This is a genomic window from Hasllibacter sp. MH4015, from assembly GCF_020177575.1.
In the GTDB taxonomy this organism is placed as follows: domain Bacteria; phylum Pseudomonadota; class Alphaproteobacteria; order Rhodobacterales; family Rhodobacteraceae; genus Gymnodinialimonas.
Map to the genome: position 1 here is coordinate 1 of NZ_JAHTBK010000001.1, position 51,831 is coordinate 51,831.

General features: G+C 64.0%; 70 protein-coding genes, 1 tRNA gene and 1 pseudogene (1 of these 72 only partly in view). 51 read left to right on the plus strand and 21 right to left on the minus strand.

Annotated features, from left to right (window positions below; all coding sequences use genetic code 11):
• A pseudogene (gene tuf, locus KUW62_RS00005) lies at positions 1-146 on the plus strand (elongation factor Tu); the annotation flags it as partial.
• A gap of 545 nt (positions 147-691) precedes the next feature.
• On the opposite strand, the gene KUW62_RS00010 reads toward tuf, so the two are convergent.
• A complete protein-coding gene (locus KUW62_RS00010; RefSeq protein ID WP_224813466.1) occupies positions 692-1,189 on the minus strand; it encodes a ferritin-like domain-containing protein in 498 nt (165 codons plus the stop codon).
• A gap of 384 nt (positions 1,190-1,573) precedes the next feature.
• On the opposite strand from KUW62_RS00010, the gene rpsJ reads away from it, so the two are divergent.
• Genes rpsJ through KUW62_RS00030 form a run of 4 tightly spaced genes read left to right on the plus strand, consistent with a single transcriptional unit; the run spans position 1,574 to position 3,691 of the window.
• Entirely contained in the window at positions 1,574-1,888 is a 315-nt protein-coding gene (gene rpsJ / locus KUW62_RS00015; RefSeq protein WP_224813467.1) for a 30S ribosomal protein S10, read from the plus strand.
• A gap of 14 nt (positions 1,889-1,902) precedes the next feature.
• Positions 1,903-2,778, plus strand: a complete 876-nt coding sequence (rplC, locus tag KUW62_RS00020) for a 50S ribosomal protein L3 (RefSeq protein ID WP_224813468.1) — start codon at positions 1,903-1,905, stop codon at positions 2,776-2,778.
• Complete coding sequence (rplD, locus tag KUW62_RS00025; RefSeq protein WP_224813469.1) at positions 2,778-3,398, plus strand: 50S ribosomal protein L4; 621 nt, start codon at positions 2,778-2,780, stop codon at positions 3,396-3,398. Before rplC ends, rplD begins: the two co-directional genes overlap by 1 nt.
• A complete protein-coding gene (locus KUW62_RS00030) occupies positions 3,395-3,691 on the plus strand; it encodes a 50S ribosomal protein L23 (protein WP_224813470.1) in 297 nt (98 codons plus the stop codon). Before rplD ends, KUW62_RS00030 begins: the two co-directional genes overlap by 4 nt.
• 100 nt (positions 3,692-3,791) lie before the next feature.
• Here KUW62_RS00030 and KUW62_RS00035 read toward each other — a convergent pair whose 3' ends face one another.
• Positions 3,792-4,694, minus strand: coding sequence for an OmpA family protein (locus tag KUW62_RS00035; protein WP_224813471.1), 903 nt, complete (start codon positions 4,692-4,694; stop codon positions 3,792-3,794).
• A 244-nt stretch (positions 4,695-4,938) separates the two neighbouring features.
• Between KUW62_RS00035 and rplB the strand changes: the two genes are divergently transcribed.
• The 6 genes from rplB (at position 4,939) to KUW62_RS00065 (ending at position 8,460) form a co-directional block, all read left to right on the plus strand.
• Complete coding sequence (gene rplB / locus KUW62_RS00040; RefSeq protein ID WP_224813472.1) at positions 4,939-5,781, plus strand: 50S ribosomal protein L2; 843 nt, start codon at positions 4,939-4,941, stop codon at positions 5,779-5,781.
• A gap of 3 nt (positions 5,782-5,784) precedes the next feature.
• Entirely contained in the window at positions 5,785-6,063 is a 279-nt protein-coding gene (gene rpsS, locus KUW62_RS00045; protein WP_224813473.1) for a 30S ribosomal protein S19, read from the plus strand.
• Between the two features lie 3 nt (positions 6,064-6,066).
• On the plus strand, positions 6,067-6,447 hold the full coding sequence (gene rplV / locus KUW62_RS00050; protein WP_224813474.1) for a 50S ribosomal protein L22: 381 nt from the start codon (positions 6,067-6,069) through the stop codon (positions 6,445-6,447).
• Positions 6,447-7,190 carry a 30S ribosomal protein S3 gene (rpsC, locus tag KUW62_RS00055; RefSeq protein WP_224813475.1) on the plus strand — a complete coding sequence of 248 codons (744 nt, stop codon included), beginning with the start codon at positions 6,447-6,449 and terminating at the stop codon, positions 7,188-7,190. Before rplV ends, rpsC begins: the two co-directional genes overlap by 1 nt.
• A 13-nt stretch (positions 7,191-7,203) precedes the next feature.
• Positions 7,204-7,617 carry a 50S ribosomal protein L16 gene (gene rplP, locus KUW62_RS00060; RefSeq protein WP_224813476.1) on the plus strand — a complete coding sequence of 138 codons (414 nt, stop codon included), beginning with the start codon at positions 7,204-7,206 and terminating at the stop codon, positions 7,615-7,617.
• A 204-nt stretch (positions 7,618-7,821) separates the two neighbouring features.
• Positions 7,822-8,460: a DUF998 domain-containing protein gene (locus KUW62_RS00065; protein WP_224813477.1), complete on the plus strand. Its 639-nt coding sequence runs from the start codon at positions 7,822-7,824 to the stop codon at positions 8,458-8,460.
• A 14-nt stretch (positions 8,461-8,474) separates the two neighbouring features.
• On the opposite strand, the gene KUW62_RS00070 is transcribed toward KUW62_RS00065, so the two are convergent.
• Positions 8,475-8,909, minus strand: coding sequence for a DUF1569 domain-containing protein (locus tag KUW62_RS00070; protein WP_224813478.1), 435 nt, complete (start codon positions 8,907-8,909; stop codon positions 8,475-8,477).
• Positions 8,910-8,941: 32 nt separating this feature from the next.
• Entirely contained in the window at positions 8,942-9,637 is a 696-nt protein-coding gene (locus KUW62_RS00075; RefSeq protein ID WP_224813479.1) for a hypothetical protein, read from the minus strand.
• Between the two features lie 93 nt (positions 9,638-9,730).
• On the opposite strand from KUW62_RS00075, the gene KUW62_RS00080 reads away from it, so the two are divergent.
• On the plus strand, positions 9,731-10,351 hold the full coding sequence (locus KUW62_RS00080) for a TIGR02466 family protein (RefSeq protein ID WP_224813480.1): 621 nt from the start codon (positions 9,731-9,733) through the stop codon (positions 10,349-10,351).
• Here the strand turns inward: KUW62_RS00080 and KUW62_RS00085 are convergent.
• Positions 10,336-11,124 (minus strand): FkbM family methyltransferase, encoded by a 789-nt coding sequence (locus KUW62_RS00085; RefSeq protein ID WP_224813481.1) that lies wholly within the window; start codon positions 11,122-11,124, stop codon positions 10,336-10,338. The genes KUW62_RS00080 and KUW62_RS00085 overlap by 16 nt on opposite strands.
• A 50-nt stretch (positions 11,125-11,174) precedes the next feature.
• Between KUW62_RS00085 and KUW62_RS00090 the strand changes: the two genes are divergently transcribed.
• The 21 genes from KUW62_RS00090 to rplQ all read left to right on the plus strand — a co-directional run bounded on the left by KUW62_RS00090 (position 11,175) and on the right by rplQ (position 22,401).
• Positions 11,175-11,324, plus strand: coding sequence for a BrnA antitoxin family protein (locus KUW62_RS00090; protein ID WP_224813482.1), 150 nt, complete (start codon positions 11,175-11,177; stop codon positions 11,322-11,324).
• Between the two features lie 37 nt (positions 11,325-11,361).
• Positions 11,362-11,568: a hypothetical protein gene (locus KUW62_RS00095; RefSeq protein WP_224813483.1), complete on the plus strand. Its 207-nt coding sequence runs from the start codon at positions 11,362-11,364 to the stop codon at positions 11,566-11,568.
• A 151-nt stretch (positions 11,569-11,719) separates the two neighbouring features.
• Positions 11,720-11,926: a 50S ribosomal protein L29 gene (rpmC, locus tag KUW62_RS00100; RefSeq protein ID WP_224813484.1), complete on the plus strand. Its 207-nt coding sequence runs from the start codon at positions 11,720-11,722 to the stop codon at positions 11,924-11,926.
• Positions 11,927-11,930: 4 nt separating this feature from the next.
• Positions 11,931-12,161 (plus strand): 30S ribosomal protein S17, encoded by a 231-nt coding sequence (gene rpsQ / locus KUW62_RS00105; RefSeq protein WP_224813485.1) that lies wholly within the window; start codon positions 11,931-11,933, stop codon positions 12,159-12,161.
• Positions 12,162-12,237: 76 nt separating this feature from the next.
• On the plus strand, positions 12,238-12,606 hold the full coding sequence (rplN, locus tag KUW62_RS00110) for a 50S ribosomal protein L14 (protein ID WP_159806805.1): 369 nt from the start codon (positions 12,238-12,240) through the stop codon (positions 12,604-12,606).
• 1 nt (position 12,607) lies between these two features.
• Positions 12,608-12,913 (plus strand): 50S ribosomal protein L24, encoded by a 306-nt coding sequence (gene rplX, locus KUW62_RS00115; RefSeq protein ID WP_224813486.1) that lies wholly within the window; start codon positions 12,608-12,610, stop codon positions 12,911-12,913.
• Positions 12,913-13,473 carry a 50S ribosomal protein L5 gene (rplE, locus tag KUW62_RS00120; protein WP_224813487.1) on the plus strand — a complete coding sequence of 187 codons (561 nt, stop codon included), beginning with the start codon at positions 12,913-12,915 and terminating at the stop codon, positions 13,471-13,473. The genes rplX and rplE overlap by 1 nt, the downstream gene beginning before the upstream one ends.
• Positions 13,474-13,491: 18 nt before the next feature.
• Positions 13,492-13,797, plus strand: coding sequence for a 30S ribosomal protein S14 (rpsN, locus tag KUW62_RS00125; RefSeq protein WP_224813488.1), 306 nt, complete (start codon positions 13,492-13,494; stop codon positions 13,795-13,797).
• A 12-nt stretch (positions 13,798-13,809) separates the two neighbouring features.
• The gene (rpsH, locus tag KUW62_RS00130) at positions 13,810-14,202 is read left to right on the plus strand and encodes a 30S ribosomal protein S8 (protein WP_224813489.1); all 393 of its coding nucleotides are present in this window, start codon (positions 13,810-13,812) and stop codon (positions 14,200-14,202) included.
• A 12-nt stretch (positions 14,203-14,214) separates the two neighbouring features.
• On the plus strand, positions 14,215-14,748 hold the full coding sequence (rplF, locus tag KUW62_RS00135) for a 50S ribosomal protein L6 (RefSeq protein WP_224813490.1): 534 nt from the start codon (positions 14,215-14,217) through the stop codon (positions 14,746-14,748).
• A gap of 11 nt (positions 14,749-14,759) precedes the next feature.
• Positions 14,760-15,119, plus strand: a complete 360-nt coding sequence (gene rplR, locus KUW62_RS00140; protein WP_224813491.1) for a 50S ribosomal protein L18 — start codon at positions 14,760-14,762, stop codon at positions 15,117-15,119.
• Positions 15,120-15,231: 112 nt separating this feature from the next.
• Positions 15,232-15,825: a 30S ribosomal protein S5 gene (gene rpsE, locus KUW62_RS00145; RefSeq protein WP_224813492.1), complete on the plus strand. Its 594-nt coding sequence runs from the start codon at positions 15,232-15,234 to the stop codon at positions 15,823-15,825.
• A gap of 5 nt (positions 15,826-15,830) precedes the next feature.
• Positions 15,831-16,019, plus strand: a complete 189-nt coding sequence (gene rpmD, locus KUW62_RS00150) for a 50S ribosomal protein L30 (protein ID WP_224813493.1) — start codon at positions 15,831-15,833, stop codon at positions 16,017-16,019.
• A gap of 165 nt (positions 16,020-16,184) precedes the next feature.
• Entirely contained in the window at positions 16,185-16,946 is a 762-nt protein-coding gene (locus KUW62_RS00155; RefSeq protein WP_224813494.1) for an MBL fold metallo-hydrolase, read from the plus strand.
• 223 nt (positions 16,947-17,169) lie between these two features.
• Positions 17,170-17,643: a 50S ribosomal protein L15 gene (gene rplO / locus KUW62_RS00160; protein WP_224813495.1), complete on the plus strand. Its 474-nt coding sequence runs from the start codon at positions 17,170-17,172 to the stop codon at positions 17,641-17,643.
• Between the two features lie 133 nt (positions 17,644-17,776).
• Positions 17,777-19,147, plus strand: a complete 1,371-nt coding sequence (gene secY, locus KUW62_RS00165) for a preprotein translocase subunit SecY (RefSeq protein ID WP_224813496.1) — start codon at positions 17,777-17,779, stop codon at positions 19,145-19,147.
• The gene (locus tag KUW62_RS00170) at positions 19,144-19,719 is read left to right on the plus strand and encodes an adenylate kinase (RefSeq protein WP_224813497.1); all 576 of its coding nucleotides are present in this window, start codon (positions 19,144-19,146) and stop codon (positions 19,717-19,719) included. The genes secY and KUW62_RS00170 overlap by 4 nt, the downstream gene beginning before the upstream one ends.
• Positions 19,720-19,917: 198 nt before the next feature.
• Complete coding sequence (gene rpsM / locus KUW62_RS00175; protein WP_224813498.1) at positions 19,918-20,286, plus strand: 30S ribosomal protein S13; 369 nt, start codon at positions 19,918-19,920, stop codon at positions 20,284-20,286.
• A 15-nt stretch (positions 20,287-20,301) separates the two neighbouring features.
• On the plus strand, positions 20,302-20,691 hold the full coding sequence (gene rpsK, locus KUW62_RS00180) for a 30S ribosomal protein S11 (protein WP_224813499.1): 390 nt from the start codon (positions 20,302-20,304) through the stop codon (positions 20,689-20,691).
• Between the two features lie 108 nt (positions 20,692-20,799).
• On the plus strand, positions 20,800-21,816 hold the full coding sequence (locus tag KUW62_RS00185; protein WP_224813500.1) for a DNA-directed RNA polymerase subunit alpha: 1,017 nt from the start codon (positions 20,800-20,802) through the stop codon (positions 21,814-21,816).
• Positions 21,817-21,981: 165 nt separating this feature from the next.
• Positions 21,982-22,401, plus strand: coding sequence for a 50S ribosomal protein L17 (gene rplQ, locus KUW62_RS00190; protein ID WP_224813501.1), 420 nt, complete (start codon positions 21,982-21,984; stop codon positions 22,399-22,401).
• Between the two features lie 96 nt (positions 22,402-22,497).
• On the opposite strand, the gene KUW62_RS00195 is transcribed toward rplQ, so the two are convergent.
• On the minus strand, positions 22,498-22,662 hold the full coding sequence (locus tag KUW62_RS00195) for a hypothetical protein (RefSeq protein WP_224813502.1): 165 nt from the start codon (positions 22,660-22,662) through the stop codon (positions 22,498-22,500).
• A gap of 92 nt (positions 22,663-22,754) precedes the next feature.
• Between KUW62_RS00195 and KUW62_RS00200 the strand changes: the two genes are divergently transcribed.
• The 11 genes from KUW62_RS00200 (at position 22,755) to KUW62_RS00250 (ending at position 33,369) form a co-directional block, all read left to right on the plus strand.
• Complete coding sequence (locus KUW62_RS00200) at positions 22,755-23,366, plus strand: autoinducer binding domain-containing protein (protein ID WP_224813503.1); 612 nt, start codon at positions 22,755-22,757, stop codon at positions 23,364-23,366.
• Between the two features lie 79 nt (positions 23,367-23,445).
• The gene (locus KUW62_RS00205) at positions 23,446-24,033 is read left to right on the plus strand and encodes an acyl-homoserine-lactone synthase (RefSeq protein ID WP_224813504.1); all 588 of its coding nucleotides are present in this window, start codon (positions 23,446-23,448) and stop codon (positions 24,031-24,033) included.
• Positions 24,034-24,164: 131 nt separating this feature from the next.
• Complete coding sequence (locus KUW62_RS00210) at positions 24,165-25,475, plus strand: replication-associated recombination protein A (protein WP_224813505.1); 1,311 nt, start codon at positions 24,165-24,167, stop codon at positions 25,473-25,475.
• A gap of 255 nt (positions 25,476-25,730) precedes the next feature.
• Positions 25,731-26,108, plus strand: coding sequence for a fluoride efflux transporter CrcB (crcB, locus tag KUW62_RS00215; RefSeq protein WP_224813506.1), 378 nt, complete (start codon positions 25,731-25,733; stop codon positions 26,106-26,108).
• Positions 26,105-27,151 (plus strand): RluA family pseudouridine synthase, encoded by a 1,047-nt coding sequence (locus KUW62_RS00220; RefSeq protein ID WP_224813507.1) that lies wholly within the window; start codon positions 26,105-26,107, stop codon positions 27,149-27,151. The genes crcB and KUW62_RS00220 overlap by 4 nt, the downstream gene beginning before the upstream one ends.
• A 2-nt stretch (positions 27,152-27,153) precedes the next feature.
• Positions 27,154-27,819 (plus strand): HAD-IA family hydrolase, encoded by a 666-nt coding sequence (locus KUW62_RS00225; protein ID WP_224817003.1) that lies wholly within the window; start codon positions 27,154-27,156, stop codon positions 27,817-27,819.
• A complete protein-coding gene (locus KUW62_RS00230) occupies positions 27,816-28,529 on the plus strand; it encodes an ATP12 family chaperone protein (RefSeq protein ID WP_224813508.1) in 714 nt (237 codons plus the stop codon). The genes KUW62_RS00225 and KUW62_RS00230 overlap by 4 nt, the downstream gene beginning before the upstream one ends.
• Before the next feature lie 234 nt (positions 28,530-28,763).
• On the plus strand, positions 28,764-29,795 hold the full coding sequence (locus KUW62_RS00235; RefSeq protein WP_224813509.1) for an amino acid ABC transporter substrate-binding protein: 1,032 nt from the start codon (positions 28,764-28,766) through the stop codon (positions 29,793-29,795).
• 142 nt (positions 29,796-29,937) lie between these two features.
• Positions 29,938-31,227 (plus strand): amino acid ABC transporter permease, encoded by a 1,290-nt coding sequence (locus KUW62_RS00240; RefSeq protein ID WP_224813510.1) that lies wholly within the window; start codon positions 29,938-29,940, stop codon positions 31,225-31,227.
• Between the two features lies 1 nt (position 31,228).
• The gene (locus KUW62_RS00245; RefSeq protein WP_224813511.1) at positions 31,229-32,566 is read left to right on the plus strand and encodes an amino acid ABC transporter permease; all 1,338 of its coding nucleotides are present in this window, start codon (positions 31,229-31,231) and stop codon (positions 32,564-32,566) included.
• A gap of 11 nt (positions 32,567-32,577) precedes the next feature.
• Positions 32,578-33,369: an amino acid ABC transporter ATP-binding protein gene (locus KUW62_RS00250; protein ID WP_305038457.1), complete on the plus strand. Its 792-nt coding sequence runs from the start codon at positions 32,578-32,580 to the stop codon at positions 33,367-33,369.
• Between the two features lie 86 nt (positions 33,370-33,455).
• On the opposite strand, the gene KUW62_RS00255 is transcribed toward KUW62_RS00250, so the two are convergent.
• The 9 genes from KUW62_RS00255 to ttcA all read right to left on the minus strand — a co-directional run bounded on the left by KUW62_RS00255 (position 33,456) and on the right by ttcA (position 42,251).
• The gene (locus KUW62_RS00255) at positions 33,456-33,959 is read right to left on the minus strand and encodes a histidine phosphatase family protein (protein WP_224813512.1); all 504 of its coding nucleotides are present in this window, start codon (positions 33,957-33,959) and stop codon (positions 33,456-33,458) included.
• Entirely contained in the window at positions 33,956-34,606 is a 651-nt protein-coding gene (locus tag KUW62_RS00260; protein ID WP_224813513.1) for a ferredoxin, read from the minus strand. The genes KUW62_RS00255 and KUW62_RS00260 overlap by 4 nt, the downstream gene beginning before the upstream one ends.
• A gap of 91 nt (positions 34,607-34,697) precedes the next feature.
• On the minus strand, positions 34,698-35,555 hold the full coding sequence (gene argB / locus KUW62_RS00265; RefSeq protein WP_224813514.1) for an acetylglutamate kinase: 858 nt from the start codon (positions 35,553-35,555) through the stop codon (positions 34,698-34,700).
• Between the two features lie 152 nt (positions 35,556-35,707).
• The gene (gene yihA, locus KUW62_RS00270) at positions 35,708-36,355 is read right to left on the minus strand and encodes a ribosome biogenesis GTP-binding protein YihA/YsxC (protein WP_224813515.1); all 648 of its coding nucleotides are present in this window, start codon (positions 36,353-36,355) and stop codon (positions 35,708-35,710) included.
• Positions 36,352-36,993 (minus strand): CatB-related O-acetyltransferase, encoded by a 642-nt coding sequence (locus KUW62_RS00275; RefSeq protein WP_224813516.1) that lies wholly within the window; start codon positions 36,991-36,993, stop codon positions 36,352-36,354. Before KUW62_RS00275 ends, yihA begins: the two co-directional genes overlap by 4 nt.
• On the minus strand, positions 36,990-37,739 hold the full coding sequence (locus KUW62_RS00280) for an MOSC domain-containing protein (RefSeq protein ID WP_224813517.1): 750 nt from the start codon (positions 37,737-37,739) through the stop codon (positions 36,990-36,992). The genes KUW62_RS00275 and KUW62_RS00280 overlap by 4 nt, the downstream gene beginning before the upstream one ends.
• Positions 37,736-39,619: a membrane protein insertase YidC gene (gene yidC, locus KUW62_RS00285; RefSeq protein ID WP_224813518.1), complete on the minus strand. Its 1,884-nt coding sequence runs from the start codon at positions 39,617-39,619 to the stop codon at positions 37,736-37,738. The genes KUW62_RS00280 and yidC overlap by 4 nt, the downstream gene beginning before the upstream one ends.
• Positions 39,620-39,791: 172 nt before the next feature.
• Positions 39,792-41,330 (minus strand): bifunctional diguanylate cyclase/phosphodiesterase, encoded by a 1,539-nt coding sequence (locus KUW62_RS00290; protein WP_224813519.1) that lies wholly within the window; start codon positions 41,328-41,330, stop codon positions 39,792-39,794.
• A gap of 75 nt (positions 41,331-41,405) precedes the next feature.
• Positions 41,406-42,251 carry a tRNA 2-thiocytidine(32) synthetase TtcA gene (ttcA, locus tag KUW62_RS00295; RefSeq protein WP_224813520.1) on the minus strand — a complete coding sequence of 282 codons (846 nt, stop codon included), beginning with the start codon at positions 42,249-42,251 and terminating at the stop codon, positions 41,406-41,408.
• Between the two features lie 77 nt (positions 42,252-42,328).
• Here ttcA and KUW62_RS00300 point away from each other — a divergent pair, with 77 nt between their 5' ends.
• The gene (locus tag KUW62_RS00300; RefSeq protein ID WP_224813521.1) at positions 42,329-42,856 is read left to right on the plus strand and encodes a DUF3833 domain-containing protein; all 528 of its coding nucleotides are present in this window, start codon (positions 42,329-42,331) and stop codon (positions 42,854-42,856) included.
• 45 nt (positions 42,857-42,901) lie between these two features.
• Positions 42,902-43,459: a DUF1353 domain-containing protein gene (locus KUW62_RS00305; protein ID WP_224813522.1), complete on the plus strand. Its 558-nt coding sequence runs from the start codon at positions 42,902-42,904 to the stop codon at positions 43,457-43,459.
• Here the strand turns inward: KUW62_RS00305 and yidD are convergent.
• The 4 genes from yidD to KUW62_RS00325 form a co-directional block, all read right to left on the minus strand.
• Positions 43,456-43,677, minus strand: a complete 222-nt coding sequence (gene yidD / locus KUW62_RS00310) for a membrane protein insertion efficiency factor YidD (RefSeq protein ID WP_224813523.1) — start codon at positions 43,675-43,677, stop codon at positions 43,456-43,458. The two genes, KUW62_RS00305 and yidD, sit on opposite strands and share 4 nt — an antisense overlap.
• Positions 43,674-44,078: a ribonuclease P protein component gene (gene rnpA / locus KUW62_RS00315; protein ID WP_224813524.1), complete on the minus strand. Its 405-nt coding sequence runs from the start codon at positions 44,076-44,078 to the stop codon at positions 43,674-43,676. Before rnpA ends, yidD begins: the two co-directional genes overlap by 4 nt.
• Before the next feature lie 10 nt (positions 44,079-44,088).
• Positions 44,089-44,226, minus strand: a complete 138-nt coding sequence (rpmH, locus tag KUW62_RS00320) for a 50S ribosomal protein L34 (RefSeq protein WP_025311815.1) — start codon at positions 44,224-44,226, stop codon at positions 44,089-44,091.
• 122 nt (positions 44,227-44,348) lie between these two features.
• Positions 44,349-44,849: a DUF523 domain-containing protein gene (locus KUW62_RS00325; protein ID WP_224813525.1), complete on the minus strand. Its 501-nt coding sequence runs from the start codon at positions 44,847-44,849 to the stop codon at positions 44,349-44,351.
• A gap of 174 nt (positions 44,850-45,023) precedes the next feature.
• Between KUW62_RS00325 and KUW62_RS00330 the strand changes: the two genes are divergently transcribed.
• From KUW62_RS00330 to KUW62_RS00350, 5 genes are all read left to right on the plus strand, one after another.
• Positions 45,024-45,758 carry a TVP38/TMEM64 family protein gene (locus tag KUW62_RS00330; RefSeq protein ID WP_224813526.1) on the plus strand — a complete coding sequence of 245 codons (735 nt, stop codon included), beginning with the start codon at positions 45,024-45,026 and terminating at the stop codon, positions 45,756-45,758.
• A 2-nt stretch (positions 45,759-45,760) separates the two neighbouring features.
• Entirely contained in the window at positions 45,761-47,179 is a 1,419-nt protein-coding gene (locus tag KUW62_RS00335; protein ID WP_224813527.1) for an NAD(P)/FAD-dependent oxidoreductase, read from the plus strand.
• 53 nt (positions 47,180-47,232) lie between these two features.
• A complete protein-coding gene (locus KUW62_RS00340; protein ID WP_224813528.1) occupies positions 47,233-48,618 on the plus strand; it encodes a sensor histidine kinase in 1,386 nt (461 codons plus the stop codon).
• A gap of 46 nt (positions 48,619-48,664) precedes the next feature.
• Positions 48,665-48,741: transfer RNA gene (locus tag KUW62_RS00345), tRNA-Arg, on the plus strand.
• A gap of 135 nt (positions 48,742-48,876) precedes the next feature.
• Entirely contained in the window at positions 48,877-49,404 is a 528-nt protein-coding gene (locus tag KUW62_RS00350) for a GNAT family N-acetyltransferase (RefSeq protein WP_224813529.1), read from the plus strand.
• A gap of 70 nt (positions 49,405-49,474) precedes the next feature.
• On the opposite strand, the gene KUW62_RS00355 is transcribed toward KUW62_RS00350, so the two are convergent.
• Entirely contained in the window at positions 49,475-51,181 is a 1,707-nt protein-coding gene (locus KUW62_RS00355) for a hydantoinase B/oxoprolinase family protein (RefSeq protein WP_224813530.1), read from the minus strand.
• Positions 51,178-51,831: the 3' end of a hydantoinase/oxoprolinase family protein gene (locus KUW62_RS00360; protein ID WP_224813531.1), read on the minus strand. Its footprint extends 1,443 nt past the window's final position; the window shows 654 of its 2,097 coding nt (coding positions 1,444-2,097); its start codon lies beyond the right edge, outside the window — the gene reads right to left on this strand; the stop codon is at positions 51,178-51,180. The genes KUW62_RS00355 and KUW62_RS00360 overlap by 4 nt, the downstream gene beginning before the upstream one ends.

Below are 51,831 nucleotides of genomic sequence, written 5' to 3' on the forward strand. Positions count from 1 at the left end.
GCACCGAGATGGTGATGCCGGGCGACAACCTGAAGTTCAACGTGGAGCTGATCGCGCCGATCGCGATGGAGCAGGGCCTGCGCTTCGCCATCCGCGAAGGCGGCCGCACGGTCGGCGCCGGTGTCGTTGCGAAGATCATTGAGTAAGCGTAGCGGTCCGCAAGGCCGATGCGCGTAAGCCGATAGTGCAAAGGGGCCTTCGGGCCCCTTTGTCATGAAAGGCCAGGTCGAGTTTCCATAGGAAACTCTGGCCAGAAGGTGCCGGGTGGCAGGGTCAATTGGCATAGCCAAATGATCCCGAGAACAGAGGTCAGCACACGGTTGCCAGTCAAAGAAGGCCCCGCCCCACCGGCGGGGCCTTTTGTTTGGGCAGTCGCTCGGTTGCAAGTTTGCAACCCGGGGTTAAGCGCCTGTTCCAAAACGAAAAGCCCAATTCCGTTAACCCCCTGTTAACCCGAGCGAACACCCGACACGGCAAGTCAAGTCCCGCCCTACGGGACCCGGGCCAAAGCCCGGTCGACGCGCGGGGCACAACAGCGGGCCGCACCGGTTCCCACGGGTCGGGGGCGCCGCGCTACGCAGAAACACCTTGGCGTGTCGGTCGGGCGCGGCATTGTAAGACCCAATCCGCCACGCAAAAAAAAGACCGCCCGTACTGGGCGGTCTCTGGTTGGTGGCCACGTCGGCCCAAGTCAGGCGGCGGCGTCGCGGTTGACCTGGCCGGTGGCGATGTCGGTCATGGTGCGGTCTCCTTCGTAGGAGGCGTCGAGGCAGTCCGTCAGCACGGCGCCATCCCCGTCGAGGTCAAGCCGGTTGGCAAACGCGCGCAGGCAGCCATAGCCGGCAATCGCGTAGTGCGCCATGCGCTGGTATTGCGTGATGATCATCGCGTCGCGGGCGTCGGCGTCGGAAATGTCTTCATCGAGACCGTGGGCGCGCGCCTCTTTCACGAGGCCTTCCATGCCCTTGCAGTGTTCACCGTTCGGGTCGATGTCGTGATCGTTGCAGAGCTGCGCGATCTTCTCCATCCCGTCGGAAATGCCCTGCGCCCCGGCGTTGAGCGCCTTTTTCAGATCGTCGTTGCTGGCCGCTTGGGCCAGTTCGGTGGTGACGTCCAGCGATTGCTTGCAGGCGCTGTAGAGGTCTTGCAGCTGGTCGTGATAGACGTCGTGAAGGTTCGAGATGGCCATGATGTCCTCCGGCAAAAGGTGTGGTGATTGCTTGGGGAACGAGTAGACCGGGCATTGGGTTCCATCCCTGCGGCGCGGGATCGTTGCGCCAGGCCCTTCAACCGCGCCCGCTGGACCGGGACGCGGCCGTGCCAATGCCCGGTTGCGCCACGCGCGATGCGCCTGGCGTCACGGCCCAAACAGCCACCGGAGCCGCCACAAACCCCCTTGCCCCCCCGGACGACTCCGCCTATACGCGCGCTAGTCCAACGGGGTGCGCCTAGTGCGTGCCCTCTTTTGTTGGACCGGAGCGCCCCCGTGGTGCCGTGACATAAGACGCGACGAGGGTGTGCGATGAGCGTACATCGTCCAATCCGTTCTAGGCCCTAATCGAAGGGTGATAACATGGCCGTTCAAAGCCAGAATATCCGCATTCGCCTCAAGGCGTTTGATTACCGGGTTCTCGACGCCTCCACGCAGGAGATCGTGAACACCGCCAAGCGCACGGGCGCACAGGTGCGCGGGCCCATCCCGCTTCCCAACAAGATCGAGAAATTCACGGTTCTCCGTGGTCCGCACGTGGACAAGAAGTCCCGCGACCAGTGGGAAATCCGGACGCATAAGCGCCTTCTCGACATCGTTGATCCGACCCCGCAGACCGTGGACGCGCTGATGAAGCTCGACCTGGCCGCCGGTGTCGACGTTCAGATTTCGGTCTAAGGAGGGCATAGATCATGTTGCGCTCTGGTGTGATCGCGAAAAAGGTCGGGATGACCCGCCTTTTCATGGAAGACGGCAAGCAGATCCCTGTGACCGTGCTTCAGTTGGATAAACTTCAGGTGGTCGCCAAGAAGACCTCTGACAGCGACGGCTATTCGGCTGTTCAGCTTGGCGCGGGGACCGCGAAGGCCAAGCGGACGTCGGCGCCGATGCGCGGCCACTTCGCCAAGGCGAGTGTGGAGCCCAAGCGCAAGCTGGTGGAATTCCGCGTCGACGCGGAAAACCTGATCGAGGTGGGCGAGGAGATCATCGCCGACCATTACTTCGAGGGTCAGTTCGTCGACGTGACCGGCACCTCGATCGGTAAGGGCTTTGCCGGTGCGATGAAGCGCTGGAACTTCGGTGGTCTGCGCGCCTCGCACGGTGTGTCGATTTCCCACCGTTCGCACGGCTCCACCGGTCAGTGCCAGGACCCCGGCAAGGTGTTTAAGGGCAAGAAGATGGCCGGACACATGGGCGCGGCCCGCGTGACCACGCAGAACCTTCAGGTCGTGCGCACCGACAGCGACCGTGGTCTGATCATGGTCAAGGGGGCCGTTCCCGGCTCCAAGGGCGGTTGGGTGACGGTCAAGGATGCGGTCAAGAAGCCGTTCCCGGAAAACGCCATTCTGCCCGCCGCGCTGGCCTCTGCCGCCGCTGAAGCTGCGAAAGCCGCTGAGGAAGCCGCAGCAGCCGCCGCCGCAGAAGCCGAAGCCGAAGCCGCGCGTCTGGCTGAAGAGCAGGCCGCCGCAGAGGCGGAAGCGCTGGCCCAGGCCGAAGCTGAAATCGCCGCAGAGGGCAGTGACGAAGCCGCCCCCGAAGGCGACGCAGACAAGAAGGACGGTGAATAATGAAAGTCGACGTCATCAAACTTGACGGCAAGAAAGCCGGCTCGGTCGACCTGGGTGAGGAGATCTTCGGTCTCGAACCGCGCGCCGACATCCTGCACCGTGTCGTCCGCTGGCAGCGCAACAATGCGCAGGCCGGTACGCACAAGGTCAAGACCCGGTCCGAGGTCAGCTACTCGACCAAGAAGATCTATCGCCAGAAGGGCACCGGCGGCGCACGCCACGGCGCGCGGTCGGCCCCGATCTTCCGCGGGGGCGGTGTCTACAAGGGGCCGACGCCCCGCAGCCACGGCCACGAGTTGACCAAGAAGTTCCGCAAGCTCGGCCTGCGCCATGCCCTGTCCGCCAAGGCGGCAGAGGGGCGTCTGGTGGTCATCGATTCCGCGTCCATGGACAATGCCAAGACCTCGGCACTGGCCAAGCAGATCAAGGAATTGGGCTGGAAGCGCGCGCTGATCATCGACGGCGCTGACGTGGATGCCAACTTCGCCCTCGCCGCGCGCAACATCGACGGTCTCGATGTGCTGCCGTCGATGGGTGCAAACGTCTATGACATTCTCAAGCGTGACACTCTGGTGCTCACGAAGGCGGGTGTCGAAGCATTGGAGGCGCGCCTGAAATGAGTGCAGATGCCAAACATTATGACGTGATCCGCAAGCCGCTGATCACCGAGAAAACCACGATGGCGTCCGAGCACGGCGCCGTCGTGTTCGAAGTCGACATCGCCGCGAACAAGCCCCAGATCAAAGAGGCCGTGGAGGCCGTCTTCGGTGTGAAGGTGAAGGCGGTGAACACGACGATCACCAAAGGCAAGGTCAAGCGTTTCCGGGGCCAGTTGGGCACCCGCAAGGACGTCAAGAAGGCCTACGTGACGCTGGAAGAAGGCAACACGATCGACGTGAGCACCGGGCTGTAAAGTCCCGTCTGCCGAGAGATTGAGAGCCCCGGCTGCTGGAGAGGCAGCCGGGGCTTTTTCAATTCGCTCACGAAAATTCCGGGATGTTCGTGCACGAGGGTCAGTTCGGGACGGCAATGATCTCCACCCGGCGATTTGCCTGGCGGCCCGCGTCGGTTTCGTTGCTCGCGATCGGCTCCAACTCGCCCCGACCCGTTGTTGCAATCGAGAGGTTGGCCAGTGCCGTGGTCTGAAGCAGCTGTGCGCGCACACTCGTGGCGCGCTGCAACGAGAGTGTCATGTTGTAGGCGTCCGATCCGGTCGAGTCGGTGTGACCGATGACGTTGATCGACGCGACATTCGCAGCGGCGATCTGCGACGCGACCGCGTTGATTTCGGCCAGGGCCTCGGGGCGGAGGGCAGAGCTGTCGACATCGAAAAGAACGGCCGCATCCAGCGTGAAGCGCAGTGCGGTCCCGATGGCGGCCACGGCGTCAACGTCCGCGCCCGCGAAATTCGTTCCGCAACCTTCGCCATCATCGGTCAGGCGCACATAACGATAGCTGGCGCCGGGCGTGGACCTGCCCGCAATGTCGACCTCGGCGCGCCCACCCGTGATGGCACCGACCTCGGTCCATTCCTGACCGTCTTCGGAAATTGCGAGGAACATCCCCTCGACCCGCGGACCAACCTCAAAGACATACAAGTCCGGACCCGGGACGTCGATGAGGGCGTTGTCGGCGAACAGCAGGTCGACGGAACCGTCACAGCCAAGCGACAGGAAAGAGCCGTCATCAACGTCGCCACTGTAATCCGGCGCGCCAAGGGTCACATCCGGCGTTTCCGCGCTGGCAGCGATGCGGCCGGAGCCGATGGTGCGTGCAACCACGGCGTCCGCGAAGGAAAGATCGCCAAGCGGCAAAATGACTTCCCCTCCGGCGGCGTCGGTGTAGGTGATCGGGCTTTGCGCCGAAGCCAAGCTGACGCTTGCGCAGAAAAGGGCGATGGCGGTTACAAATTTCATGGCAGGGGTATCCTTCAAATTCACGACCTTATCTTCCCCAAGCGCAAGGCACGTGGCAAGGCATTGACCTGCCCACTTGACCCCCATCCCCCAACCCCCTAAACGGCCCCATCGGCAAGAGCCCCGGATTCGTCCGGGGCTCTGCTTTTGGTCGGATGACCAACTCAAGTCGGGCACCTACGGGGGCCTTTAACATCAGGGCCCGCCAGGTGTGGGTCCGCAAAGCAAACGGAAGACAGTTAACATGGCACTCAAGTCGTATAAGCCGACGACGCCGGGCCAGCGTGGGCTGGTACTGATCGACCGTTCGGAGCTGTGGAAAGGACGTCCTGTCAAAGCCCTCACCGAGGGTCTGACGAAGAAGGGCGGACGGAACAACACCGGACGGATCACGGCGCGTCGTCGTGGGGGTGGGGCCAAGCGCCTTTACCGTATCGTAGATTTCAAGCGGACGAAATTCGACGTCTCGGCCACGGTCGAGCGGATCGAATACGACCCGAACCGCACCGCGTTCATCGCGCTCGTCAAATATGACGATGGAGAGCAGGCCTATATCCTTGCCCCCCAGCGCATGGCGGTCGGTGACAAGGTCATCGCGTCCAAGAAAGCGGACATCAAGCCGGGCAACGCGATGCCGTTCAGCGGCCTGCCGATCGGCACGATCGTCCACAACATCGAGTTGAAGCCCGGCAAGGGTGGGCAGATCGCCCGCGCCGCCGGGACGTACGCTCAGTTCGTGGGTCGTGACGGTGGTTATGCGCAGATCCGCCTCAGCTCGGGTGAGCTGCGCCTCGTCCGTCAGGAATGCATGGCGACGGTTGGCGCGGTGTCGAACCCCGACAACTCGAACCAGAACCTCGGCAAGGCCGGTCGTGTTCGCCACATGGGCAAGCGCCCGAGCGTTCGCGGTGTCGCGATGAACCCGATCGACCACCCCCATGGTGGTGGTGAGGGCCGGACCTCGGGTGGCCGTACGCCGGTCACGCCCTGGGGCGTCGACACCAAGGGCAAGCGTACCCGCAACAAGAACAAGGCGTCGCAGAAGCTGATTATCCGCTCGCGTCACGCACGAAAGAAAGGGCGCTAAGTCATGAGCCGCTCCGTATGGAAAGGTCCTTTTGTCGACTCTTACGTCCTCAAGAAGGCCGAAGCCTCCAAGGAATCCGGTCGCAACGAGGTCATCAAGATCTGGTCGCGCCGCTCCACCATCCTGCCCCAGTTCGTCGGTCTGACGTTCGGTGTCTATAACGGCCACAAGCATGTGCCCGTGAACGTCACCGAGGACATGATCGGTCAGAAGTTCGGGGAATATTCGCCGACGCGGACCTATTACGGTCACGCCGCCGACAAAAAAGCCAAGAGGAAGTAAGCCATGGGCAAGGATAAGAATCCCCGCCGCGTGGCGGATAACGAGGCGATGGCCAAGCTGCGGATGCTGAAGACCAGCCCGCAGAAGCTGAACCTGGTTGCCGGCCTCATTCGCGGCAAGAAGGTGGAAAAGGCCCTGACGGACCTCACCTTCTCCAAGAAGCGCATCGCGATCGACGTGAAGAAGTGTCTTCAGTCGGCCATTGCCAATGCGGAAAACAACCACGGCCTCGACGTTGACGAGCTGGTGGTTGCGGAAGCCTATGTCGGCAAGAACCTGGTCATGAAGCGCGGTCGCCCGCGGGCCCGGGGCCGGTTCGGTCGCATTCACAAGCCGTTCGCAGAACTGACCATCACGGTCCGCCAGGTTGAGGAGACCGCATAATGGGACACAAGGTTAACCCCATCGGCATGCGTCTTCAGGTCAACCGGACCTGGGACAGCCGCTGGTACGCAGACACCAAGGATTACGGTGACCTGCTGCTGGAAGACATCAAGATCCGCGAATTCATCAAGACCGGCTGGTGGGAACACCTCGCCAAGGTCGAGAAAAAGAACCCCGGCGATGCCGGGATCGCGAAAATCATCATCGAGCGTCCGCACAAGAAGTGCCGCGTGACGATCCACTCGGCCCGTCCGGGTGTCATCATCGGCAAGAAGGGTGCGGATATCGAAGGTCTGCGCAAGGCGCTGTCGAAGATCACGGACAGCGAATTGCACCTCAACATCGTTGAGATCCGCAAGCCCGAGCTGGATGCGCAACTGGTCGCTGAGAGCATTGCACAGCAGCTGGAGCGCCGCGTGTCCTTCCGCCGTGCCATGAAGCGCGCCGTGCAGAACGCGATGCGCATGGGTGCCTTGGGCATCCGGGTCAACGTCGCGGGCCGCCTTGGCGGCGCCGAGATCGCCCGGACCGAATGGTATCGCGAGGGCCGCGTGCCCCTGCACACCCTGCGCGCCGACATTGATTATGCCCACGCCGAAGCGAAAACGGCCTACGGCATCATCGGCATCAAGACCTGGATCTTCAAAGGTGAGATCATGGAGCACGACCCGTCGGCCCGTGATCGTCGCCAGCAGGAAATCCAGGAAAGCGGCGGGGCCTCGCGCCCGCGCCGTGACCGCTGAGGAGGGTTGAGCGATGTTGCAACCTAAACGGACGAAGTTCCGCAAGATGCAGAAGGGCCGGATTCGCGGCGAAGCCAAGGGCGGATCGGACCTTACGTTCGGCACCTACGGCTTGAAAGCGCTACAGCCCGAGCGTGTCACGGCACGCCAGATCGAAGCCGCCCGCCGGGCCATGACGCGCCACATGAAGCGTCAGGGTCGCGTGTGGATCCGGATTTTCCCGGACACGCCGGTGACGTCCAAGCCCGTCGAAGTGCGTATGGGTAAGGGTAAGGGTTCGGTCGATTACTGGGCCTGCAAGGTCAAGCCAGGCCGCATCATGTTCGAGATCGACGGCGTGACCGAGCCGGTCGCCCGGGAGGCCCTGCGCCTTGCCGCGATGAAGCTGCCGGTCAAGACCCGCACGATCGTGCGCGAAGACTGGTAAGTCGGACAATGCGTCGGCGTTTGCCGGCGCACGGGCCCCGGTCCCGCCCATGAATTGAAAGCCCCTGTCGAGAGATTGGCGGGGGCTTTTTCATGGCCGGTCGTGAGGGTCGGGTTCGGGATATCGTGGCGAGGGACGGGACAAAGCGCGGGGAACCGCGACCAGGGCGCGGCGTTGATCCCCCATGGCTCAGGGGACAGCATCATGACCAAGGACGTGACAGGCCACGCGATTGATGCGGAGCGGCCCTATTTCCTCATCGTTCTGGGCACAATCGGCCTGATCGGTACGCTGATCGGCATCGTTGGCGTGATCGTGGCGCAGATGATGGTGCCGGGCCATGACTGGATCGCCGATACGATCAGCGATCTGGGCGCGGGCGAGAACGAGATCATCATGGATGTGGCGCTCTACGCCTTTGCCGCGGGGATCTTCGCCGTCGCCTTGTGCGGGGCCCATGCCCATCTGGGTGGTGTCGGGTGGTCGGGCGGCGTTGCGATCCTTGCCCTTCTGGCCGCCGCCGTCGTCGTGATCGGCGCTAGAAACGAATATGGCGACGGGGACAGCGACGGTGTCGTGGTGCATATCTACGTGGTCTACGCGCTTGGCGTCGGCTTCCTGGCCGCGCCCCTGTTGATGGCGGGCGGGTTGGGCGAGGATTCGGAGGCGCGGAGACGATGGTTGATCGGGCTCGCCATTTTGTGGGGGCTCTCCGCGCCGGTATTCTTTTTTCTGCCGACCAGCATCGACGGCCTGTACGAGCGGGGATTGGGCCTGATTGCGTGCGCGATCATCGCGCTGCTGGCCTGGACCTTCGTGCAACGGGGCCGCCGCGCGTTGTGACGGCAGTTTGCGGGTCAGGCGATCCGCACCTGCTCCAGATGGTTTTCGATATGCATAAGGTGCGCCACGGCGAATTGATCCCGGTCGAGCGGTCCGAATGTGAAGTGTGGGCGCAGGGGGTCGCGAAAATCGCGGAATTGCTCAAGCGAGGTCCAGAGCCGCTGTAACCCCTCTTCCGCCGGGACATCGCCAACGACCTCTCCCGGGATCGGCTCCGCAAGGCCGTGGCGCATCCGGCCGCGCAGTTTGAAGATCGTGAAGGCGAGTTTGCCCGCGCTCATCTGGAACAGGCGGGAGCGTTCTTCGGGATAGCCGGACATTGAGAATTCGACGCCCTGGGCGAGGTGGCTGAACATCCGCCCAAGCCCCCAATCGCCGGAGGATTGGATGGCGGAGAGATCAAGGCTGTCCAACCGGCGGAACGCGATGTCGAGGGCTTCGTTGGTCATGGCGCCAGTTAAGCGTCGCCGCGCCCATGCGTCTAGCCGGATGGCCAGATCCGATCCATACCGCCGCTGAACTCCGCCCAGGACATGGCGGCGCGGTTGCCTGCATAGCCCTCGTAATAGGATTGCCCGTTGGGCAGCGGCAGCCCTGCCCATATCCGCGCAAGATTGTGCATGAAGCGGCGACGATCCAGCTGACCCGCGCGAAACGCCGGCATCCCGGCATCCTCAAGCAGCACTTCGGCCAATGCATCCTGAACCTCCGCCGTGAAGGGCGTGTCGGGGCCGAAGGCGCGCAATTGGGCGACGCGGCGCAAGGTTGGGGGGATGAATTGGTAGCGCCCGATGGCATGGGGCTGGCCCGGCGTGGCGTCGATCCAGGCGTAAATCTCCCCCAATGTCATCTGTGTGGGCGCGCGGGGCGGCCGGATGCGCGCCCCATGTTGGACGGCGTCGTACCCGTCCCGTCCCGCCTCCGCCCGCGCGATCAGCGACAGGAGTTGCGCGACGTCCCCACGGGCGGGTGGCGCAGGCGCAGTGCGCGGCGGAAGGGGGGCGAAGAGGCTGCCCGAGGCGGTGCCGGTGAACAGCGACGGCGATGCGTTTTCCCGAACGGCGGGCGCCCGGGCGAGAAGCGGCGCGGCCCCGTCGAAAAGCGTCGTCGTATGGCCCTTCGCTGTGCCGAGCGCCAGCAGCAAGGCCAGGCCGATCCAAATCTTGCGCAATGCCATTCTGGCCCCGATAGGTTCGTGTTGCGCCGGACCCTAGGCCGCAATCCTTTCGGTTTGGTTGCCAGGCATTCGCATCGCGGCTATCTCCGCCCCATGGCCAATATCAGATCCCTCTTCGCGACCCGCCTCTACCACGCCAAGCTGGCGGAGCTTGGGCCTTCCATCGACCATGATGAATTGCAGGCGTCGTGTTTCTCCATCGCGGAGGATGATGATGCGGGCAATGAATGGTGTGAGGAGAACGGGTATCCCGGCTACACCTCCTATGCGTCGTTGACGGACTTGCCGTGGCGGTTTCCGATCTTCGCGGCCGTGGTGGAGGCATTGGACGCCCATGTCGCGGCCTTCGTGGAAGATCTGGAATTCGACCTGGAGGGGCGGGCGTTGAAGCTGGAAGATATCTGGATCAACATCCTGCCCGAGGGGGGCATCCACACCGGCCACATCCATCCGCATTCGGTAATTTCCGGCACGACCTATGTGGCGGTGCCGCCCGGTGCGAAGTCGATCAAGCTGGAAGACCCGCGCCACGCGATGATGATGGCCGCCCCCGCCCGCAAGGCCGACGCGCGGGAGGAATTGCGCGCCTTCGTCTATCCCGGCCCGGAGGCGGGCGATGTCTTGTTGTGGGAAAGCTGGCTGCGCCACGAAGTGCCGATGAATATGGACGAAGACGACAGGATCAGTGTCAGCTTCAACTATTCCTGGGCTTGAGCCGGGATCGCGATGATATTGTGGCCCACGATCTCCGCCACGCCATAGCCAAGCTCGCCCAATAGGGTTTGGGTCTTCACCCGTTCCTCGCCCCGGTCGAAGGCCTCGATCACCATGGTCGGTCTGCACCGCGCGATGGTGTCACGCGCGCCGTCCAGAACCGCGTCCTGCATCCCTTCCACGTCGATCTTGATGAAGGCCACGTCCTGCAACGCGAAGCTGTCGAGCGTGCGGACGGGGATGGACCCGGCGCGGCCTGCCTCCAGGGTGGTGGAGCCGAGATTGGCGGGGTTGAAGATGGCGACATCCGCGGTGCCCTCCGCCGCGCCGAGGGCGAAGGGGTGGACAGTGATCTGGTCGGGTCCGTTGAGCTCCGCATTGCGGCCGAGGACGGCCTGCATATGCGGCATCGCCTCGAACGCGTGGACATGGGCGGCCCGGCAGAGCTTGGCGAAATAGACCGCGTGGTTGCCGATATTGGCGCCCGCATCGACGAAGGTCGCGCCGGGCGGGACAAGGGCACGGATCTTCTCTAGCAGATGCGCCTCGTAGAACGTGCGATTTAGCAGGATGATCCGCTGCACGGCATCGAGCCAGCCATCGGGCACGAAGAAGCGGATATCGGCCCCGTGATAGGGAAAGGACACGACCTTGTCCGCGCCGAGGCCCTGCCAGACCTGATGGGCGAAGTGCCGCTCGATCATCTGGGTGTTCTGGCGGGTATGCCGAATGAGCGTGTCGAGCTTCTTGAGGGTGCGGTCGTCGGCGGCCATGGGTGTCCTAGCGGATTGATGCGGGGCGGAGTGTGGCTTGGTCAGGGGGGATGGTAAAGGCCGGGCGCCCGATGGTGATGAATCCGAAGGTGCAGGCGACGATCAGGCTGGACGCCGATGTGGTTGAGGCGTTTAGGAAGGACAACCTGGGCTGGCAGAGCCGGATAAACGCGGCGCTCAGGAAGGCGGCGCGGGTTTGAATGGGAGCGACCCGTGAGTACGTGCTTCGAAGAGAGTATGAGCATCGTCTTGCCCTTCTTCTTTCTGGGCATAGCAATCATTGGTGCGTTGGAGTTTCGGTTGAACCGCGACATCAAGCGCACGCTGAAGGTCATCGTGGGTCTTCGCAGCCCTACCAAGCAGTACATAGTGGACCTGTCGATCCTGTCGCTTGTGGTATCCATGGGAGCCCTTATCTTCCTGCTCGAGCAATGCACTGTGTGACCCCCAGATGCACCGCACGGCGCACTGGCCAGAAAGCATTTGCCAACCGCCCCCAACCCCCCTATACGGCCCCTTCATTCACCGAACTCCACGGGAATCAGCGTAACCCGCCCATGCGGCGCGCCCTCGTGATGTTGAAAGGACAAAGGCGATGAACGCCCAAGAACTGCGTGACAAGACGCCGGACCAGCTTCGGGATGAGCTGACGGCGCTGAAGAAGGAGGCCTTCAACCTCCGCTTCCAACAGGCCACTGGCCAGATCGAGAACACCGCCCGCATGCGCCAGGTTCGCCGTGACGCCGCGCGCGTGAAGACCATTCTGAACGAAAAGGCGGCCGCAGCCGCCGCGGAGGCGTAAGACCATGCCCAAGCGTATTTTGACCGGCACCGTCACCTCCGATGCCAATGAACAGACCGTGACTGTTTCCGTGGAGCGTCGCTTCAAGCACCCGGTCATGCAGAAGACCATCCGGAAGTCCAAGAAGTATCGGGCACACGATCCGGAGAACACCTTCAAAGTGGGTGACCAGGTTCGCATTCAGGAATGCGCCCCGGTTTCCAAATCGAAACGCTGGGAGGTGATTGTCGCCTGACATTCACATCTCGGTTTGAACGAAACCCCCGGGCCAACGTGCAACTCAGCCGGTCCGGGACGTCGGGAGAAACCAAATGATCCAGATGCAGACCAATCTGGATGTTGCTGACAATAGCGGCGCGCGCCGTGTTCAGTGCATCAAGGTTCTGGGTGGTTCCAAGCGCAAATACGCGTCCGTGGGCGACATCATCGTCGTCTCCGTCAAGGAAGCCATCCCGCGCGGTCGCGTGAAGAAGGGCGATGTCCGCAAGGCCGTCGTCGTGCGCACCGCCAAGGAAGTGCGTCGCGAAGATGGCACCGCCATCCGCTTCGACCGCAACGCCGCCGTCATCCTCAACAACAACAACGAGCCGATGGGCACCCGTATCTTCGGGCCGGTCGTTCGTGAGCTGCGCGCGAAGAACTTCATGAAGATCATCTCGCTTGCGCCGGAGGTGCTGTAAGATGGCCGCGAAACTGAAAAAGGGCGACAAGGTCGTCGTGCTGACCGGCAAGGACAAGGGCAAGCAGGGCGAGATCGCCTCCGTGAACCCCGCTGCCGGGAAAGCCATCGTTGACGGCATCAACATCGCCGTCCGCCACACCAAGCAAAGCCAGTCCAGCCAGGGCGGTCGCATCCCGCAAGCGATGCCGATCCAGTTGAGCAACCTGGCGCTGGTCGATGCAAACGGCAAAGCCACGCGCGTCGGCTTCCGCGAGGAAGACGGCAAGAAGGTGCGTTTCGCCAAGACCACGGGGGACGTGATCTGATGCTTGATACTGCAAACTATACCCCGCGCCTGAAGACCGCTTACCGCGAGGCCATCAAGCCCGCGATGAAAGAGGAATTCGGCTACAAGAACGACATGCAGATCCCGGCGCTTGAGAAGATCGTTCTCAACATCGGGTGCGGTGCGGAAGCGGTGCGCGATTCCAAGAAGGCCAAATCGGCCCAGGAAGACCTGACCGCCATCGCCGGCCAACACGCCGTCGTCACCAAGGCCAAGAAATCCATCGCAGGTTTCCGCGTCCGCGAAGACATGCCGCTGGGGGCCAAGGTCACTCTGCGCGGCGACCGCATGTACGATTTCCTCGATCGCCTGACCACGATCGCGATGCCCCGCATCCGCGACTTCCGTGGTGTGAAGCCGTCCTTCGACGGTCGTGGCAACTTTGCCATGGGCATCAAGGAGCACATCGTGTTCCCCGAGATCAACTTCGACAAGGTCGATGAGGTCTGGGGCATTGATGTGATCATTGTCACGACGGCGCAAACCGACGCCGAGGCGAAGTCGCTGTTGAAGCACTTCAACATGCCCTTCAACGCCTGACGCGAGAGGAATTAAGACATGGCTAAAGAAGCGATGATCGAACGCCAGAAGAAGCGCGAGCGTCTGGTTGAGAAATATGCCGCCAAGCGGGCCGAACTGAAGGAAATCGCGCGCGACGAAAGCCGCCCGATGGAAGAGCGGTTCAAGGCACAGCTGAAGCTGGCGAAACTGCCGCGCAACAGCTCGGCCACCCGCCTGAACAATCGTTGCCAGCTGACCGGTCGCCCCCGTGGCTATTACCGCAAGCTGAAAATGTCGCGGATCAAGCTGCGTGATCTGGCCTCCAACGGTCAGATCCCCGGCATGGTCAAGTCGAGCTGGTAAGGGAACAAAGACATGAATGATCCCATCGGTGATATGCTGACCCGCATCCGCAACAACCAGATGCGCGGCAAATCCACAGTCGAGACCCCTGCCTCCAAGCAGCGCGCGCGCGTTCTGGATGTGCTGGCGGACGAAGGCTATATCCGTGGCTACGAGTCCACGACCGGAAAAGACGGCCATCCGGCCTTCGAAATCAGCCTGAAATACTATGAAGGCACCCCGGTCATCCGTGAGCTCAAGCGCGTTTCGAAACCCGGTCGCCGCGTCTATCTGGGCGTGTCCAACATTCCGCAGGTCCGCCAGGGCCTGGGCATTTCCATCGTCTCCACGTCCAAGGGCGTGATGACCGATGCCAATGCCCGGTCGCAGAATGTCGGCGGCGAAGTGCTCTGCACAATCTTCTGAGGAGCGTAGCAGATGTCTCGTATTGGTAAGAAACCGGTCGATCTGCCGGGTGGCGTCGAAGCCTCCGTCTCGGGTCAGACCATCGAGGTGAAGGGCCCCAAGGGGTCCCGCGCCTTCACCGCAACCGACGACGTGACCCTTTCGGTCGCCGACAATCAGGTCTCTGTCGAGCCGCGTGGCAAGTCCAAGCGCGCCCGCCAGCAATGGGGCATGTCCCGGACCATGGTTCAGAACCTCGTCACCGGCGTCACCGACGGTTTCAAGAAAGAGCTTGAGATCACCGGTGTGGGGTATCGTGCGCAGATGCAGGGCAATGTCCTGAAACTGTCGCTCGGCTATTCCCACGACGTCGATTTCACCGTCCCCGACGGTGTGACCGTCACCTGCCCGAAGAACACCGAAGTGGTGATCGAGGGTTCCGATCAGCAGCTGGTCGGCCAGGTGGCCGCGAACATTCGTGAGTGGCGCGCGCCGGAGCCCTACAAGGGCAAGGGCATCCGCTACAAGGGTGAGTACATCTTCCGTAAGGAAGGCAAGAAGAAGTAAGGGCTGGCACTATGGCTATGACCAAACGCGATCTGTTCCAGAAGCGCCGCCTGCGCAACCGGAACAAAATCAAGAAGATGGCAGACGGGCGCGCGCGCCTGTCCGTGCATCGCTCCAACAAGAACATCAGCGTCCAGCTGATCGACGATGTGGAAGGCCGCACGCTCGCGTCCGCGTCATCCCTGGAATCGTCGCTTGGCGTGGTCGGCAAGAACAATGCGGAGGCCGCCGCGAAGGTGGGTGCCGCGATTGCCGAGCGGGCGAAGAAGGCCGGGGTCGAAGAATGCTATTTCGACCGTGGCGGCTTCCTGTTCCACGGGCGTGTGAAGGCCTTGGCCGACGCCGCACGTGAAGGTGGCCTGAAGTTCTGAAGACTTGAAGGGCGCCCTAATGGGGCGCCCTCGATGATCCCGGGGCATTTGCTCACGAGGATTGAGACAACTCCGGCGCGTTACAGCGTCTCTTATTCGAAGGACTTGCCGAATGGCAGAACGTGAAAACAGAGGGCGCGGCCGCGGTCGCAACCGTGAAGAGGAAACGCCGGAATTTGCGGACCGTCTGGTCGCGATCAACCGCGTCTCCAAGACCGTGAAGGGGGGTAAGCGCTTCGGCTTCGCAGCCCTCGTCGTTGTCGGTGACCAGCGTGGTCGCGTGGGCTTTGGCAAAGGTAAGGCCAAAGAGGTGCCCGAGGCGATCCGCAAGGCGACCGAGCAGGCCAAGCGCCAGATGATCCGCGTGCCGCTGAAGGAAGGCCGCACGCTGCACCACGACACCCAGGGCCGCCACGGCGCGGGCAAGGTCGTGATGCGCACCGCGCCGGAAGGCACCGGGATCATCGCCGGTGGCCCGATGCGCGCCGTGTTCGAGATGCTGGGTGTCAAGGATGTCGTGTCCAAGTCCACCGGCTCCCAGAACCCTTACAACATGATCCGTGCCACGCTGGACGGCCTCAAGCGCGAGTCGAGCCCGCGCCAGGTTGCAGCGCGTCGTGGCAAGAAGGTCGCCGATATCCTGCCCAAGCGTGATGACGCCCCGCAGGTCGACGGCGATCAAGCGCCCGTGTCCGAGGAGGCCTGAGGAAAATGGCAAAAACCATCGTCGTCAAACAGGTGGGCTCGCCCATCCGCAGGCCCCAGGAACAGCGCGCAACGCTGATCGGCCTGGGTCTGAACAAGATGCACAAAACCCGCGAGCTGGAGGATACGCCTTCGGTCCGCGGCATGATCAACAAGATCCCGCATCTGGTGGAAATCGTGGAAGAGCGCGGCTAGGCCCGCCCGCCCGATCCACAGAGCTACATCCAAAGCCCCGGTCCCGTGCCGGGGCTTTGCCGTTTTTCCGGGGGGACCAAGCGACGGGCCGGGAAGGGGCGCCGTGACGGGATGGGCGGCGCGGAATAGGATGGCGTATCCGTTGATCCTTCAAGGAGCGATTCCATGCCAAGCCGCCGCCAGACCATGTTCGCCTTATCCGCCGCTGCCGGAACCCTTGCGCTGCCCTTCCGGTTGCGCGCCGAGGGGCACGGGGGCGATCTGTTCGAGACGCCGATTGGCCCGGTCACAGTTCATCCGATTTCCCATGCCTCGATCGTGTTGGAAACGCCCATGGGCACGATCCACGTCGATCCGGTGGGCGGTGGGGCGGCCTATGACGGCCTACCCGAGCCGGACCTGGTCCTGATAACCCACGAGCATTCCGATCACTACGACGAGGCGACGCTTGCCGCGATCCGGCAGACCGATCCACATGTGATCGCCAACCCGGCAGTTCACGGGCGATTGGCCGACGCAACGAACAGTGAGGCCATCGCCAATGGGCAGGAGACGATCTGGGGCGGTGTCCTGGTGCAGGCGATCCCGGCCTACAATACCACAGAAGGGCGGCTGAACTTCCACCCGGAGGGGCGCGACAATGGCTACGTCCTCGATCTGGGCGGTTTTCGCATCTACATCTCCGGCGACACCGAGGACATCCCGGAAATGCGCGCCCTGGAGGGGATCGACCTCGCCTTCGTGTGCATGAACCTGCCGTTCACGATGGATGCCGCCGCCGCCGCGGACGCCGTGCGTGCCTTCGGGCCGCGCTACGTCTATCCCTACCATTACCGGGGGCGGGACAATGGCACGCAAGACCCTGCGGAATTCGCCGAGATGGTGGGCGAGGCGTCCGAGGTACGGTTCGGGGATTGGTACGAGTAAGGGCCCGGTACGGAGACGCGCCGATAGCCCCCATCGCCATGCCGGGGGGACTCCTTACGGCGCAAGCGGCCCATTGCCGCCGTGACCGCCCAAAACATGTTGCGCAGACCGGACCGCGCGCTTATACGCCCCGGGTGGCCCAATCCGGGGCCATGACAATGTGCAAACGCCGTGGTCGGCCGCTCCCGTCGCTGGGGGCCGCATCCGGCAAAGGAGAAGCGACATGAAACTGCATGAATTGCGGGACAATCCCGGTGCCACCAAGAAACCCAAGCGCGTCGGCCGTGGTCCCGGCTCGGGCATGGGTAAGACGGCTGGCCGTGGTATCAAGGGTCAGAAATCCCGTTCGGGCGTGGCGATCAACGCCTATGAGGGCGGCCAGATGCCGCTCTACCAGCGTCTGCCCAAGCGTGGCTTCAACAAGCCCAACCGGAAGAAATTCGCCGTTGTGAACCTTGGCCTGATCCAGAAATTCGTGGATGCGGGCAAGCTCGACGGCAAGGCAGAGATCACCGAAGACGCGCTGGTCGCCTCCGGCCTCGTGCGGCGCAAGCTGGACGGTGTGCGGGTTCTGGCCAAGGGCGAGGTTTCGGGCAAGCTGAACATCGCCGTCACCGGTGCATCGAAAGCGGCCGTGGACGCGGTTGAGAAGGCGGGCGGTACGCTGAACGTGGCGGCCCCTGCTGCGGCGGAGTAACCCACTCACGGGGGTTTCAACCCCGTGACGCTTGTGGGCGGGGACCTCTCCGCCTACATCCTATCTCAAGGTTTTCTTGCGCCGCTTGGCCCCACGCGGGGGTCTGGCGGCTTTAGCGCATAAGAGAGACGGCATGGCATCAGCAGCGGAGCAAATGGCCTCCAACATGAGCTGGAGCGCGTTCGGCAAAGCGACAGAGCTTCGTCAACGCATCTGGTTCACGCTTGGCCTTCTGATCATTTACCGGATCGGCACCTATATTCCCGTTCCCGGCATCGACCCGGTGGAGCTTCAGGCGTTCTTCGATCAGGCCGCGGCGGGTCTGGGGGGCGTGTTGAACATGTTCACCGGCGGCGCGCTGAGCCGGATGGGCGTCTTCGCACTCGGGATCATGCCCTATATCTCCGCCTCGATCATCGTGCAGCTTATGACGGCCATGGTCCCGGCGCTGGAGCAGCTCAAGAAAGAGGGCGAGCAGGGCCGCAAGAAGATCAACCAATACACCCGCTACGGTACCGTAGTTCTGGCCACGGCGCAGGCGTATGGCTTGGCCGTGTCGATGGAATCGGGCGGGCTCGCGACTGATCCGGGCTGGTTCTTCCGCGTGGCCTGCGTCATCACGCTGGTCGGCGGCACGATGTTCCTGATGTGGTTGGGTGAACAGATCACCCAGCGCGGCATCGGCAACGGCATCTCGCTCATCATCTTCGTGGGCATCATCGCCGAAATTCCCGCCGCCCTGGCCCAGTTCTTCGAAACGGGCCGGTCCGGCGCGCTGACCACGCCCGCGATCCTGGGCGTGATCGTGATGCTGATCGCGACGCTGTTCTTCGTGGTGTTCATGGAGCGATCTTTGCGCAAGATCCACATCCAGTATCCGCGCCGCCAGGTCGGCATGAAGGTCTATGACGGCGGGTCGAGCCACTTGCCGATCAAGGTGAACCCCGCAGGTGTGATCCCGGCCATCTTCGCATCGTCCCTGTTGCTGCTGCCCACCACCCTGACAACGTTCGGCGGGGCTGAGGGTAATGGCCCGGTCATGGGCTGGATTCTTGCGAATTTCGGACCCGGCCAGCCGCTTTACCTGCTTTTCTTCGCCTCGATGATCATCTTCTTCACCTACTTCTACACGCTCAACGTGTCGTTCAAGGTGGAGGACGTCGCCGACAACCTGAAGAACCAGAACGGTTTCATCCCCGGCATCCGGCCCGGACAGCGGACGGCGGAATACTTGGAATACGTGGTGCGCCGCATCCTTGTTCTGGGCGCGGGTTACCTTGCGCTAGTTTGTCTCATGCCGGAAATTGTGCGGACAAACCTGGCCATTACTGCCTATTTTGGCGGCACTTCGATCCTGATCATCGTTTCGGTGGGCATGGATACGGTGCAGCAGATCCAATCGCATCTGCTTGCGCACCAATACGAAGGGCTGCTTGAGAAGTCCCAACTCCGCGGGCGCAAAAGCGGCGCCAAGAAACCGCGGAAGGGACCAGCGCGTCGATGAACATCATTCTTCTAGGACCGCCGGGTGCGGGCAAAGGCACTCAAGCCGAGATTCTCGTCGAGGGTCGTGGCATGGTGCAGCTTTCCACGGGCGACATGCTGCGTGCCGCGCGCACCAGCGGGACCGAGATGGGCGATCTCGTGGCCGGTGTCATGGATCGCGGAGAGCTTGTGACCGATGAGATCGTCATCGGCCTGATCCGCGAACAGCTGGAAAAAGGGGGCTCCGGCTTCATCTTCGACGGTTTCCCCCGCACCCTGGCGCAAGCCGACGCGCTGGCGAACCTGCTGGACGAGGTTGGGCAATCGCTGGACCACGTCATTGCGATGGAAGTGAACGATGAGGCCCTTGTCGGTCGCATCGTGAACCGCGCCAAGCAAGCCGCCGCCGCAGGGCAGCCGGTGCGCGCAGACGACAACGAGGAAAGCCTCAAGATCCGTCTGATGGAATATTACAAGAAGACCTCTCCGCTGCTTGGCTATTACCACGCCAAGGGTCAGTTGCGGTGGGTTCCGGGCCTGGGTGAGATCGACGAAGTCGCCGCCGCGATCGCGGGCGTTCTGGACGCCTGATTCCCTGCAATCGAAAGGGATTGTGATCGCCCCTTGACGTTTGCCTTTGACGGGCATAACTACCGCCATCTCCACGGGAATCGGACGTATTCCGAAACCTTGGGACAACCTCGCAAGCCCGGGACGAAATGCCCGGGCTTACGTTGTGAAAAAAGGGCCTGGTATGACGGGCTCGCAACGAAAAAGGATATGCCACACATGGCACGTATTGCCGGGGTCAACCTCCCCACGTCCAAGCGCGTTCCCATCGCGCTCACCTACATCACCGGGATCGGTCACACCTCCGCCGCAGCGATCTGCGAAGCGGTTGGTATCGACGCCACCCGCCGCATCAACGAATTGTCGGACGCCGAAGTCCTGCAGATCCGTGAACATATCGACGCCAATTACAGCGTTGAGGGCGACCTGCGCCGTGAGACGCAGATGAACATCAAGCGCCTGATGGACCTGGGTTGCTACCGTGGCCTGCGCCATCGCCGCAACCTGCCCGTCCGCGGTCAGCGCACCCATACCAACGCACGCACCCGCAAAGGCCCCGCAAAGGCCATTGCCGGCAAGAAGAAATAAGGGAGGGCTGGACACATGGCACGTGATCGCCGTCCCGCAAAGAAGAAGGTTTCCAAGAACATCGCCGCTGGCGTTGCGCATGTGAATTCTTCGTTCAACAACACAAAGATCCTGATTTCCGACGTGCAGGGCAATGCGATCGCATGGTCGTCCGCTGGCACGATGGGCTTCAAGGGCAGCCGCAAGTCCACACCTTTTGCCGCCCAAATGGCCGCGGAAGATGCGGGCAAGAAGGCACAGGACCACGGCGTGAAAACGCTTGAGGTCGAAGTGCAGGGGCCCGGTTCGGGCCGCGAAAGCGCGCTGCGTGCCCTGGCCGCCCTCGGCTTCCAGATCTCGTCCATTCGGGACGTGACGCCGATGGCCCATAACGGATGCCGCCCGCCCAAACGCCGCCGCGTCTAAGGCTGGTTATTCTTCCACCGGGTCCTGCCTTGGCATGGCCCGGTGCCGTCATTTTTTCCTCGAGTGTGTCCGGGATGGATCCCCCGGACACGAGCATGGAGGCGACGCATGATCCACAAAAATTGGCAAGAGCTGATCAAACCGACCCAGTTGGTTGTTCAGCCCGGTAACGACCCCGCGCGCAAAGCGACCGTCGTGGCCGAACCGCTGGAGCGGGGCTTTGGCCTGACGCTCGGCAACGCGCTGCGGCGTGTTCTGATGTCCTCGCTGCAAGGCGCGGCCATCACCTCCGTCCAGATCGACGGTGTGCTGCACGAGTTTTCCTCGGTCGCTGGTGTGCGTGAAGACGTCACCGACATCGTCCTGAACCTCAAGGGCGTCGCCATCCGCATGGATGCCGAAGGGCCCAAGCGTGTGTCGATCTCGGCCAAGGGGCCGCGGGTCGTGACCGCCGGTGACATCTCCGAATCCGCAGGGATCGAGGTTCTGAACAAGGACCACGTGATCTGCCACCTCGACGATGGCGCCGATCTTTACATTGAGCTGACCGTGAACACCGGCAAAGGCTATGTCGCGGCCGACAAGAACCGCCCGGAAGATGCGCCCATCGGCCTGATGCCGATCGACGCGATCTATTCCCCGGTCAAGAAGGTGTCGTATGACGTGCAGCCGACCCGCGAAGGTCAGGTCCTCGATTACGACAAGCTGACGCTGAAGCTGGAAACCGATGGCTCCGTCACGCCGGACGATGCCGTGGCCTATGCCGCGCGGATCATCCAGGACCAGCTGTCGATCTTCGTGAACTTCGACGAGCCGGAAAGTGCGACCCGTCAGGACGACGAGGACGATCTGGAATTCAACCCGCTTCTCTTGAAGAAGGTGGATGAGCTGGAACTGTCCGTGCGGTCGGCGAACTGCCTGAAGAACGATAACATCGTCTATATCGGCGATCTGATCCAGAAGACCGAAGCAGAGATGCTGCGCACGCCGAACTTCGGCCGCAAGTCGCTCAACGAGATCAAGGAAGTGCTGTCCGGCATGGGCCTGCACCTCGGCATGGATATCGTCGATTGGCCGCCCGATAATATCGAAGAGCTGGCCAAGAAGTACGAAGACAACTTCTGAAGAGTTTGCGGGCGGGGAGAAATCTTCGCCCGCGCAATGCCCGGATCATGCCGGGGAACGTACTGGGTTCGCAAAAGCTGGCCCCAAGGAGAGGGCCCCACACACGCATGGGGCCCCGGACAAAGCAAAATCGCCCGTAGAGGGCACCGAAATTGGAGATAGACAATGCGTCACGCCCGCGGATACCGCCGCCTGAACCGGACCCACGAGCATCGCAAGGCGATGTTCGCCAACATGTCCGGCTCGCTCATCGAACATGAACAGATCAAGACGACCCTGCCCAAGGCGAAGGAGCTTCGTCCGATCATCGAGAAACTGATCACGCTGGCCAAGCGTGGCGATCTGCACGCCCGACGCCAGGCCGCGTCGCAGCTCAAGCAGGATCAATACGTCGCCAAGCTGTTCGACGTGCTCGGACCTCGCTATGCGGAACGCTCCGGCGGGTATGTGCGCGTCCTGAAGGCGGGTTTCCGCTACGGTGACATGGCGCCGATGGCGATCATCGAATTCGTGGATCGCGACGTGGACGCCAAGGGCGCATCTGACCGCGCGCGAATCGAAGCCGAGGACGCGCTGGAAGACTAAGCGCGCGTCCGCGCCGCATCGGCCCGAATACACGAAAGCCCTCCGCCACGATGCGGGGGGCTTTTTCTTTGGCTTCAAGCGCGTGATGGCCTGCAATCAGGGACGGTCGCCGTCCCCTTCGGCACCGTGCTGTTTGACCAAACGCGCGACATCGCCCGGCGGCACCGAGGTTTGCCCGAAATATTCGAGAAGGTCATGGCGCGTCTTTGGGGATAACTTCATGAGACGCGCGAAAAGATCGGGGTCGATCTCTCTGGTCATTCATCTCACCGTTCAAAGTCAGTCCAATACTATCCAGCTTGACCGCATGTCGGGCAACCTATCTAAATGGTCATGTCTATTTGGTGGGTTCCATGACGAAAGCGCCGGTTCTCGACTTGTTGCTGCACGAGCTTTCGTTGGCGGCCCCGGCAGGGTTCGCCGTCGGGCTGCACATTCGGTACGTGTCGCCGTTGATCATGGTGAACACCTATCCGGATACCTGGCAGGAGGTTTACACCTCCAAGCTTTATGGATTGCGCGACCCGACGCTGGCCTGGGGGCTGAGCCACACGGGGACGCGCCGTTGGAGCCAGATCGGATTGCCGGACCCGTTCGGGATCTTGCAGGAATCCGCTGAATACGGCCTGAAATACGGGATGATCGCCTCCATCGGTCCGATGTCCTCACGCACGATCGCGGGTGCAAGCCGCGCGGACCGTGAGTTCACCGAGGACGAGATGGAGCTTGTCTATCGGATCGTGCACCGGATGCACGATCTGTCCGAACCGCCGGCCCGCCTGTCAAAGGCGCAAGCCGACGCACTGAAATGCATCGCGGAGGGGGACCGCCATGCAGCTGCTGCCGCCAAGCTCGGCATATCTGAAAGCGCGTTCAAGGCGCGCCTGACGTCTGCGCGTCAGAAGCTCATGGCCCGGACTACGGCAGAAGCCGTGCAACGGGCCAAGGAGTACGGATTGATCTGAGCGAACGCGGCTTCGGTCGCAGAATGTGAGCCTTCCAAAGCGGTGTCGTTGATGACGATTCACCTCACAGGAGGCGCATATGCAAAGCACGACCCTTTCGTTCGACAACTTCTACAATCACGGCCCGCTTTTCACCAACATGCTGCGGGCAAGGCACCGGACCTTCATCGAGGAGAAGGGCTGGGAAATCCCGTCCGAGGAGGGGATGGAGTTCGACCAATATGACACGGCGCAAAGCCGGTGGGTTTGTGTCCATGACGGGACGCGGGTTCTGGCGGGTGTGCGGCTGACGCCCACCACGGCGTCGTGCGGGATTTATAGCTACATGGTGCGCGATGCGCAGCGGGGCTTGCTGGACGCGATCCCGGCCAACCTGCTGGACGAGACCGCGCCAATTGCCGAGCATATCTGGGACGCGAACCGCCTTTTCGTCGCCGAGGGGGTGGAGACCGATATCCGCCGCGATGTGCAGCTGTCGCTGATGGGGCACATGGTGCGCTCGGCCCGCGCGTTGGGGGCCACGACGCTTCTGGGGCTTCTGCCCATCGGCATCCCGCGGCTGGGGCGCCGGTTGGGGATCGACATGGAGCCGGGCGGGCCGGTGATGAAGATCGGCGGCGTGGCGCATCGGTGCTACTTTGTCTCGATGGCCTCGAAGATGCATTGAGGCGGGAGAAGGGTGTGCTTATCACGCGTGATAAGCAGGCCTAAGTGATTGCAAATAAGCTATAAAGACGATTTCCTTCATACTTTCTTAAGCCTTGCCGCCCCTTTGGCAGGGGCGTAGCCTTGTGCATCATGGCTGATCTGTTCGACACATCTGCGGCGGCGCAGGACGCGCCGAAAGGGCCGCGCCCTTTGGCGGACCGGCTACGGCCTGCCACACTGTCCGAGGTCATCGGGCAGAGCCATATTCTGGGGCCGGAGGGCAGTTTGCGGGTGATGCTGGACAGTGGATCGCTGTCCTCCCTCATCTTCTGGGGGCCGCCGGGGGTGGGCAAAACGACCATCGCGCGCCTGCTGGCCGACGAGACGGACCTGCATTTCGTCCAGATCAGCGCGATTTTCACCGGTGTGCCGGATCTGCGGAAAGTGTTCGAGGGTGCGAAATTGCGCCGTCAGAACGGCAAGGGCACGCTTTTGTTCGTCGACGAAATCCACCGCTTCAACAAAGCGCAGCAGGACAGCTTCCTGCCGCATATGGAGGATGGCATGATCCTTCTGGTCGGCGCGACGACCGAGAACCCTTCCTTCGAGTTGAACGCCGCCGTTATGTCCCGCAGCCAAGTGATGGTGCTGGAGCGGCTTGGCGACGACGATCTTGAGGCGCTGCTTCAGCGGGCCGAGGCGGAGCTGGATCGCACGCTGCCTTTGCTGCCCGATGCGCGGATCGCGCTGCGTGAAATGGCGGATGGGGACGGGCGGTCGCTTCTGAACCTTGTCGAGCAGGTGGCCGCGTGGAAGGCGGAGCCGTTGGACACCAAGGCGCTGGGCGCGCGGTTGCAACGGCGCGCGGCGCAATACGACAAGTCGGGCGATGTCCATTACAACCTGATCTCCGCCCTGCACAAATCGGTGCGCGGGTCGGACCCGGATGCGGCGCTTTACTGGTTCGCGCGGATGCTGGAGGGCGGCGAGGACCCGAGGTACCTGGCGCGGCGGATCACGCGCATGGCGGTGGAGGATATCGGGCTGGCCGACCCACAAGCGCAGCGCATGTGCCTGGATGCGTGGGAGACGTACGAGCGATTGGGCTCGCCCGAAGGGGAATTGGCGCTGTCTCAGGCTTTGATCTACCTGGCGCTCGCGCCCAAATCGAACGCGAATTACGTGGCCTACAAGGCGGCGCGGGCGAGTGCGAAATCCACCGGGTCGGCGATGCCGCCCAAGCATATCCTTAACGCGCCGACGGCGATGATGAAGGATCAGGGTTATGGCAAGGGATATGCCTATGACCACGACCACGAGGACGGGTTTTCCGGGGCGAATTACTTTCCCGATACGATGTCACGGGCGCGGTTCTTCGAGCCGAAGGAGCGCGGGTTCGAGCGGGAGTTGAAGAAGCGGGTGGAGTGGTTCGACGGGTTGCGGAAGAAGCGCGGGACGTGATCGGGCGGCGGGACGTGGCCCGCCCTACGGTTGTGTGAAGCGATCAGCCGGTTAACAGCGGCGCAGCCGCCCGGCCATCGTCGGGCCCTCCCTCGGCCCGGCGATTTCGGTGAGGCGTGGACTGCCGTTCAGTGAGGCGCGTTGGTTCGGCGGGCATAAAGGGGCGGGCGCAACCGGCGGGATCGCCGGTCCAGGACCCGACGCCGGCCTCGTCCGCCCGTTGACATCCCCGCCCGCGCGCCGCATCCCACGCCCATGATTGCTGTCCTGCAAGTTGCCCTTGGCGGCGCATTCGGCTCCGTGCTGCGATACCTGACCGGGTTAGGGGTGATCCGCGTCTTCGGGATCGGTGCATTCCCCGTGCCGATCCTGTTGGTCAACGTGATCGGGTCGTTCCTGATGGGCCTGTTCGTCGTCATCGCCGCGCATCGCGGGCTGACGCATCTGTCGCCGCTGGTGATGACCGGCTTTCTGGGCGGGTTCACCACATTCTCCGCCTTTTCGCTGGAGACGATGACGCTTTATGAGCGTGGCGATTACGGCTTGGCGGCGCTTTATGTCGGGCTGTCGGTGGGGCTGTCGATCCTTGGCCTGGCGGCGGGGCTCTGGGTGGCGCGGGGGATGGTGGCATGAGCGGTGTTCAGACCCTTGAAGTCGGCCCCGATGACGGGGATCAGCGGCTGGACCGGTGGTTTCGCCGCATCTTTCCCCATATCCCGCAGGGTCGGATCGAGAAGATGTGCCGCAAGGGGGAAATCCGCGTCGATGGCGGGCGGGTGAAAAGCTCAACTCGCCTTGAACCGGGTCAGCAGGTGCGCATCCCGCCTCTGCCCGATGGCGAGGCGCCCGCACCCGCGCGGGCCGCCCGGATTTCGGAGGCCGATGCGGAGATGATGCGCAAGGCCGTGATCTATCGCGACGACCATATCCTTGCGCTCAACAAGCCTGCGGGCCTGCCCACGCAAGGTGGCACGGGTCAAACGCGGCATGTGGACGGCCTGTCGGAGGTGTTGAGCTTCGGCTACGACGAGAAGCCGCGCCTTGTGCATCGGCTGGACAAGGACACATCGGGCGTTCTGCTGATGGCGCGCACGCGGATGGGGGCCAAGGCCCTGACCGATGCGTTCCGGGCGCGGGAGACGCGCAAGATCTATTGGGCCGCCGTGGCGGGCACGCCGCTGCCGAAGATGGGGACGATCAAGTACGGGCTGGTGAAGGCCCCCGGCCACGGGCGCGGCGGAGAGAACGAGAAGATGCGCGCGGTGATGCCCGACGAGGTGCGCCATGTCGAAGGCGCCAAGCGGGCGGAGACGGACTACGCCGTGCTGTCGAACCTGGGCGGGCGCGTTTCGTGGTGTGCTCTGGTGCCGATCACGGGCCGCACCCACCAGCTGCGCGCCCATATGGCGGAGCTTGGGCATCCGATTATCGGGGACGGAAAATACGGCGGATCGGGGCAGGAGAATTTGGGCGACGGTTGGGGCGCGCAACTGGGCGGAGAGATCAGCCGCAAGCTGCATCTGCACGCGCGGTCGCTGACGCTGACCCATCCGATGACGGGGGCGGTGGTGAACCTGATCGCACCCTTGTCGGACCACATGGCCAAGACATGGGACACGCTGGGCTGGCATCCGTCCGACGTGCCCGCCGATCCGTTCGAGGAGGCGACGTTTTGACCCTGCGGCTGGTGATCTTCGACGTGGACGGGACGCTGGTGGACAGCCAGGGGCATATCCTTGCCTCCATGGAGGGCGCGTTTCGGGCCCATGGCCTGCCGGTGCCGCCGCGCGAGGCGATTCTGTCGATCGTGGGCCTGTCCCTGCCGGAGGCGTTCGTGCGGCTGGTGCCGGATCACGCACATCTGCGCGACGACCTGACCGCCGCCTACAAGGACACGTTCGCGTCGCTCAGGATGTCGGGGGCGGCGCAATCGCCGCTTTATCCCGGCGCGGCGGAGGTCCTGGCGGAATTGGCCGCGCAGCCCGACACGCTTCTGGGGGTCGCCACCGGCAAATCGCGGCGCGGGCTGGATCACCTGATCGAGCTGCACGGGTGGGAGCGGACGTTCCAAAGCGTGCAGGTCTCAGACCACCACCCGTCCAAGCCGCATCCGTCGATGGTGCTGAGCTGTCTGTCGGAGACGGGTGTGGAGGCGGGCGATGCGGTGATGGTCGGCGACACGAGTTTCGATATGGAGATGGCGCGGGCGGCGTGCGTGCGCGGGATCGGCGTCGGCTGGGGCTATCACCCGGCGGCGGAGCTGCGCGATGCGGGGGCCGTGGCGGTCTTGTCGGACTTCGCCGAATTGCCCGCCGCGACACGAGAGGGTTGGGCCTGCGCATGACGGAATGGAAGGCGAAACGGTTCTGGACGGAGACCGCTGTCGTGGCGGTGGAGGGCGGCTTCCAGGTGGCGCTGGACGGCAAGATGCTCAACACGCCGGGCAAGCGCCCGCTGGTGATGCCGACCCGCGCCCTGGCCGAGGCGGTGGCACAGGAATGGGACGCGCAGGAGGGGGAGATCAGGCCCCAGGAGATGCCGTTCACCCGCTGCGTCAATTCGGCCGTGGAGCGGGTCGTGCCGCAGCACGCGGCGGTGGCGGACATGCTTGCGGGATACGGAGAGACCGATCTTCTGTGCTACCGCGCGGAGGGGCCGGAGGCGCTGACGCAACGTCAGGCGGAGGCGTGGGATCCGCTTCTGCACTGGGCCAGGGAAACCTATGACGCGCCGCTTGCGATCACCGCGGGCATCGTGCCGGTGGCGCAACCGGCGCGCTCCATCGAAAACCTGTCGGCGGCGGTCCATGGCACGGATGCTTTTGCCCTGGTCGCGCTGCATGATCTGGTGACGTTGACCGGGTCACTGGTGCTGGGTCTTGCGGTGTCCCGGCAGCGTGTGAATGCCGCGCAAGCCTTTGATCTCAGCCGAATCGACGAAGACTGGCAGATCGAGCAATGGGGCCGCGATGAAGAGGCTGACGCGGCCGCAGAGGCCCGAAAGGCGCAATTGCTGCAGGCCGAAGAATTCTGGGCCGCCTGCTTTGCCAAGTGACGCCGCGCTGGGCAGCCCCCGGATAGCATTGCGCAATTTATGACCAAATGCCCGATCTGCACGCGCTAACACAGTGTTTCTGCGCGGCGTTCCCTGTGTGTTGCCCTTGACCTTATGCTTCAGATTTGCCCATTTTGGCGACGGCGAGGGTTACAACAGGCCCTCCCGGCATATGCCAAGGCCCGACGGACACGAAAGATGTTCCGACGGGCGGTCCCACAGGAAGAGGTAAAAATGAAAAAATCCGTATTTCTCGGCACACTCGCAGTCGCTGGTGTCGCTGCAGGTTACGCGGCAGCGGACGCCCATGCGGGCGGCACGCTGGCTCAGGTCCAGGAACGTGGTACGCTGAATTGCGGCGTCACCACCGGCCTGACCGGTTTCGCGGCACCTGACGCGAACGGCGAATGGCAGGGCTTTGACGTCGGCGTCTGCCGCGCCGTGGCCGCCGCCGTTCTGGGCGACGCGAACGCAGTCGAATTCGTTCCGACCACCGGTCAGACCCGCTTCACCGCGCTGGCCTCCGGCGAGATCGACATGCTGGCACGCAACACCACGTGGACGTTCTCTCGTGACGTCGACCTGGCGTTCGAATTCGTCGGCATCAACTACTACGACGGTCAGGGCTTCATGGTTCCCCGTGACCTCGGCGTGTCCTCCGCGCTGGAACTGGACGGCGCAACCGTCTGCATCCAGACCGGCACCACGACCGAACTGAACCTTGCTGACTTCTTCTCCTCGAACAACATGAGCTACGAGCCCGTGCCGATCGAGACCAACGCGGAAGCACAGCAGCAGTACCTGGCCGGTGCCTGCGACGTCTACACCACCGACGCATCGGGCCTGGCCGCAACGCGCGCCACGTTCGAAGACCCGTCGGCGCACGTCGTTCTGCCCGAGATCGTCTCCAAAGAGCCGCTCGGCCCGCTGGTTCGCCATGGCGACCACGAGTGGGGCGATGTCGTTCGCTGGACGCTGAACGCACTGATCGCAGCGGAAGAGCTGGGCGTGACCTCGGCCAATGTCGGCGATATCGCCGGTTCCACCGAGAACCCGGAAATCCGTCGCCTTCTGGGCACCGAGGGTGAACTGGGCGCGATGCTCGGCCTCGAAGCGGACTGGGCTGCCAACGCCATCGCGGCTGTCGGCAACTACGGTGAGCTGTTCGAAGGCAATATCGGCGAATCCACCCCGATCGGTCTGGCCCGTGGCCTGAACGCTCAGTGGACCGATGGTGGCCTGCTCTACAGCCCGCCGTTCCGGTAAGATCCAATAGGAAAGGGCGCGAACGTGAAGTTCGCGCCCTTTTCGCATTCAACGACAAGTGCGCCGCACCACAGACACATACAAGGCCGCATAGACGGCCCGGACAAGCGGCAAGCACATTCCAACGACAGGGGGCCACACGATGGCAACGATGACCGACCCGCCGGCAGAGGCGTTTCGTATAAGCCAGCTTATCTACGACACGCGGTATCGGTCGATGACCATTCAGGTCGTCGCGTTCATCCTTATCATGGCGGGCCTTGTCTGGCTGGCCAACAATGCAGTTCAGAACCTGAGCGCCTTGGGCAAGGATTTCGATTTCGGCTTCCTGCAAAGCCGCGCCGGGTATGACATCAACCAGCGGCTGATCGAATACACCAACGATTCGACCCATGGCCGCGCCGCGATCGTCGGCATCCTCAACACCCTTCTGGTGGCCTTCCTGGGCTGTATCACCGCCACGATCCTTGGCGTGCTTGCGGGTGTTCTGCGCCTGTCGAAGAACTGGATCGTCGGGCGCCTGATGACCGTTTATGTCGAAGGGTTCCGCAACATTCCGCTGCTGCTCTGGATCATCGTGATCTTCGCGATCATGACCGAAGGCATGCCGCAGCCCCGCGATTTCCGGGGGGACGAGCCCGAGGCCACGATGAGCGTGTTCGGCTCCGTCGCCGTGACCAACCGGGGTGTCTATATCCCCAATATCCTGTTCACCCGCTCCCTTGGCGGCAACGAGATGTCGGAGGCCGCCGACGGGGTGGAGGCCGCAATCGTGCCCGCCGCCAGCTTCGGCGACTGGGCGTTGATCCTTGCGGTTCTGGTGGCAGGCATCGTCGGGGCCGGGGCCATCGCCCGCTGGGCCAAGGCCAAGCAGGAGGCGACCGGGATAAGACCGCCGGGGGTGTTCTGGATGCGCGCGGCGGCCATCATCGTGCCGGTCGCGATCGTCTTCGTGGCGCTGGGGGCCACGCTGGATTACCCGAGATTGCAGGGCTTCAACTTCACCGGCGGCATTCATCTGCGCAACGCGCTGATCGCCCTGTGGTTCGCCTTGTCGCTTTATACAGGCGCCTTCATCGCCGAGATCGTGCGAGCCGGTATCCTGTCGGTCAGCAAGGGTCAGACGGAGGCGTCGAGCGCGCTTGGAATGCGGCCGAGCTGGACCATGAACCTCGTGATCCTGCCGCAGGCGCTGCGGGTCATCATCCCGCCGCTGATTTCGCAATTCCTGAACCTGACCAAGAACTCGTCGTTGGCTTTGGCGGTGGGGTACATGGACGTGCGGTCCACCCTGGGCGGGATCACCATCAACCAGACGGGCCGCGAATTGGAGGGGATGCTGCTTCTGGGCACGTTCTACCTGATCACGTCGCTGCTGATCTCGGCGGTGATGAACGTCTACAACAACTCCGTCAAACTGAAGGAGCGCTGATATGAGCGAGTTGCACTCGGAAACCAGCCTCCAGACGGCCTATGTCCGCACGGAGATGCTGCCCGAACAGACCCCGCCGGTGACGGCTGCGGGTCCGGTGAAATGGGTGCGGGAGAACCTGTTCTCCTCCATCCCCAACGCGCTGATGACCATCGTGTCGATCTACGTGATCTACGTGGTGCTGGCGGCGATCCTTCCGTGGATGGTGAACGGCATCTGGGATGCCGGATCGTTGAGCGAGTGCCGGGAAATCCGCGACGCCCGCTATGGCCCGCTGGATGGCCACGGCGGCGGCGTTGCGTGCTGGGCCGTTCTTGTGGACCGGTGGGACCAGCTGATGTTCGGCTTCTACCCGCCCGAGCTTTACTGGCGCGCGGTTCTGGCCTTCGTGCTGTTCTTGGCCGCGATCGCGCCGGTGCTGTATGACAGCCTGCCGCGCAAGCTGCTGATCCTGACCGCGGCGATGCCGTTCCTGTGCTTCTGGCTTCTGTGGGGCGGGTCGATCTGGGCGCCGATCATGGTGGCGCTTGGCTTCGTGCTGGGCTGGGCCGTGATCAAGTTCGGGGCGCTGAGCCTGGGCGCGATGACATCCACGATCCTCGCCATCGTTGTGCCGATCCTCTACTGGTTGTTCGTCATGGGCCCGCTGATCGACCTGCTGAACGCGATCCTGCCCATCGGCATTCAGTCGGTGCAGTCGCGTGAATTCGGCGGCTTCCTTCTGGCCTTCGTGATCGGCGCGTCGGGGATCATCCTGTCGATGCCGCTGGGCGTGGTGCTGGCGCTGGGCCGGCAATCGGACCTGTTCATCATCAACAAGTGCTCGGTCATCTTCATCGAGGTGATCCGGGGTGTGCCGCTGATCGTGTGGCTGTTCACCGCGCAGCTGCTGCTGGGCTACTTCCTGCCGCCGGGGTCCAACTTCGACCTGATGGTGCGGGTCATCATCATGGTGACGCTCTTCTCCTCGGCCTATATCGCGGAGGTGATCCGGGGTGGCCTCGCCGCCTTGCCACGGGGGCAGTATGAGGGGGCAGACAGCCTTGGCCTGAACTACTGGCAGTCCATGCAGTTGATCATCCTGCCTCAGGCGCTGAAAATCTCGATCCCCGGGATCGTGTCGTCGTTCATCGGTCTGTTCAAGGACACCGTTCTGGTGGTCTTTATCGGTCTGTTCGACCCGATCGGTTTCTCCAACGCAATCCGCGCAGATACCGATTGGAATGGCATCTACTGGGAATTGTTCATCTTTATCGGGCTGTGCTTCTTCATCTGTTGCTTCGGTATGTCCCGTTATTCGCAATGGCTTGAGCGCAAGCTCGCAACCGATCACCGCTGAGGAGATAACTCATGGTAAATACAGCAGAAGATCGCGCGATCGACCGGTCGCAAATGACCGTCTCCGACGAGGTGGCGATCGAGATCCAGAACATGAACAAGTGGTACGGCACGTTCCACGTTCTGCGCGACATCAACCTGACCGTGCAGCGCGGCGAACGGATCGTGATCTGCGGCCCGTCGGGCTCCGGCAAGTCGACGCTCATCCGGTGCATCAACGCGCTGGAGGAGCATCAGCAGGGCTCCATCACGGTGGACGGCACGCTTCTGTCCAACGACCTCAAGAACATCGACAAGATCCGGTCGGAGGTTGGCATGTGCTTTCAGCACTTCAACCTGTTCCCGCATCTGACGATCCTTGAGAACTGCACGCTCGCGCCGATCTGGGTCCGCAAGACGCCCAAGAAGGAAGCCGAGGAAACGGCGATGCATTTCCTCAACAAGGTGAAGATCCCCGAACAGGCCGACAAGTATCCCGGCCAGCTTTCGGGCGGTCAGCAGCAGCGTGTGGCCATCGCGCGGTCGCTGTGCATGCGTCCACGCATCATGCTGTTTGATGAGCCGACCTCGGCCCTTGACCCGGAGATGATCAAGGAAGTGCTCGATACGATGATCGAGCTGGCCGAAGAGGGTATGACGATGTTGTGCGTGACCCACGAGATGGGCTTTGCCCGTCAGGTCGCCAACCGCGTGATCTTCATGGATGCGGGCCAGATCGTCGAACAAAACGAGCCGGAGGAGTTCTTCACGAACCCCAAATCCGAGCGGACGCAATTGTTCCTGAGCCAGATCCTGGGTCACTGAACGCCCGCCTATCGGTGGTGGGTTGTACCCCACCCGACGGCCAAGACACGCCCGTCCCCGAGAAAGGGGGTGGGCGTTTTTCGTTGTCAGTCCGGGTCCGGCAGGTCACGCGGGGTGACGAAATGCATGACATTGCCATGGCCGATGTCCTGCCAGCCCGGTGCCGCGAATTGCAGAATTGTCGTGGCCCCGGTCGGGTATTGCGCGAAGCGGTTGTCCGCTGGCGAGGCGTCGGCCAAGTGCCAGGCCAGCGCGCCGATACCGGGATTATGGCCGATCATGGCGACCGCCCGACCGGGTGCCTCGTGCAGCGCGGCAAGCATCGCCTCAGGCTCCGCCAAATAAAGCGCGCGGGAATAGGTGACTTCCGGTTTTGCCGGCAGGTGATCCGCGATGCCCGCCCAGGTCTGCTTTGTTCGCATCGCGTCAGAGCAGAGCACATGGTCCGGCACGATGTCCTGCGCCGCCAACCACGCACCGATGCGCGGGGCGGAGCGTTGGCCGCGCGGGTTCAGGGGACGCGCGTGGTCGCCCGTGGAGCCGTCCCAATCGGATTTGCAATGGCGGATCAGGATGAGCGTCAGGGTCATGGGTGGAAGCTCCGCATGTGGAACGCCGATTGGGCCGGGTCGCGGCCATGGGATTTCGACACGGGGCAGGCGCGGCGCACTTTGCAACCATTGTCCATGCAATCGGCCCCGGCGGGCGTGTCGAGGAAGGCGTGGCAGGCGGCGGTGTCGTAGCCGTCCTCGGTCAGTGCATCGACGGGGCAGGCATCCTCGCACGGGGCCGCGCAGATCAGGCACGGCGTGATGGGCGGCGGCGGCAGATCCAGCCGATCCGGGAAGGCGAGCGCACCGCGGAACGAGGTCATCAGGCCCTGTTCGTCGTGGACCAGGAGGGAGACGGGGCTTTTGTGGATGCGGCCCGTGGCTTGCGCCCATCCGATGAATGGCAGGAACGGCGGGCCGCCGAAGGGGAAGAGCGCCGCAGCGCCGGTCGCGTCCGCCAGCGCCCCAATGACACGGGTGGACCACCGGTCCATCGGGTCCGGATCGCCGTCGGCATATTCAGACGATGCGTGGAAATGCGGCCAGAAGCCCGGCGCCTGCGGCCCGATCAGAAGGAGTGTTCGCGTGCCGTCGGGGAGGTGCGGATCGCCGTCGGGGTGGAACCCGCCGAGGATCGCCAGATACTCCGCGCCCGCGCGGCTTTCGATATCGGCAAACGCTGTCATCGGGGCAGCTTGGCGTGTCCGGTGGGGCGCGGCAAGGGTGAGGTTGCGGGCGATCAGCCTGTGACCGGAGCCCGGCGCATAATGGCGGCGGTCAGGCCCGGATCATGGAGCCCGCGCCGTGTTCGGTGAAGAGTTCCAGAAGCACGGCATTGGGCACGCGGCCATCGACGATGGTGCAGGCGCGCACGCCCGCGCGCACGGCGGCGATGGCGGTTTCCGTCTTGGGGATCATGCCGCCCGCGATCGTGCCGTCGGCCGTCATCGCGTCGACATCCGCCGTGGTCAGTTCGGTCACCACGTCGCCATCGGCGTTCTTGACGCCCGCCACGTTGGTCAGCAGCAACAGGCGGTCGGCCTGGAGGGCGGCGGCGATGGCCCCCGCGGCGGTGTCGCCGTTGATATTGAACGTCTCCCCGTTGCGGCCAAGGCCCAGGGGGGCGACGACGGGGATCATGTCATCCTCGAAGAGGTTGTTGAGGACGGCCGGATCGACCTGCGTCGGCTCACCCACGAAGCCCAGATCGGGATCGGCCGGGTCGCAGATGATGAGGTTGGCATCCTTGCCCGACAGGCCCACGGCGCGGCCGCCCTGGGCGTTGATCGCCTGCACGATGCGCTTGTTGACGCGGCCCGACAGGACCATTTCCACCACCTCGACCGTGGCGGCATCGGTGACGCGCTTGCCGCCTTTGAAGGCGCTTTCGATGTTCAGCTTGGCCAGCATGTCGTTGATCATCGGTCCGCCGCCATGGACCACGACCGGGTTCACGCCGACCTGCCGCAGCAGCACCATGTCGCGGGCGAAGGAGGCCATTTCCGCGTCGTCGCCCATGGCATTGCCGCCGAATTTCACGACGACGACGGCATCGTTGAAGCGTTGTAGATAGGGCAGCGCCTCGGACAGGGTGCGGGCGGTGGCAAGGTCGTCGCGGGACATTTGTGTTCTCATGGGGCGGGGGCCGGTTCTGGTGCTGTGGCGCCTAGGGTATGGCGGGGAGGACCCGGGGGCCAGCCCGTCGTCCATGGTTCTTGCCTCGATGGCGCAAAAAAAGGACGGCCCGTGGAGATATTTTCGAAGCAAAGACAGCAGGTGCGGGCGCTTCACAGGGTGGCGATGGCGGCGCGGAGCGTTGGGATTCCGGTGCCTTTCTCCGACGAGGTCTCGATGATCTCGGGGAAGGCGGCGGGGTGTTTGGCAAGCGCGTCGCGGGTGCGTTTGAGGGCGGCATCGCGATCGCGGCCCTTGACCTTGTCGGCCTTGGTGAGCACCGCCTGGAACGGCACGGCGGCGCTGTCGAGGAGCGACATGATCTCCTCGTCCACGGCCTTCACGCCGTGGCGTCCGTCGATGAGCACGAAGGCGCGGCGCAGATTGGCGCGACCTTGCAGGTAGGCTTTGAGAAGCGCCTGCCATTGCTGGACCACGGGCAGCGGCGCTTCGGCAAAGCCATAACCGGGCAGGTCCACGAGGAAGTGGCTATCGGCGAGGGTGAAAAAGTTGATCTCCTGCGTGCGGCCCGGCGTGTTGGAGGCCCGCGCGAGGCCCTTGCGCCCGGTCAGCGCGTTGATCAGCGTCGATTTCCCGACATTGGAGCGGCCCGCGAAACAGACCTCGATCCGGTCGGCATCGGGCAGGCCGTCCATCGCCACGACGCCCTTGAGGAAATCGGTATTGCCGGCAAAGAGCTTGCGGCCCCGTTCGGCTGTCGCTTCATCCGGGGCGTCGGCAAGGGGGAAGGGCAGGCTCATGTCGCGGCCTCCAATAGCGCGAGGTCGGCCCCGCGGATTGCGTTGAGGTTACGGGTGATCCGGTCGACGGGCCAGTCCCACCACGCAATGTCCAGAAGCCGCGCGATGGTTGCGGGATCGAAGCGGGTTCGGACGGGCCGCGCCGGGGAGCCGGCAACGATGGTGAAGGGTGCGACATCGCGCGAGACAACCGCGCGCGCCGCGATGATCGCGCCGGCACCCACCTGCATCCCCGGCATTATGACGGCGCCGTTGCCGATCCAGACATCCGGCCCGATCACCGTGTCGCCGCGGCCTTCCGCGTTCACATCGACAGAGGAGAAACCCTGTTTCCAATCATCCGAGAAGATGTCGAAGGGAAACGTCGAATGGCCGCCCATGGCGTGATTTGCGCCATCCATGATGAAGGTCGTGCCGGTGGCCAGCGCGCAGAACGGCCCGATGATCAGCTTCGAGGGTGAGAACTCGAAATGATAAAGCACGTTGCGGTCGAAGAAATGCTCCGGCCCGTCGGGATCGTCGTAATAGGTGAAGCGCCCGATCTCGACCCGGTCGCGGTCCTTGGCCAGGGGGGCCAGAAATGCGACCTGCCGGGTGAAGGCGAGCGGGTGGGGGATGTCGGGGTCGGGACCGCTCATGCCAGTGTGACGGTATCGCCCGCCGTGACCATGCCGCCCGTCCGCACCATGGCGTAGACACCGAAATCCTCGTGCCCCCAGCCGTCGGAGAGGGCGCGGAGCGTATTGGCGTCGCGCTTGCCGGTCTCGGGGTTCGCCTCCGTCGCGCGGCAGCGTGTGATGCGCTCCACCACCTCAAGCCGGGCGTCGCCGATGGCAAGCGTCTTGCCCACAAGGTCGAATTCCTCCCACGGGTCGAGGCCGTCGATCCAGAGATTGCCCCGGAAGCGGCGCGGGTCGAGGTCCTGGCCCAGTTTCTGCGACAGCGCGCGCAGGGAGGCGCAGTTGAGGACCGACACGGAGGCGAAGGGGGCATCGGACATGCCTTCGGCGGGCGATTTGACCAGGGCCGCGGCAGGGGCGCGGCTGTCGGGATAGATCGGGGCGAGCCAGTCGAACAGCGCCTGGGGGTCCGCGTCGGGCCGGATGGAGATGTCGGGCCGGTCCGGATGAGCGAGGAGGATCACCTCGTCGCCCGGCGGGCCATCCACGTTGCAGGTGATTGCCATCAGCGATGGCCCCTTGGCCCCGCGCAGGAAGTTGCGGCAGGACCGCCAGCCATCCGTCGCATCGCCGCCGGCCTCCAGCACCGCCCAGGCCCTGTCCAGCGGCAGAGGCAGGCCCGGGCTCAGGTCGATCCGGCGCACCCGCTCCGCCCCGATGCCCTTGATGGGGTAGCGCCAGATCTGGTCCAGCGCCCCATTCATTTCTCGGCCGGTTTCTTGCGGGAGAAGCTCTTGCGGATATTGCCGAACACGTCCGGTTTGAACCCCTGGCTGCGCATGATGAGGTATTGCTGGGTGAAGGTCAGCGTGTTGTTCGCGATCCAGTAGACGAGCAGACCGCTGGCGAAAGTTCCCAGCATGAACATGAAGACCCAGGGCAGCCACGCAAAGATCGCGGCCTGTGTCGGATCGGTGGGGGCCGGGTTCAGCTTTTGCTGCAACCACATGGAAATGCCCAACAGGATCGGAAGGATGCCGATGAAGATCAGCGCCATGAACGATTCCGGGTCCGGCGCGGCGTTGGGCAGAAGGCCGAAGAGGTTGATGATGGACGAGCTGTCGGGCGCGGAAAGGTCATTGAGCCAGCCGAAGAACGGCGCGTGGCGCAGCTCCAGCGTGACGAAAATCACCTTGTAGAGCGAGAAGAAGATCGGGATCTGCAACAGGATCGGAAGACAGCCGCCCGCCGGGTTCACCTTGTTCTTCTTGTAAAGCTCCATCATGCCGCGCTGGAGCTTCTCTCGGTCGTCGCCCGCGCTTTCCTTCAGCTTCTCGATCTCGGGCTGAAGCTCCTTCATCTTGGCCATGGACACGTAGGAGCGGTAGGCCAGCGGGAAGAGGATCGCCTTGACGATCAGCGTCAGCGCGATGATGGCGAGGCCCATATTCCCGATCTGAAGGTTCAGCCAGTGCAGGAGCCAGAAGAGCGGTTTGGTCAGGAAGTAGAACCAGCCCCAGTCGATGGAATCGATGAAACGGGCGACCTGCGGGCGGTCGGGGTCGTTTTCCGCCCCGAACAGCGCCGCGATGAAGCCGGGTTCGGCATTCTCGTAATAGCTGATCGTCTCCGCCTCTTTCGCGCCGGCGAAGAGGTTGGTGGTGACTTCCGCAGTCTCGCCCGCGGCGATGACCATGGCGGGCAGGCGTGCTTCGGTCTGGTAGATGTCGGCGTTGGGGACGTATTTCACGACCGAGATGAAGGGCTGGTCGTTGGCGGGGATCAGCGTCGTCATCCAGTATTTGTCGGTGAAGCCGATCCAGCCATTGGCCTCCACCGCGACGATCTCGGCCGGGACGCCTTCGCGCGCGACGACATCGAGGTCGGGCAGGTCGGAATAGCCGATCTCGCTCAATTCTCCATCGGCTTTGCGCACCACGCCTTCGTGGAGGATGAAGAAGTTCTGCAGATCCGAGGGCAGGCCGTGGCGGGCCACGATGCCGTAGGGGGCCAGGGTGACATCCTCGCCGGTCGTGTTTTCGACCGATTGGGTGACTTCGAACATGTAGGCGTCGTCGATGGCGATCGTGCGGCGGAAGATCAGGCCGCCGCCATTGTCCCAGACCAGTGTGATCGGCGTCTCGGGCGTCAGCGTCTCGCCGCTTTCCAGCTCCCACGGGGTGTCGGAGGTGGGGACGTCGTCATAGGTGAGCCCGGCGGACGGGGTCCAGCCATAGAGCGCGTAATAGGGATCTTCGCTGCCCACGGGCGACAGGAGGCGGACGATTTCGTCGCCGTCGACCTCGGTGAAGTAGTTGCGCAGGGCGAGGTCGTCGATCCGGCCCCCGAGCAAAGAGATGGAGCCTTCGACGGACGGGGTGTCGATGTCGATCCGGGCGGCCTCGCTCAACGCGACTTCGGTGGGGCTTTCCGGGGCGGCGCCGGTTGCAGGGTCGGCGACGGTGCCGACCGGCGGGGTCAGCGCGATGTCGGTATCGGTGACGTCGACCGGGGTTTCCGCGGAAGGCGGCAGGGCATTCGGGTCCTCGATCGGGTCGGGCGGCGGGAACAGGAGGAACCACACGAGGATGACCACGAAGCTCAGGCCCGTGGCGAGGATCAGGTTTCTGTTCTGATCGTCCATGTTGCCGATATTCCTCCGATGAAACCCTTGCGAAACAGGCATGCGGGCCGCGCCAGGGGTGGCACGGCCAAGTCTCCGGGGTTCAACAGATTGGGGCGCGGAAGGTCAAGGGGCAAAAGGGGCGCGTGTTGTCGCGCGGGCGGTCTGGACGCGCGCGAAACGGGGGCGGATTTCAGCCCCGGCGGCGGTCGTCGAGGCGGATCGTCTTGCCCGAGGCCGAATGGGCGCGGGCCCAATCGGCCACTTGGTCGCCGCGCATCGGATGGCCGAGGTAAAAGCCCTGCAAGACGTCGCATCCCAGGTCGACGAGTTTCTCGAGCTCCTGCGGGGTTTCCACGCCGCTGGCCAGCGTGGAGATCCCCAACGCCTGCGCCATGGCGATGATGGCGGCGACGGCATCGGCCTGTTGGGCGTCCGTTTCCACACCAAGGGTGAACGGTCGGGCGATCTTGATCCGGTCCACGCCGAAGCGTTGCAGCACCGGGAAGGAGGTCGCGCCAAGCCCGAAGCCATCGAGGTCGATCCTGTGCCCGTCCTCTTTCAACTGCACCAGCGTGGCAATCACCGTGTCATCGTCGGCCTTCACCGCGTCGGGTTCGGAGATTTCCAGCCGGATGCGGGCAGGGTCGATGCCGAAGCGCGCCAGTTCGGCCTGAAGCGTCGTGATCAGGCCGCCATCGTGCATTTCACCGCAGGACAGATTGATGGAGAGTTCCGGGACCGGGGCATGCGCCTTGTCCCAATCGGCCAGCGCGGTCAACGCCTGGTGGATCAGGGTCTGGCCCAGGGCGGGCATCTGGCCCGATGCCTGCACCGCGTCCATGAAATCCTTCGGCCCCATCAGCCCGTGCTTGGAATGCTGCCAGCGCGCGAGCGTCTCCATCCCAGTGATGGCGCCGGTGCGGGCGCAGATCTGTGGCTGGAACCACGCCGTGATCGCGCCGTCGTGCAGCGCCGGTTCAACCTCCGACGCGAGGTCGGCGCGCATGACACGCGCGCGCCCCATCCCGGCGGCGTAGGCCCGGATCGCGCCGGGGCCGTGAACCACAGCCTCCCCCAACGCGGCCTCTGCGGCGCGGAATGTCGTGGCGGCGGGGTCGGAGCCGCGGCGCAGAAGGGCCGTGTGACCGATGCTTGCCGACAGGCGCGTGACCGTGCCGTTGAGCGGGATCGGCTCCACCAGGACCTGCGCCAAGCGCGCGGCGATCGCGTCACGCAGGCTGAGCCGGGCGGACGGCAGCGGGGCCAGCGTGATCCCGAAGCGCGAATCGCCGAGACGCACCAGCATGTCGCCGTTGCGCAAGGCCGCGCGCAACCGATCCTCCGACCGGGCCATGAGGTCTTCGCAGGTGTCGTGGCCCCATCGGTCGACGAGGTCGGTCCATTCGTCGATCTGCACGAGGAAACAGGCGGTGTCGCGACCATCCATGGCGGCAATGCGGTCGAGCATGGCGGTCAATCCCGGTCGCCCGACATCCGCGCCGCGATCGCCTTGGGGCAAGCCCATGTCCCGCCGGCCCAGAAGGATCGCCAACGCCAGCAGGCCGGAGACGCCGAATGCGGTGACCAGTGCGATATTGTCGAAACCGAGCCAATAGGCCGCGAGGGTCAGGACCGGAAAAAGGGCCAGAACCTCGATCCGGCCAAGCGCGGCCGACACGGTGTTCCCGGCGCGCGCCGTCCAGTTCAAATCCCGCAGGTCGTCCGCCATCCGATGCCTCCAAACCATCCTGTCACCGCAATGGCGTAAGGCAGGGAAGCGACCCAAGGCTTAACGGCGCGGGGCCTAATCGTTCAAATTGTCGGGATCGCGCGGGCCAAGGGTGGCGAAATCGAACAGAGCCGGGTCCAGAAGGTGCGAGGGCCGGGCGTTCATGAGCGCGGAGAACATCTTGCCGCGTCGACCGGGGGACCGGGCCTCCCACCCGTCCAGCATTGCCTTAATCTGCTGGCGTTGCAGGCCATCTTGCGACCCGCACAGGTCGCACGGAATGATCGGGTAGGTCATGGCGCGGGCGAAGGCCTCGCAATCGGCTTCGGCCACGTGGGCGAGCGGGCGCAGCACCATCAGATCGCCCTCGTCATTTACCAGTTTCGGGGGCATCGTCGCCAGCTTGCCGCCGTGGAAGAGATTGAGGAAGAAGGTCTCAAGGATATCGTCGCGGTGGTGGCCGAGCACGACGGCGGAACACCCCTCCTCCCGCGCGATGCGGTAAAGGTTGCCGCGACGCAGGCGCGAGCACAGCGCGCAATAGGTCCGACCGGCAGGCACCTTGTCGACGACAATGGAATATGTGTCTTGGTATTCTATGCGGTGGGGCACGCCCATCCGCTCCAGAAACTCCGGCAGGACCGTCGCGGGGAAGCCGGGTTGGCCCTGATCAAGATTGCAGGCCAGAATATCGACCGGCAGAAGCCCGCGCCATTGCAGCTCCGTCAGGACGGCCAGCAGGGTATAGCTGTCCTTGCCGCCCGACAGGCAGACCAGCCAGCGGTCGCCCTTGCGCACCATTCCATACCGCTCCACCGCCTCCCGCGTGTCGCGGATGATGCGCTTGCGCAGTTTGCGGAACTCGGTGGTCTTCGGCGCGCCGTGGAACAGCGCATGGATGTCATCGGGATCGTCGAGCATGGCGATGCGATAGGGCCTGCACCGGGCGGGCGTCAAGGTGGCTTGCCGGGGGACGGCGCGGGATTAGGTACGAGGGCATGGTGAAGAAAATCCTGATCGTGCTGGCGCTTGTCAGCCTCGCGGCCTGCGGGCGGCCGTCGCTGGGCGACCCGACCTTGTCCGGCCGGCAGTTGAACCTTGAGGAGTTCTTCGACGGTCGTCTGACGGCCTACGGACAGTTTCAAGACGTGTTCGGAGAGGTCCGTCGCCGGTTCGAGGTGGACATTCGCGGCACCTGGGACGGGCAGACCCTGCGGCTGGTGGAGGATTTCGTCTACGATGACGGATCGACCGAACAGAGGATCTGGACCTTGCAGCAGACCGGAAATGGCGGCTGGCAGGGCACCGCGCCGGGCGTCATCGGCGTGGCCACGGGGCAGGAGGTCGGCGATACCTTCAACTGGACCTACACCATCGACCTGCCGCTGCCGGACCGTGACCCGCTGCGTGTGACCTTCGATGACTGGATGTGGCTGCTGAGCGAGGATCGCGTGCTGAACCGCGCCTATATGAGCCGCTTCGGTGTTCCGATCGGCGAGGTTATCATCACGTTCGAGCGGCACTGACTTCGCGCGGGGACGTGCTAGGCTGCCCCAGTTGGGAGGCCCGCCATGGCATATCGGTTTGATCATCCATCGCTGCCCGTCGACCCCTATCCCGCCCAGTGGGAGGATGTCGGCCCGGCCGCGCCGTTGGACAGCGACGAAACGCTGGTCCTTCTGCGGACGCCCGCCATGGTGCTGGACCGCGCGGGGGCGGAGGATGGCAGCTATATCGTCGCGCGACCCTATACGATCGTGGTGGAGGTTGATGCGGCCCCGTGGCCGATCACGGTGCCGCAAGGCATGATTACCGACCTCACCTCCGTCCCGCGACCATTGCGGTGGGTGGCCGGGCGCGTGGGCCCGTGGCTGGAAGCGGCGATCGTGCACGATTACCTCTATATCGCGTGGCAGGATTTCGGCGATCGCGCGCCGCAGGGCAGGGATCGCCAATTCGCCGACCTGGTCATGCTGGAGATGATGGATTGGGCGCGGGTCGGTGTGCTGCGCTGGCTCATCTTTGCGGCTGTGCGGGCCTTTGGCGGGGCAAGTTTCCGGCGTCGGATCGAAGATCGCTACGCCGAGGTGCCGCCGATTGGGCCGGGCTTTGCCCTGCCGCGCGGTTAATCCGGCACGTTGTCGATCCCCGATCCGCCCCAGGGATGACATCGGGAGATGCGGCGCGCGGCAAGCCAGCCGCCCTTGATCGCGCCGTGTTTGCGCAACGCCTCCATCGCGTAGGTGGAGCAGGTGGGCGTGTAGCGGCAATTGCTGCCGATGAGGGGCGAGATCACAAGGCGGTAGAAGCGGATCGGAAGCGACAGAAGGAATGCGAACGGGCTCATCCATGGACCTTTCGCAGGGCGCGCGACAGGTCGGCCTTCATGGCGGAGAAATCGTGGGTGGCCGTCGCCTCCGCCCTTCCGATCAAGACGTAATCCCAGCCCGCGTGGCCCTCGGCGGGCAGGATCGCGCGCGCAATCTCTCGCAGGCGGCGTTTCGCACGGTTTCGGGTCACGGCATTGCCGACCTTCTTGGAACAGGTGAAGCCCACGCGAATCGCCTCCGGGGCGTCGGGCGCCTCGTCCGCGGCCCGTTGGCGGGCTTGCAGAAGGAAAGCGGGCATCGGGATGCGTCTTGCCTTGGCCGCGCGCAGGAAATCGGCGCGCTTTTGCAAGGTGACAAGCTTGGGGACGACAAAAAGCCCCGACGAGGCGGCGCTCGACGGGGTCAGATCATCAGCCATGACAGGCGTTTCAGGCGCTGAGCGACTTCCGACCGCGGGCGCGGCGGGCGTTCAGGATCTTGCGGCCAGCTTTCGTGGCCATCCGCGCACGGAACCCGTGGCGGCGCTTGCGCACGAGGTTCGAGGGCTGGAACGTGCGTTTGGACATGGGTCTCGCTCCGTCTGGTCTGGGCCGGAGGGCGGGGTGAACCGCGCCTCGAACGGCGGAATCTCAGTTGAAGGCTGGGCAATAGGCAATGGCGGGGGCGCTGTCAACAAAGGGAGGCGGGTTTATCCGGCATTTTCCGCCATCTCTATCGCGCGCGCCAGGTCGCCCAGACGTTCCTGGGTGAAGACCTGCACCCCGGCGGCACGCAGGCGGGCGGCCACCACGCCCTCGCCCTCGTGCTTCTGGCCATCGAAATGCCCGCCATGGACGAAGGTGGAGCCGCAAGACGGGCTGCCATCGGTCAGCAGGGCGAAGCGGATGTTCTGCTCGCGCGCGACCTCGACTGCCAAATCCGCGCCGGCCACGAAGGGGGCGGTGACGATCCCGCCCTCCTTGTCGATCACGTGTGCGCGCCCTTCCAGGACGTCCTGCGCGGACGCCCCGGATTCGATTTCCGCCGGAAGCCGGGGCGAGGGCAGGCCCGCGGCCATTTCAGGGCACATGCTGACCAGCCGCCCCTCGGCCCGCCATGTGGCGAGGATCTGATCGTCGAGCGTCTTGGCATTGCCGTCGTAGCGGACGCGCGCGCCCAGCAGGCAGGAGCTGACGAAGATCTTTTCCATCACGGCGTCCACTTTTGAAACAATGTCCGGGCGTTTTGTTACGGCAACCCCATGCCGCCGTCACGAAAACGCGCATTCCTGTCACGCCACATCAAGCGCCCGTGAGGGGGGATGTCGCGCTTGCGCAACATGGCGCATTTAGGGTCCAACTTGAAGGATAGGGACACCGGAAAGATGACAGACAGCGTGACAGAGCCATCGAAGGCCAGTTGGACGAAGTATTTGCCGCTTGCCGTCATCGTGATCGGTGCGGCGCTCGCCTATTATTTCTTCCGCGATTACCTCAGTTTCCAGGCGCTCGCCGACAATCGTGAGGCGCTTATCGCGTTTCGGGATGCCAATTACGTCCTGACCGCTGCGGTCTTCGTCCTGATCTACGCGCTGATCGTGGCCTTTTCCCTGCCCGGTGCGACCATCGCCACGCTGACCGGCGGGTTCCTCTTCGCCACGTTCCCCGGCGCGCTTTTCAACATCACCGGGGCCACGTTGGGGGCCACGGCCATCTTCCTTGCCGCGCAGACCAGCTTTGGCGCCCGGCTTGGGGCAAGGCTGGAGGGCTCGGAAGGTCTGACCAAGCGCGTGAAGGATGCCATCGACGAAAACCAGTGGTCGGCGCTGTTCCTGCTGCGCCTTGTGCCGGCGGTGCCGTTCTTCATGGCCAACCTGATCCCCGCCTTTCTTGAAGTGCCGCTGCGGCGCTACGTGATCTCCACCTTCTTCGGCATCATGCCGGGGGCCATCGTCTACACCTCCGTCGGCGCGGGCCTGGGCGAGGTGTTCGAGCGGGGAGAAACCCCTGACCTCGGGATCATTTTCGAGCCGCAGGTGTTGTTGCCCATATTGGGCCTGTGCGCGCTGGCGGCCTTGCCTGTCATCCTCAAGGCCGTGCGCGGCAAGAAAGGCCTCTGACCATGTCGACGATTGAAACCGATATCTGCGTCATCGGCGCAGGCTCCGGCGGGCTGTCGGTGGCGGCCGGTGCCGTGCAGATGGGCGCGAAGGTGGTGCTGCTCGAAGGGCACCTGATGGGCGGCGATTGCCTGAACTTCGGCTGCGTGCCGTCCAAGGCGCTGCTGGCCGCCGGTCACAAGGCGCACGAGACATCGGAGGCGGAATTCGGTGTGGCGGGCCACGACCCCGCGCCCGACTACGCCGCCGCCAAGGACCACGTACAGGCCGTGATCGAGGAGATTGCACCTGTCGACAGCCAGGAGCGGTTCGAGGGCTTGGGCGTCCACGTCATCCGCGAATTCGGGCGGTTCATCAGCGAGACCGAGGTGCAGGCGGGCGAGCATGTCATCAAGGCGCGCCGCTTTGTCATCGCCACCGGGTCCCGCCCGTTTGTCCCGCCGATCCCCGGCCTCGACACGGTCCCGCACCACACCAACGAGACGATCTTCGATCTGCGCGAGCGGCCCGAGCATCTGATCATCATCGGGGGCGGCCCCATCGGCATGGAAATGGCCCAGGCGCATCGGCGGCTGGGCTCCAGGGTGACGGTGCTGGAAGGCGCCAAGGCCATGGGCAAGGATGATCCGGAGGCCGCCGCCCTTGTGCTGGAACATCTGCGCGCCGAGGGGATCGAGATCGTCGAGGGGGCCACGGCCTCCAATATCAGCGGCTCGGACGGGGCGATCATTGTGGAGACGGAGGATGGCCCGAGCTTCACCGGCACCCACCTTCTGGTCGCCGTGGGGCGCGCGGTGAATGTCGACAAGCTGGACCTCGAGAAGGCGGGCGTGGATTACGACCGCAAGGGCGTGACGGTCGATGCGGGCCTGCGCTCCACCAACAAGCGGGTCTATGCGGTGGGGGACGTGGCGGGCGGCTTTCAGTTCACCCATGTCGCGGGCTACCACGCGGGTGTCATCATCCGACCCATGCTCTTCGGCCTGCCCGCCAAGGCGCGCACCGATCACATCCCCTGGGCCACCTATACCTCGCCCGAACTGGCGCAGGTCGGTATGACGGAGGCCGAGGCGCGCGAGGCGCACGGGGACAAGCTCTTCGTCGCGCGTGCCGAGTTCGAACATAACGACCGCGCCATCGCCACGGGACAGAAGGCCGGCTTCGTGAAGGTCATGGTCGTCAAGGGCAAGCCGGTGGGCGCCACGATCGTCGGCCCGCAGGCGGGCGAATTGATCCAATTGTGGTCCATGGCCATCGCCAACAAGCTGAAGATGAGCGCCGTGGCCAACATGGTCGCCCCCTATCCGACGCTGGGAGAGATTAACAAACGTGCCGCGAGCGCGTATTTCACTCCCAAACTATTCGACAGCCCGCTGGTAAAACGTGTCGTGGGCATCGTGCAGGGCTTCGGTCGCCCCTGATCCGGGGGCGATCCACTGACACCGGCCCCTCGGGGCCATCCGGGGGGCGGCGTTTGGCCAACTCACTATCAGGGCGGTTTCTGATCCTTACCATCATCTTCGTGATGCTGGCCGAGATCTTCATCTTCGTCCCCTCCATCGCGCGGTTTCGGGAGGATTACCTGCTGGCCCGCCTGGAACGCGCGCAGATCGCATCCCTCGCGCTTCTGGCGACAGACGGGATGATCGACGATGAGCTGGAATACGAGCTTCTGGAAAACGCCGAAGTCCTCAACGTCGTGTTGCGCCGGGATGCGGTGCGGCAGCTGATCCTGTCCACCGACGGGATGGAGCCGATCTCCGCCAGTTTCGATTTGCGTGATCCGCCAGCCTGGGAACTGGTCCGCGACGCCACGCGACGCATCCTGGAGACGGAGGACCAGAACATTCGCGTGATCGGCGAACCGGTGCGGGAGGCGGGGCTGCTGATCGAGGTGACGATGCAGACGGCCCCCCTGCGCATGGCGATGATCGACTACGGCATCCGCATCCTGATCCTGTCGGCGGTGATCTCCGTTTTCACGGCGATCCTTCTGTTCGTCTCCGTCCGCATCTTGATGGTGAACCCGATCAAGCGCGTGGTGGGGTCTATGATGAGCTACGCGGAGGCACCGGACGACGCAAACCGCATCATCCAGCCCCGCGGCACGGTGCGCGAATTGCGCAACGCGGAGGAGGCGCTGCACGGGATGCAGACACAGCTGACCTCCCTTCTGCGGCAGCGGGAGAGGTTGGCGCAACTCGGCGAAGCGGTTGCCAAGATCAGCCACGACCTGCGCAACATGCTGTCGGTCGCCACGCTCGTCGCGGACAGGTTGGAGACGATCCCCGACCCCACCGTGCAGCGCATCGCGCCCAAGTTGATCAATTCGCTCAGCCGCGCGATCAACCTGACCGAAGCCACGCTCGCCTTCGGCCGGGCGGAGGAGCCTGCGCCCAAGCTCGACCGCGTCACGCTGCTGCCGTTGGTCGATGACGTGCTGGACAACGACAATCTCGCCCAAGGTGACGGGGAAGTCAGCTATGACACAGACATCCCCGCCGACATCGTGGTGCGCGCGGACCCCGAACAATTGCACCGCGTCCTGTCGAACCTGGTGCGCAATGCCCGCCAGGCCATCACCGCCACCCACAAGCCCGGAGAGATCACGGTCCGCGCGCGCGCCCATGACGATGGCTGGTGCATCGAGATCTGCGATACCGGCCCCGGCCTGCCCCAGAAGGCGCAGGAGAACCTGTTCAAGCCCTTCTCCACGGCCAGCAAGGTGGGCGGGACCGGCCTTGGCCTTGCGATCTGTTCGGAAATCCTGCGCGGCCATGGCGGGCGACTGGAGTTGAAATCAACCGGGCCCGAGGGCACGACCTTCGCCCTGTTTCTGCCCGGCGGCGTGGCCACCTGATTGCCCCTTGCACTGGGTCGGACCCTTCGGTAAGTCAAGCCCGCGTGCGCTGGTAGCTCAGTTGGATAGAGTACTTGACTACGAATCAAGGGGTCGGGGGTTCGAATCCTCCCCAGCGCGCCATTTCCCGACATTGAGATACTCGCGTATCGTATTGCGCGGCCAGGACATGGTGCAGCCTGCGGTGGCGTTGGCCGGCCGCGTTGACCCATCCTCGCAGATCGTTACTTTCGTCCGTCTCCAATCCACGGGCCGCAGATGACCAGCACCGTCGTCCACGAAACAGAGCGTCTGACCCTGCAAACCTGGGAGCTGGACGACTTCGCCGCCTTTGCGCCCATCGCGCGCGATCCGGCGGTGATGCACTTTATCGCCGACGGGAAGGCGTGGCCGGACAGCCGGATCGGCTGGTTCATGGGGTTGCAGCGCGCACATCAGCACAGCCTGGGCTATTGCTGCTGGAAACTGATCGAGCGGGAGACGGGCGACCTCATCGGGTTTTGTGGGATTGCGCCGGTTTTCAATCTGGATGAGACGGAGATCGGGTGGTGGCTGAAGCAATCCCACTGGGGGCAGGGCTATGCGTCTGAGGCTGCGCATTGCGTGGCCGATGCGGCGTTCGCCGTTCACGGGTTGGACCGTCTGGTCGCGCGGGTTTACGAGGACAATGCAGCCTCAAGACGCCTGATCGGGAAACTCGGCATGACATTCGATCGCGTGATTGATCGCACCGATCTTGGCACCGTCCTGATGTTCGAGACGCATCGGACACCGTCCGGTCGGTGAAGGCAGGTTAGTCGGATCGCTTGTCGTGGTGGTCTGGCCCGGGCCCGGCGCGGTCGCGCGCGCCCGTCGATCACACATTCTCACCGCGCGCCACGGCCTGCCTGACCTCGTCGATCTCGGCCTCCGACAGCCCGTAATCCGCCTGCGCCATCTCTGCCGATATGTAACCGCGCGCAAGGTCGCGTTTGACTTGCGCCTTGGGTCGGTCTTCCGGCGCGCCGTAGCCTGCGCCGCCGGGGAAGGCCATCATCACCTTGCGGCCATGGGGTACGAATTGCTTGCCCTTGCCCTTCATCAATGTGCCGTCATCCTGCGCGATAATCGTGGGCGCGCCGGGTTTTCCGCCGCGACGGCCCCTTGCGGGATGATCGACGCGGTCGAACATGGCCTGGATGTCGAATTCATGCCCCTCCCGCGCGCCGACTTCCATGTATTGGCCAAGCCCGCCCCGCCGCTTGCCCGCCCCGCCCGATCCGGGGCGAAGCTCCTTGCGCCAGATGATGACCGGCCCGGCATGTTCGGTCGCTTCCACCGGCATCGTCATCACGCCGGACGGGAAGGCGGTGGCATTCAGGCCGTCATGGTCGGGCCGCGCGCCGGAGCCGCCGGAATTGAACGTCAGAACCTCCGACCGCCGCGCGTCCGGAGGGGCGGGGGCATCGGTGCGCGGCCTCAGCGAGACCTGGAAATTGCACAGGCACCCGGCCCCTTCGGCGGGCACCAGGCCCGGCACGATCTTGTCGAAGGCATCGAAGACGGTATCGGGCACGAAATGGCCCACGATATGGCGCAGCGCAACGGGCGCGGGGTGGACGGCATTGACGATGGTGTCGACCGGCGCCGTCACCACGAACGGGGCCAGCGAGGCGGCGTTGTTCGGGATTTCGGGCGCGATCGCGACCTTCAGGGCATAGCAGGCATAGGCCTTGGTATAGACCATGGGGCAGTTGATACCCTTCTTGTCGACGCCGGACGTCCCGTCGAAATCGGTGACGATCCGATCCTCCTCAACCGTCACGCGCACCTTCAGGGTGATGGGCGTGGCGAAGCCGTCGATGATCATCTCGCCCTCGGCGGAGCTGCGGGGCAGGGCGGCGATCCGCTCCAACGTGGCGCGGCGGGAATTGTCGAGGATGAAGGCGGCGATCCCGTCCAGGTCGCGCAGCCCGAACTCCTCCATCATTTCGGTCAGGCGCCGGTGCCCGATCTCGTTGCAGGTGGCCAGCGCATGGATATCGCCGATCAACTGATCGGGTTCGCGCACATTGCCGCGGATGATACGCACCAGCGTCTCGTCCACATGCCCGCGATCCGCGAATTTCATGATCGGGATATAGAGCCCTTCCTCAAAGACGCTGGCCGCATCGGCCCCGAAACCGCGCCCGCCGATGTCGACGACATGCGCGGTGCAGGCGAAAAAACCCGCCAGCTTCCCGTCGAAAAAGGACGGCGTGACCATGGTGATGTCATGGAGGTGGCCCGTCCCCTCCCACGGGTCGTTGGTGATGTAGACATCGCCCTCACAGATATTCTCCCGCCCGATCCGGCGGATGAAGTGGGGCACGGCATCGGCCATCGCGTTGACATGGCCGGGGGTCCCGGTGACGGCCTGGGCCAGCATTCGCCCCGCCACGTCATAGACACCCGCCGACAGATCGCCCGCCTCCCGCACGGAGGTGGAGAAGGCAGTGCGCACGAGCGCCTGGGCCTGTTCCTCCACCACCGAAATCAGACGGTTCCACATGACCTGGTAGGCGACGTTGCTGGGTTCGGTCATGGCGTGCCTCCGGCAACGGGTTTGGACGTTATCTCCACGCAACCGTCGCTGGCGCGGATCGCGTCGCGGCTGGCGGGGATTATGATGGTGGTCTCCGCCTCCACGATGGCGGCGGGGCCTTGGGCGACCTGCCCGGTCTGCAAGCTGTCGCGCTCCACAACCTGCGCCTGCAGGACCTTGACCTGCACCGGGTCGAAGAGGTCGCGGGTGCCGGTGGCGGCGGCTGCGCCGGTGATGTCGTAGGGGTCAAGCGGGTCCACCCCTTGCGGCGGGGTCGTGGCATTCACGGACCAGACCGTGATTTCCACATCCATGCCCGCGACAATGCGCGCGAAGAGCTTGGTATATTCCTCCTCGAACCGGCGCTGGAATGTCTCCGCATCGGGGGACATGGCTTGTGCCTCGCTCAGCGGGATGGGGATCTCCCAGCCCTGCCCGGCATAGCGCATATAGACCTTGAACTCGTTCAGGATCTCCGCCGTTGCATCGCAACTGCGCACGAACCCCGTCGCCTCCGCCTGCAGATCCGCCAGGAGCGTCTTGATCGTGTCCGCATCGAAATCCGACAGCCGCATGTAGACGGAGCGGTTTGCCTCGAACGAATAGGGCGCGCGCAGGAAACCGATGGCGCTGCCCACGCCCGCGCCGGG

Excerpts from the sequence above, each read along its gene's own strand:
- rpsE (WP_224813492.1), top strand. The coding sequence starts at position 15,232 with ATGGCAGAACGTGAAAACAGAGGGCGCGGCCGCGGTCGCAACCGTGAA.
- KUW62_RS00080 (WP_224813480.1), top strand. The coding sequence starts at position 9,731 with ATGGCCAATATCAGATCCCTCTTCGCGACCCGCCTCTACCACGCCAAG.
- rplE (WP_224813487.1), top strand. The coding sequence starts at position 12,913 with ATGCTTGATACTGCAAACTATACCCCGCGCCTGAAGACCGCTTACCGC.
- rplC (WP_224813468.1), top strand. The coding sequence starts at position 1,903 with ATGTTGCGCTCTGGTGTGATCGCGAAAAAGGTCGGGATGACCCGCCTT.
- yihA (WP_224813515.1), bottom strand. The coding sequence starts at position 36,355 with ATGAGCCTGCCCTTCCCCCTTGCCGACGCCCCGGATGAAGCGACAGCC.
- KUW62_RS00230 (WP_224813508.1), top strand. The coding sequence starts at position 27,816 with ATGACGGAATGGAAGGCGAAACGGTTCTGGACGGAGACCGCTGTCGTG.
- rnpA (WP_224813524.1), bottom strand. The coding sequence starts at position 44,078 with ATGGCTGATGATCTGACCCCGTCGAGCGCCGCCTCGTCGGGGCTTTTT.
- KUW62_RS00155 (WP_224813494.1), top strand. The coding sequence starts at position 16,185 with ATGCCAAGCCGCCGCCAGACCATGTTCGCCTTATCCGCCGCTGCCGGA.
- rpsQ (WP_224813485.1), top strand. The coding sequence starts at position 11,931 with ATGCCCAAGCGTATTTTGACCGGCACCGTCACCTCCGATGCCAATGAA.
- KUW62_RS00260 (WP_224813513.1), bottom strand. The coding sequence starts at position 34,606 with ATGACAGCGTTTGCCGATATCGAAAGCCGCGCGGGCGCGGAGTATCTG.
- KUW62_RS00275 (WP_224813516.1), bottom strand. The coding sequence starts at position 36,993 with ATGAGCGGTCCCGACCCCGACATCCCCCACCCGCTCGCCTTCACCCGG.
- KUW62_RS00220 (WP_224813507.1), top strand. The coding sequence starts at position 26,105 with ATGAGCGGTGTTCAGACCCTTGAAGTCGGCCCCGATGACGGGGATCAG.
- KUW62_RS00010 (WP_224813466.1), bottom strand. The coding sequence starts at position 1,189 with ATGGCCATCTCGAACCTTCACGACGTCTATCACGACCAGCTGCAAGAC.
- rplV (WP_224813474.1), top strand. The coding sequence starts at position 6,067 with ATGGGCAAGGATAAGAATCCCCGCCGCGTGGCGGATAACGAGGCGATG.
- KUW62_RS00075 (WP_224813479.1), bottom strand. The coding sequence starts at position 9,637 with ATGGCATTGCGCAAGATTTGGATCGGCCTGGCCTTGCTGCTGGCGCTC.
- KUW62_RS00305 (WP_224813522.1), top strand. The coding sequence starts at position 42,902 with ATGGCATATCGGTTTGATCATCCATCGCTGCCCGTCGACCCCTATCCC.
- rplP (WP_224813476.1), top strand. The coding sequence starts at position 7,204 with ATGTTGCAACCTAAACGGACGAAGTTCCGCAAGATGCAGAAGGGCCGG.
- rplO (WP_224813495.1), top strand. The coding sequence starts at position 17,170 with ATGAAACTGCATGAATTGCGGGACAATCCCGGTGCCACCAAGAAACCC.
- KUW62_RS00350 (WP_224813529.1), top strand. The coding sequence starts at position 48,877 with ATGACCAGCACCGTCGTCCACGAAACAGAGCGTCTGACCCTGCAAACC.
- KUW62_RS00185 (WP_224813500.1), top strand. The coding sequence starts at position 20,800 with ATGATCCACAAAAATTGGCAAGAGCTGATCAAACCGACCCAGTTGGTT.
- KUW62_RS00325 (WP_224813525.1), bottom strand. The coding sequence starts at position 44,849 with ATGGAAAAGATCTTCGTCAGCTCCTGCCTGCTGGGCGCGCGCGTCCGC.
- rplQ (WP_224813501.1), top strand. The coding sequence starts at position 21,982 with ATGCGTCACGCCCGCGGATACCGCCGCCTGAACCGGACCCACGAGCAT.
- KUW62_RS00200 (WP_224813503.1), top strand. The coding sequence starts at position 22,755 with ATGACGAAAGCGCCGGTTCTCGACTTGTTGCTGCACGAGCTTTCGTTG.
- KUW62_RS00170 (WP_224813497.1), top strand. The coding sequence starts at position 19,144 with ATGAACATCATTCTTCTAGGACCGCCGGGTGCGGGCAAAGGCACTCAA.
- rplX (WP_224813486.1), top strand. The coding sequence starts at position 12,608 with ATGGCCGCGAAACTGAAAAAGGGCGACAAGGTCGTCGTGCTGACCGGC.
- rplF (WP_224813490.1), top strand. The coding sequence starts at position 14,215 with ATGTCTCGTATTGGTAAGAAACCGGTCGATCTGCCGGGTGGCGTCGAA.
- argB (WP_224813514.1), bottom strand. The coding sequence starts at position 35,555 with ATGAGAACACAAATGTCCCGCGACGACCTTGCCACCGCCCGCACCCTG.
- secY (WP_224813496.1), top strand. The coding sequence starts at position 17,777 with ATGGCATCAGCAGCGGAGCAAATGGCCTCCAACATGAGCTGGAGCGCG.
- KUW62_RS00245 (WP_224813511.1), top strand. The coding sequence starts at position 31,229 with ATGAGCGAGTTGCACTCGGAAACCAGCCTCCAGACGGCCTATGTCCGC.
- KUW62_RS00090 (WP_224813482.1), top strand. The coding sequence starts at position 11,175 with ATGGTAAAGGCCGGGCGCCCGATGGTGATGAATCCGAAGGTGCAGGCG.
- KUW62_RS00255 (WP_224813512.1), bottom strand. The coding sequence starts at position 33,959 with ATGACCCTGACGCTCATCCTGATCCGCCATTGCAAATCCGATTGGGAC.
- KUW62_RS00250 (WP_305038457.1), top strand. The coding sequence starts at position 32,578 with ATGGTAAATACAGCAGAAGATCGCGCGATCGACCGGTCGCAAATGACC.
- ttcA (WP_224813520.1), bottom strand. The coding sequence starts at position 42,251 with ATGCTCGACGATCCCGATGACATCCATGCGCTGTTCCACGGCGCGCCG.
- rpsJ (WP_224813467.1), top strand. The coding sequence starts at position 1,574 with ATGGCCGTTCAAAGCCAGAATATCCGCATTCGCCTCAAGGCGTTTGAT.
- KUW62_RS00240 (WP_224813510.1), top strand. The coding sequence starts at position 29,938 with ATGGCAACGATGACCGACCCGCCGGCAGAGGCGTTTCGTATAAGCCAG.
- KUW62_RS00085 (WP_224813481.1), bottom strand. The coding sequence starts at position 11,124 with ATGGCCGCCGACGACCGCACCCTCAAGAAGCTCGACACGCTCATTCGG.
- KUW62_RS00030 (WP_224813470.1), top strand. The coding sequence starts at position 3,395 with ATGAGTGCAGATGCCAAACATTATGACGTGATCCGCAAGCCGCTGATC.
- rplB (WP_224813472.1), top strand. The coding sequence starts at position 4,939 with ATGGCACTCAAGTCGTATAAGCCGACGACGCCGGGCCAGCGTGGGCTG.
- KUW62_RS00290 (WP_224813519.1), bottom strand. The coding sequence starts at position 41,330 with ATGGCGGACGACCTGCGGGATTTGAACTGGACGGCGCGCGCCGGGAAC.
- rpmD (WP_224813493.1), top strand. The coding sequence starts at position 15,831 with ATGGCAAAAACCATCGTCGTCAAACAGGTGGGCTCGCCCATCCGCAGG.
- KUW62_RS00095 (WP_224813483.1), top strand. The coding sequence starts at position 11,362 with ATGAGCATCGTCTTGCCCTTCTTCTTTCTGGGCATAGCAATCATTGGT.
- yidD (WP_224813523.1), bottom strand. The coding sequence starts at position 43,677 with ATGAGCCCGTTCGCATTCCTTCTGTCGCTTCCGATCCGCTTCTACCGC.
- crcB (WP_224813506.1), top strand. The coding sequence starts at position 25,731 with ATGATTGCTGTCCTGCAAGTTGCCCTTGGCGGCGCATTCGGCTCCGTG.
- KUW62_RS00300 (WP_224813521.1), top strand. The coding sequence starts at position 42,329 with ATGGTGAAGAAAATCCTGATCGTGCTGGCGCTTGTCAGCCTCGCGGCC.
- rpsN (WP_224813488.1), top strand. The coding sequence starts at position 13,492 with ATGGCTAAAGAAGCGATGATCGAACGCCAGAAGAAGCGCGAGCGTCTG.
- KUW62_RS00335 (WP_224813527.1), top strand. The coding sequence starts at position 45,761 with ATGTCGACGATTGAAACCGATATCTGCGTCATCGGCGCAGGCTCCGGC.
- rpmC (WP_224813484.1), top strand. The coding sequence starts at position 11,720 with ATGAACGCCCAAGAACTGCGTGACAAGACGCCGGACCAGCTTCGGGAT.
- rpsH (WP_224813489.1), top strand. The coding sequence starts at position 13,810 with ATGAATGATCCCATCGGTGATATGCTGACCCGCATCCGCAACAACCAG.
- KUW62_RS00195 (WP_224813502.1), bottom strand. The coding sequence starts at position 22,662 with ATGACCAGAGAGATCGACCCCGATCTTTTCGCGCGTCTCATGAAGTTA.
- rplD (WP_224813469.1), top strand. The coding sequence starts at position 2,778 with ATGAAAGTCGACGTCATCAAACTTGACGGCAAGAAAGCCGGCTCGGTC.
- rpmH (WP_025311815.1), bottom strand. The coding sequence starts at position 44,226 with ATGTCCAAACGCACGTTCCAGCCCTCGAACCTCGTGCGCAAGCGCCGC.
- KUW62_RS00205 (WP_224813504.1), top strand. The coding sequence starts at position 23,446 with ATGCAAAGCACGACCCTTTCGTTCGACAACTTCTACAATCACGGCCCG.
- KUW62_RS00280 (WP_224813517.1), bottom strand. The coding sequence starts at position 37,739 with ATGAATGGGGCGCTGGACCAGATCTGGCGCTACCCCATCAAGGGCATC.
- rpsK (WP_224813499.1), top strand. The coding sequence starts at position 20,302 with ATGGCACGTGATCGCCGTCCCGCAAAGAAGAAGGTTTCCAAGAACATC.
- KUW62_RS00210 (WP_224813505.1), top strand. The coding sequence starts at position 24,165 with ATGGCTGATCTGTTCGACACATCTGCGGCGGCGCAGGACGCGCCGAAA.
- rplR (WP_224813491.1), top strand. The coding sequence starts at position 14,760 with ATGGCTATGACCAAACGCGATCTGTTCCAGAAGCGCCGCCTGCGCAAC.
- KUW62_RS00235 (WP_224813509.1), top strand. The coding sequence starts at position 28,764 with ATGAAAAAATCCGTATTTCTCGGCACACTCGCAGTCGCTGGTGTCGCT.
- KUW62_RS00330 (WP_224813526.1), top strand. The coding sequence starts at position 45,024 with ATGACAGACAGCGTGACAGAGCCATCGAAGGCCAGTTGGACGAAGTAT.
- KUW62_RS00355 (WP_224813530.1), bottom strand. The coding sequence starts at position 51,181 with ATGACCGAACCCAGCAACGTCGCCTACCAGGTCATGTGGAACCGTCTG.
- yidC (WP_224813518.1), bottom strand. The coding sequence starts at position 39,619 with ATGGACGATCAGAACAGAAACCTGATCCTCGCCACGGGCCTGAGCTTC.
- rplN (WP_159806805.1), top strand. The coding sequence starts at position 12,238 with ATGATCCAGATGCAGACCAATCTGGATGTTGCTGACAATAGCGGCGCG.
- KUW62_RS00070 (WP_224813478.1), bottom strand. The coding sequence starts at position 8,909 with ATGACCAACGAAGCCCTCGACATCGCGTTCCGCCGGTTGGACAGCCTT.
- KUW62_RS00035 (WP_224813471.1), bottom strand. The coding sequence starts at position 4,694 with ATGAAATTTGTAACCGCCATCGCCCTTTTCTGCGCAAGCGTCAGCTTG.
- rpsS (WP_224813473.1), top strand. The coding sequence starts at position 5,785 with ATGAGCCGCTCCGTATGGAAAGGTCCTTTTGTCGACTCTTACGTCCTC.
- KUW62_RS00065 (WP_224813477.1), top strand. The coding sequence starts at position 7,822 with ATGACCAAGGACGTGACAGGCCACGCGATTGATGCGGAGCGGCCCTAT.
- rpsC (WP_224813475.1), top strand. The coding sequence starts at position 6,447 with ATGGGACACAAGGTTAACCCCATCGGCATGCGTCTTCAGGTCAACCGG.
- rpsM (WP_224813498.1), top strand. The coding sequence starts at position 19,918 with ATGGCACGTATTGCCGGGGTCAACCTCCCCACGTCCAAGCGCGTTCCC.